Origin of the sequence: Bradyrhizobium sp. Y36 (genome assembly GCF_002531575.1) — a bacterium.
In the GTDB taxonomy this organism is placed as follows: domain Bacteria; phylum Pseudomonadota; class Alphaproteobacteria; order Rhizobiales; family Xanthobacteraceae; genus Bradyrhizobium.
In genome coordinates this window covers 54,667-100,873 of the sequence record NZ_NWTI01000027.1, presented here as the reverse complement: position 1 = coordinate 100,873, position 46,207 = coordinate 54,667, and the positions used below count along the sequence as shown (strand labels likewise).

The 46,207-nt window shown below is 64.7% G+C and carries 50 protein-coding genes (1 of these 50 cut by a window edge); 28 read left to right on the top strand and 22 right to left on the bottom strand.

The features are described 5' to 3' along the window. The first annotated feature begins 156 nt into the window (after window positions 1-156). Together curA and CO669_RS31775 are read left to right on the top strand one after the other, a co-directional pair. On the top strand, window positions 157-1,179 hold the full coding sequence (gene curA, locus CO669_RS31780; protein WP_198964366.1) for an NADPH-dependent curcumin/dihydrocurcumin reductase: 1,023 nt from the start codon (window positions 157-159) through the stop codon (window positions 1,177-1,179). Between the two features lie 170 nt (window positions 1,180-1,349). Beyond that, the gene (locus CO669_RS31775; RefSeq protein WP_097666071.1) at window positions 1,350-1,649 is read left to right on the top strand and encodes a hypothetical protein; all 300 of its coding nucleotides are present in this window, start codon (window positions 1,350-1,352) and stop codon (window positions 1,647-1,649) included. A gap of 14 nt (window positions 1,650-1,663) precedes the next feature. Here the strand turns inward: CO669_RS31775 and CO669_RS31770 are convergent, their stop codons facing one another. Together CO669_RS31770 and CO669_RS36245 are read right to left on the bottom strand one after the other, a co-directional pair. Continuing rightward, a complete protein-coding gene (locus CO669_RS31770) occupies window positions 1,664-2,506 on the bottom strand; it encodes a metallophosphoesterase family protein (RefSeq protein WP_097666069.1) in 843 nt (280 codons plus the stop codon). A 69-nt stretch (window positions 2,507-2,575) separates the two neighbouring features. After that, the gene (locus tag CO669_RS36245) at window positions 2,576-3,202 is read right to left on the bottom strand and encodes an acriflavin resistance protein (protein ID WP_198964365.1); all 627 of its coding nucleotides are present in this window, start codon (window positions 3,200-3,202) and stop codon (window positions 2,576-2,578) included. A 154-nt stretch (window positions 3,203-3,356) separates the two neighbouring features. Here CO669_RS36245 and CO669_RS31760 point away from each other — a divergent pair, with 154 nt between their 5' ends. Both CO669_RS31760 and CO669_RS31755 read left to right on the top strand, forming a co-directional pair. Further along, on the top strand, window positions 3,357-3,779 hold the full coding sequence (locus CO669_RS31760; RefSeq protein WP_198964364.1) for an MAPEG family protein: 423 nt from the start codon (window positions 3,357-3,359) through the stop codon (window positions 3,777-3,779). 34 nt (window positions 3,780-3,813) lie between these two features. Further along, entirely contained in the window at window positions 3,814-5,115 is a 1,302-nt protein-coding gene (locus tag CO669_RS31755) for an RsmB/NOP family class I SAM-dependent RNA methyltransferase (RefSeq protein WP_097666065.1), read from the top strand. 206 nt (window positions 5,116-5,321) lie between these two features. On the opposite strand, the gene CO669_RS31750 is transcribed toward CO669_RS31755, so the two are convergent. The 3 genes from CO669_RS31750 to CO669_RS31740 form a co-directional block, all read right to left on the bottom strand. After that, window positions 5,322-5,531, bottom strand: coding sequence for a cold-shock protein (locus CO669_RS31750; protein WP_008141931.1), 210 nt, complete (start codon window positions 5,529-5,531; stop codon window positions 5,322-5,324). Window positions 5,532-5,796: 265 nt separating this feature from the next. Next, a complete protein-coding gene (locus tag CO669_RS31745) occupies window positions 5,797-6,129 on the bottom strand; it encodes a DHCW motif cupin fold protein (RefSeq protein ID WP_097666063.1) in 333 nt (110 codons plus the stop codon). A 348-nt stretch (window positions 6,130-6,477) separates the two neighbouring features. Beyond that, entirely contained in the window at window positions 6,478-6,849 is a 372-nt protein-coding gene (locus CO669_RS31740; RefSeq protein ID WP_097666061.1) for a nuclear transport factor 2 family protein, read from the bottom strand. Between the two features lie 148 nt (window positions 6,850-6,997). On the opposite strand from CO669_RS31740, the gene guaA reads away from it, so the two are divergent. Next, entirely contained in the window at window positions 6,998-8,596 is a 1,599-nt protein-coding gene (gene guaA, locus CO669_RS31735; protein WP_097666059.1) for a glutamine-hydrolyzing GMP synthase, read from the top strand. Window positions 8,597-8,637: 41 nt separating this feature from the next. Here the strand turns inward: guaA and CO669_RS31730 are convergent, their stop codons facing one another. Next, window positions 8,638-10,542 (bottom strand): hypothetical protein, encoded by a 1,905-nt coding sequence (locus CO669_RS31730; protein WP_143278774.1) that lies wholly within the window; start codon window positions 10,540-10,542, stop codon window positions 8,638-8,640. A gap of 176 nt (window positions 10,543-10,718) precedes the next feature. On the opposite strand from CO669_RS31730, the gene CO669_RS31725 reads away from it, so the two are divergent. From CO669_RS31725 to CO669_RS31715, 3 genes are all read left to right on the top strand, one after another. Continuing rightward, the gene (locus CO669_RS31725) at window positions 10,719-11,024 is read left to right on the top strand and encodes a hypothetical protein (RefSeq protein ID WP_097666055.1); all 306 of its coding nucleotides are present in this window, start codon (window positions 10,719-10,721) and stop codon (window positions 11,022-11,024) included. Then, the gene (locus CO669_RS31720; protein WP_097666053.1) at window positions 11,021-11,458 is read left to right on the top strand and encodes a PIN domain-containing protein; all 438 of its coding nucleotides are present in this window, start codon (window positions 11,021-11,023) and stop codon (window positions 11,456-11,458) included. The genes CO669_RS31725 and CO669_RS31720 overlap by 4 nt, the downstream gene beginning before the upstream one ends. 133 nt (window positions 11,459-11,591) lie before the next feature. Then, window positions 11,592-12,848 carry a serine hydrolase domain-containing protein gene (locus tag CO669_RS31715; RefSeq protein WP_097666051.1) on the top strand — a complete coding sequence of 419 codons (1,257 nt, stop codon included), beginning with the start codon at window positions 11,592-11,594 and terminating at the stop codon, window positions 12,846-12,848. Here CO669_RS31715 and CO669_RS31710 read toward each other — a convergent pair. Beyond that, window positions 12,845-14,401, bottom strand: coding sequence for a carboxylesterase/lipase family protein (locus tag CO669_RS31710; protein WP_097666049.1), 1,557 nt, complete (start codon window positions 14,399-14,401; stop codon window positions 12,845-12,847). The two genes, CO669_RS31715 and CO669_RS31710, sit on opposite strands and share 4 nt — an antisense overlap. 118 nt (window positions 14,402-14,519) lie before the next feature. Here CO669_RS31710 and CO669_RS31705 point away from each other — a divergent pair, with 118 nt between their 5' ends. Genes CO669_RS31705 through CO669_RS31695 form a run of 3 tightly spaced genes read left to right on the top strand, consistent with a single transcriptional unit; the run spans window position 14,520 to window position 16,472 of the window. Next, complete coding sequence (locus tag CO669_RS31705) at window positions 14,520-15,395, top strand: AraC family transcriptional regulator (RefSeq protein WP_097666047.1); 876 nt, start codon at window positions 14,520-14,522, stop codon at window positions 15,393-15,395. A 52-nt stretch (window positions 15,396-15,447) separates the two neighbouring features. Further along, the gene (locus CO669_RS31700; RefSeq protein ID WP_097666081.1) at window positions 15,448-16,110 is read left to right on the top strand and encodes an SRPBCC family protein; all 663 of its coding nucleotides are present in this window, start codon (window positions 15,448-15,450) and stop codon (window positions 16,108-16,110) included. Beyond that, on the top strand, window positions 16,110-16,472 hold the full coding sequence (locus tag CO669_RS31695) for an ArsR/SmtB family transcription factor (RefSeq protein WP_097666045.1): 363 nt from the start codon (window positions 16,110-16,112) through the stop codon (window positions 16,470-16,472). Before CO669_RS31700 ends, CO669_RS31695 begins: the two co-directional genes overlap by 1 nt. Before the next feature lie 47 nt (window positions 16,473-16,519). On the opposite strand, the gene CO669_RS31690 is transcribed toward CO669_RS31695, so the two are convergent. Further along, window positions 16,520-17,020, bottom strand: coding sequence for a peptide deformylase (locus CO669_RS31690; RefSeq protein WP_097666043.1), 501 nt, complete (start codon window positions 17,018-17,020; stop codon window positions 16,520-16,522). Between the two features lie 280 nt (window positions 17,021-17,300). On the opposite strand from CO669_RS31690, the gene CO669_RS31685 reads away from it, so the two are divergent. Next, window positions 17,301-18,521, top strand: a complete 1,221-nt coding sequence (locus CO669_RS31685; protein ID WP_097666041.1) for an MFS transporter — start codon at window positions 17,301-17,303, stop codon at window positions 18,519-18,521. 21 nt (window positions 18,522-18,542) lie between these two features. On the opposite strand, the gene CO669_RS31680 is transcribed toward CO669_RS31685, so the two are convergent. The 8 genes from CO669_RS31680 to CO669_RS31645 all read right to left on the bottom strand — a co-directional run bounded on the left by CO669_RS31680 (window position 18,543) and on the right by CO669_RS31645 (window position 27,741). Beyond that, complete coding sequence (locus CO669_RS31680) at window positions 18,543-18,929, bottom strand: ester cyclase (RefSeq protein ID WP_097666079.1); 387 nt, start codon at window positions 18,927-18,929, stop codon at window positions 18,543-18,545. Window positions 18,930-18,994: 65 nt separating this feature from the next. After that, window positions 18,995-19,867, bottom strand: coding sequence for a bifunctional helix-turn-helix transcriptional regulator/GNAT family N-acetyltransferase (locus tag CO669_RS31675; protein WP_097666039.1), 873 nt, complete (start codon window positions 19,865-19,867; stop codon window positions 18,995-18,997). Between the two features lie 58 nt (window positions 19,868-19,925). Then, complete coding sequence (locus tag CO669_RS31670; protein WP_097666037.1) at window positions 19,926-21,107, bottom strand: VWA domain-containing protein; 1,182 nt, start codon at window positions 21,105-21,107, stop codon at window positions 19,926-19,928. Continuing rightward, the gene (locus CO669_RS31665) at window positions 21,104-23,338 is read right to left on the bottom strand and encodes a DUF5682 family protein (RefSeq protein ID WP_097666035.1); all 2,235 of its coding nucleotides are present in this window, start codon (window positions 23,336-23,338) and stop codon (window positions 21,104-21,106) included. The genes CO669_RS31670 and CO669_RS31665 overlap by 4 nt, the downstream gene beginning before the upstream one ends. Window positions 23,339-23,354: 16 nt before the next feature. After that, window positions 23,355-24,431, bottom strand: a complete 1,077-nt coding sequence (locus CO669_RS31660) for an AAA family ATPase (protein ID WP_097666033.1) — start codon at window positions 24,429-24,431, stop codon at window positions 23,355-23,357. After that, window positions 24,428-25,873, bottom strand: a complete 1,446-nt coding sequence (locus tag CO669_RS31655; protein WP_097666031.1) for a DUF5691 domain-containing protein — start codon at window positions 25,871-25,873, stop codon at window positions 24,428-24,430. Before CO669_RS31655 ends, CO669_RS31660 begins: the two co-directional genes overlap by 4 nt. A 7-nt stretch (window positions 25,874-25,880) precedes the next feature. Next, window positions 25,881-27,407 (bottom strand): SWIM zinc finger family protein, encoded by a 1,527-nt coding sequence (locus CO669_RS31650; RefSeq protein ID WP_245444603.1) that lies wholly within the window; start codon window positions 27,405-27,407, stop codon window positions 25,881-25,883. Further along, window positions 27,325-27,741: an MmcQ/YjbR family DNA-binding protein gene (locus CO669_RS31645; RefSeq protein WP_097666027.1), complete on the bottom strand. Its 417-nt coding sequence runs from the start codon at window positions 27,739-27,741 to the stop codon at window positions 27,325-27,327. Before CO669_RS31645 ends, CO669_RS31650 begins: the two co-directional genes overlap by 83 nt. A 199-nt stretch (window positions 27,742-27,940) precedes the next feature. Here CO669_RS31645 and CO669_RS31640 point away from each other — a divergent pair, with 199 nt between their 5' ends. The 8 genes from CO669_RS31640 to CO669_RS31605 all read left to right on the top strand — a co-directional run bounded on the left by CO669_RS31640 (window position 27,941) and on the right by CO669_RS31605 (window position 33,991). Further along, window positions 27,941-29,599, top strand: a complete 1,659-nt coding sequence (locus tag CO669_RS31640) for an acetolactate synthase large subunit (protein ID WP_097666025.1) — start codon at window positions 27,941-27,943, stop codon at window positions 29,597-29,599. 93 nt (window positions 29,600-29,692) lie between these two features. Further along, window positions 29,693-30,481 (top strand): hypothetical protein, encoded by a 789-nt coding sequence (locus tag CO669_RS31635; RefSeq protein ID WP_097666023.1) that lies wholly within the window; start codon window positions 29,693-29,695, stop codon window positions 30,479-30,481. A gap of 31 nt (window positions 30,482-30,512) precedes the next feature. Next, window positions 30,513-30,860 carry a Lin0512 family protein gene (locus tag CO669_RS31630; RefSeq protein WP_097666021.1) on the top strand — a complete coding sequence of 116 codons (348 nt, stop codon included), beginning with the start codon at window positions 30,513-30,515 and terminating at the stop codon, window positions 30,858-30,860. 4 nt (window positions 30,861-30,864) lie between these two features. Then, window positions 30,865-31,557 carry a GNAT family N-acetyltransferase gene (locus CO669_RS31625; RefSeq protein ID WP_198964363.1) on the top strand — a complete coding sequence of 231 codons (693 nt, stop codon included), beginning with the start codon at window positions 30,865-30,867 and terminating at the stop codon, window positions 31,555-31,557. Window positions 31,558-31,631: 74 nt separating this feature from the next. Further along, window positions 31,632-32,816, top strand: a complete 1,185-nt coding sequence (locus CO669_RS31620) for a serine hydrolase domain-containing protein (protein WP_097666017.1) — start codon at window positions 31,632-31,634, stop codon at window positions 32,814-32,816. A 96-nt stretch (window positions 32,817-32,912) separates the two neighbouring features. Beyond that, window positions 32,913-33,122 carry a YgaP family membrane protein gene (locus tag CO669_RS31615; RefSeq protein WP_198964362.1) on the top strand — a complete coding sequence of 70 codons (210 nt, stop codon included), beginning with the start codon at window positions 32,913-32,915 and terminating at the stop codon, window positions 33,120-33,122. Further along, the gene (locus CO669_RS31610; protein WP_097666013.1) at window positions 33,119-33,640 is read left to right on the top strand and encodes an RNA polymerase sigma factor; all 522 of its coding nucleotides are present in this window, start codon (window positions 33,119-33,121) and stop codon (window positions 33,638-33,640) included. Before CO669_RS31615 ends, CO669_RS31610 begins: the two co-directional genes overlap by 4 nt. 3 nt (window positions 33,641-33,643) lie before the next feature. Beyond that, entirely contained in the window at window positions 33,644-33,991 is a 348-nt protein-coding gene (locus CO669_RS31605; RefSeq protein WP_097666011.1) for a carboxymuconolactone decarboxylase family protein, read from the top strand. Between the two features lie 42 nt (window positions 33,992-34,033). Here the strand turns inward: CO669_RS31605 and CO669_RS31600 are convergent, their stop codons facing one another. Continuing rightward, a complete protein-coding gene (locus CO669_RS31600) occupies window positions 34,034-35,374 on the bottom strand; it encodes an RtcB family protein (RefSeq protein WP_097666009.1) in 1,341 nt (446 codons plus the stop codon). 112 nt (window positions 35,375-35,486) lie between these two features. Next, complete coding sequence (locus CO669_RS31595; RefSeq protein WP_097666007.1) at window positions 35,487-36,812, bottom strand: TROVE domain-containing protein; 1,326 nt, start codon at window positions 36,810-36,812, stop codon at window positions 35,487-35,489. 1,211 nt (window positions 36,813-38,023) lie between these two features. On the opposite strand from CO669_RS31595, the gene CO669_RS31590 reads away from it, so the two are divergent. The 3 genes from CO669_RS31590 to CO669_RS31585 all read left to right on the top strand — a co-directional run bounded on the left by CO669_RS31590 (window position 38,024) and on the right by CO669_RS31585 (window position 39,732). After that, a complete protein-coding gene (locus CO669_RS31590; RefSeq protein WP_097666077.1) occupies window positions 38,024-38,689 on the top strand; it encodes a DUF429 domain-containing protein in 666 nt (221 codons plus the stop codon). Window positions 38,690-38,806: 117 nt separating this feature from the next. Further along, window positions 38,807-38,950: a hypothetical protein gene (locus CO669_RS36240; protein WP_198964361.1), complete on the top strand. Its 144-nt coding sequence runs from the start codon at window positions 38,807-38,809 to the stop codon at window positions 38,948-38,950. Window positions 38,951-39,027: 77 nt separating this feature from the next. Further along, window positions 39,028-39,732: a glutathione S-transferase N-terminal domain-containing protein gene (locus CO669_RS31585; RefSeq protein WP_097666005.1), complete on the top strand. Its 705-nt coding sequence runs from the start codon at window positions 39,028-39,030 to the stop codon at window positions 39,730-39,732. A gap of 2 nt (window positions 39,733-39,734) precedes the next feature. On the opposite strand, the gene CO669_RS31580 is transcribed toward CO669_RS31585, so the two are convergent. The 3 genes from CO669_RS31580 to CO669_RS31570 all read right to left on the bottom strand — a co-directional run bounded on the left by CO669_RS31580 (window position 39,735) and on the right by CO669_RS31570 (window position 41,727). Then, a complete protein-coding gene (locus CO669_RS31580; protein ID WP_097666003.1) occupies window positions 39,735-40,517 on the bottom strand; it encodes a sulfite exporter TauE/SafE family protein in 783 nt (260 codons plus the stop codon). A gap of 3 nt (window positions 40,518-40,520) precedes the next feature. Continuing rightward, window positions 40,521-41,153, bottom strand: coding sequence for a TetR/AcrR family transcriptional regulator (locus tag CO669_RS31575; RefSeq protein ID WP_097666001.1), 633 nt, complete (start codon window positions 41,151-41,153; stop codon window positions 40,521-40,523). A 202-nt stretch (window positions 41,154-41,355) separates the two neighbouring features. Continuing rightward, the gene (locus tag CO669_RS31570) at window positions 41,356-41,727 is read right to left on the bottom strand and encodes a tRNA-binding protein (protein ID WP_097665999.1); all 372 of its coding nucleotides are present in this window, start codon (window positions 41,725-41,727) and stop codon (window positions 41,356-41,358) included. A 105-nt stretch (window positions 41,728-41,832) separates the two neighbouring features. Here CO669_RS31570 and CO669_RS31565 point away from each other — a divergent pair, with 105 nt between their 5' ends. Further along, window positions 41,833-42,192: an ArsC family reductase gene (locus CO669_RS31565; protein ID WP_097666075.1), complete on the top strand. Its 360-nt coding sequence runs from the start codon at window positions 41,833-41,835 to the stop codon at window positions 42,190-42,192. A gap of 25 nt (window positions 42,193-42,217) precedes the next feature. Here the strand turns inward: CO669_RS31565 and CO669_RS31560 are convergent, their stop codons facing one another. Then, entirely contained in the window at window positions 42,218-42,865 is a 648-nt protein-coding gene (locus tag CO669_RS31560) for a hypothetical protein (RefSeq protein ID WP_097665997.1), read from the bottom strand. Window positions 42,866-43,210: 345 nt separating this feature from the next. Here CO669_RS31560 and CO669_RS31555 point away from each other — a divergent pair, with 345 nt between their 5' ends. From CO669_RS31555 to CO669_RS31540, 4 genes are all read left to right on the top strand, one after another. Further along, window positions 43,211-43,966 (top strand): ABC transporter ATP-binding protein, encoded by a 756-nt coding sequence (locus CO669_RS31555; protein WP_097665995.1) that lies wholly within the window; start codon window positions 43,211-43,213, stop codon window positions 43,964-43,966. Next, window positions 43,959-44,705 (top strand): ABC transporter ATP-binding protein, encoded by a 747-nt coding sequence (locus tag CO669_RS31550; RefSeq protein WP_097665993.1) that lies wholly within the window; start codon window positions 43,959-43,961, stop codon window positions 44,703-44,705. The genes CO669_RS31555 and CO669_RS31550 overlap by 8 nt, the downstream gene beginning before the upstream one ends. A 112-nt stretch (window positions 44,706-44,817) precedes the next feature. Beyond that, window positions 44,818-46,041, top strand: coding sequence for an ABC transporter substrate-binding protein (locus tag CO669_RS31545; RefSeq protein WP_097665991.1), 1,224 nt, complete (start codon window positions 44,818-44,820; stop codon window positions 46,039-46,041). Between the two features lie 74 nt (window positions 46,042-46,115). Then, window positions 46,116-46,207: the start of a branched-chain amino acid ABC transporter permease gene (locus CO669_RS31540; protein WP_097665989.1), read on the top strand. The gene runs 772 nt beyond the window's last position; only the first 92 of its 864 coding nucleotides appear in the window; the start codon lies at window positions 46,116-46,118; its stop codon lies beyond the right edge, outside the window.

Here is a 46,207-nt window from a genome sequence, read left to right as displayed (position 1 = left end):
ATCCAGCCATTGTTGACGTGTCAGCTATGTCTCCGAACACCCGTCAGTGATCTGTCCGGGCTAAACACTGCGCGGGCGATGACAGCGAGTGTGGTATTTGCTTCATTCCCAGCTACCTCCTAAATGACTGCAACAAGCATTCCGGAGGAAGCCCCCATGTCCCAAGCCAAGCGCATCGTTCTCGCCGCACGTCCCGTCGGCGAGCCCAAGCCGTCCGATTTTCGTCTGGAGGAATTCGCGGTGCCGACGCCCGGCGCGGGCGAAGTCCTGCTGCGCACGATCTGGCTGTCGCTCGATCCCTATATGCGCGGGCGCATGAGCGATGGTCCGTCCTACGCCGCACCGGTGCCGGTTGGCGGCGTGATGGAAGGCGAGGCGGTGAGCGAAGTCGTCGCCTCCAACAATCCTGACTTTGCTGTAGGCGACATCGTCCGCGCACGGACCGGCTGGCAGACCAATGCGATCTCGAACGGCAAGGGCCTGATCAAGGTCGATCCCAAGCTCGGTCCGATCTCGACCTCCATCGGCGTGCTCGGCATGCCCGGCATGACCGCCTATACGGGCCTGCTCGACATCGGCAAGCCGCAAGCCGGCGAGACCGTCGTCGTCGCCGGCGCCTCCGGTGCGGTCGGCTCGGCGGTGGGGCAGATCGCGAAGATCAAGGGCGCACGCGCGGTCGGCATCGCCGGCGGCAAGGACAAGTGCGATTACGTCGTGAAGGAGCTCGGCTTCGATGCCTGCATCGACCACCGCGATCCCGATCTCGCCGCCAAGCTTAAGGACGCCTGCCCGAAAGGCATCGACGTCTATTTCGAGAATGTCGGCGGCGCCGTGTTCGAGGCGGTGTTTCCGCTGCTCAACCCGTTCGCGCGCGTGCCGGTCTGCGGCCTGATCGCGCATTACAACGACACCGAGGCCAAGCCGCCGAAATGGGCTGCCAGCATGATGCGCGCGACGTTGACCAAGCGGCTGACATTCCGCGGCTTCATCGTCTCCGACTTCGCCTCCCGCCACGGCGACTTCCTGCGCGACATGTCCGGCTGGGTTCAGGACGGCAAGGTCAAGTACAAGGAGTTCGTCACCGAGGGCCTCGAAAGCGCGCCCGGTGCCTTCATGGGCCTGTTAAAGGGCGCCAATTTCGGCAAGCAGCTGGTCCGGGTCGGGCCGGACAAGGCCTAGCGCGACAGGGAGTGGGACTCCCGTGGCTCAAGAGCCACACGGCCGACAGGGATAGTTAAGAAAGAGTCACCAAATGGTCACACCTGCCCGCAAAAACCGCAGGTGTGACCGGCCGTTCATTGACGGGCCCGCGAAGGCATTGAATCATCGCACATATTTTAGGTGCTGCGATGTTAGAGATTGGTGTTTTCTGCGTAATCCTTCTGGCCGCCGGCTATTGGACGGCCATGTTCATCATGGGGCGTCGCGACGACGTCATCCATGGCAAGTTCGTTCATATCGACGAGGAGGGCGGTCTGACCCGCCCCTCGATGCCGACACCGCCGCCGCCATTCCCGAAGCGCCCGGTCAAGGCTGGGCTGCCTGTCAGGCAGCCGGCCACCAATGATCCCGCGGCTAAGCCGGTGAACAGCGAGGCGCTGAAATCTTTGCTCGCCGCAATCCAGCAGGACCTCAAGAGCGTCGCCTGAGCGGGCTAAGCGCGTCAATGCGCGCCGTCCATCTGGGCGAGCAGCTCGTCGATGTCGACATCGACCTGACCCGCGGCCCTGACGTGGCGAACTTCGAAACTGTCGGGGCGGAAGCGATATTCGACCAGCCCGACCTCCTTGATCGCGATGCGGTCCTGGCGCTGATCGTTGATGATGAAGCCAGCCGACGGCGCCCAGACGTGGCGTGTGTGGCGCCAGGTGAAGTCGCGCCGCTGGTGCACGTGGCCGCTTGCGACGAGGCGCAGATCGATCGTCCCAAACATCTCGATCAGCCGCGTCCGCGCCGGCTGCGGCACGTAGCGGATCGAGGTCTCCGGTGTCTCGGCATCGTCCGGCAAATTGAGGAACAGCGGCTTGTGCAGGAACAGCGCGACCGGCCTGCCATTCGTATGCGCGATCTCGGAAGCCAGCCAGTCGAACTGCTCGGCCTCGAAGGCGAGCCCTGAATTCATCACCAGCGAGTTGAGCCCGATGAAGCGCCAGCCCGCGGCCTCGAAGGCCCAATGGTCCTCGCCGATGATGTCGCGGAATTGCCGGCGATGCGCCTCGCTGACGGGCGGCTTTGGGGCCGGCCCGATCGCGGTTGGATTATCGCCGATGTCGTGATTGCCGGGGATGTAGCGGCACGCGACGGGCAGGGCGTCGTGCAGGCCCTTTGCGAACACGACATCGTCGCGGCCGGTCGGCCCGTCGAAGGCGACGTCGCCGCTGTTGACGACGAGATCAGGCCGCCCAGCGTCGATGTGCTCGCTGACCGCCTGGAAGTTGGCGATCAGGCCGGGGAAGCGACGGCCGAGATGGGTGTCGGAAATCTGCGTCAGGCGAAATTCGGACATGCGATCAGCTTAGCCGCGCTCGCGCGTCGATACGATGACGGCCCGGGCACGGATCGCAGCGAACAAAGTTTAAAGCACGCGATAGCGGATCGTGTAGCCGTCCTGCGGCGCGACCGCACCCGTCATCGGCGAGGCGATGCGGTCGGCGAGATGCCAGGGGCCGAACTGCTCGGAGCGATGCGGCTCGGCCGGCAGGCGCAGGCGGAATTCGAACGTGCCCTTGCCGGGGAGGTTCACGACCAGCACGCGGTCGGCGGTGCGCTGGCTCAGCGCCACCGCGCCACGCAGGACCGAGCGTCCGTCGCCGAGTTCCTGCACGCCGCCGACGAGCGCCAGGGTCTGGTTGCGGTCGGTGTGCAACTCGATCTGGGTGTCGGACACCGCCGTGAGGGTTTCCCGGGGCATGCGGATCTCGAATTCGACCGCCGGCTTGGACGGGTTGAGGCCGAGATAGGCCGCCGCAGCATGGCGCATGTCGTAGGCGGCGAAGGCGAACAGGACGAGCGCGGCGAGGGTGGCGAGGCCATGCCTGACCACGTCGCGCCAGGGAAAATAATTCGTCCGGTAGGACAGGCGGAAGGAGACCGTCATCGCCAGCGCGACCGCGAGCGCCATCGCGATACCCGACAGCGCCGACATCAGGATACCGATCTGGCCATCGGCAGATTCGGTCAAAAGGCTGGACAGGGTGGTCATGGCTGGCTCGCCGTGCGGCCCGAGAGGGCAAAATCGCTTTAACTATCGGCAGTTGGTCGCGGAAGCGGGAACGCCGGTTCAACTCGTTGATTGTCAGGACCAGCAGACGCGGCTAATGACGGTCCGCGGCGTGCCGCCTGACGGGAAAGTTCCGATGTCTATCCAGATGGTTCTGCTGCCGGTGTTCGTGCAGGTGGGACTCACCTTCGCGCTGCTAATCGGCATGGTGCTGGCGCGCCGCCGCACGCTGGTTGCGGGCGAGACCAAGATTCGCGACATCGCGCTGGGCGAGCCGAACTGGCCCAAGGGCGCCACGCAAATCGCCAATTGCTACCGCAACCAGTTCGAGTTGCCGGTGCTGTTCTACGTCCTGATCGCGCTGGCGCTCCCGCTCCGCCATGCCGATCTCTTCATCGTGCTGATGTCCTGGGTGTTCGTGGTGACGCGGTTCGCCCATGCCGGCGTGTTCGTCTCCTCGAACGATCTCGGCCGCCGCTCCTCGGTCTGGCTCGCCGGCTGCCTCGTGCTGCTGGCGATGTGGATCTACTTCGCGCTGAAGATGCTGTTGCTGATCTGACGCTTGCGCGCAATTTCTGACCTGAAAGATTCAAATGACCCCCGCTGCCCGGCTGTCCGCAGCCATCGAACTGATCGACACCATCGAGAAGGACCGCGTGCCCGCGGCGAAAGCGCTGAAGGAATGGGGCACCGCACACCGCTTCGCCGGCTCCGGCGACCGCGCTGCCATCGCCGGCCTGGTCTGGGACGTGCTGCGCCGCTACGCCTCGAGCGCCTGGTTGATGGACGCCGATACCGCGCGCGCCCGGCTGATCGGCATGCTCAGGCTCGAGCGCGACATGGACGAGGCGACGATGGGAGCCCTGTTCGACGGCAGCCGCTTCGCGCCGGCACCGCTGACGGAGGCCGAGCAGAGCGCGCTCGCCTCGCGGTCGCTCACGGATGCGCCGGCCGCGATCGCCGGTGACTATCCCGAATGGCTGGATCCGCATCTGGCCAAGGTGTTCGGCGAGGACCGCGCGGCGGAGGCCGCCGCGATGGCGAGCCGGGCCCCGCTCGACCTGCGCGTCAACACGCTAAAATCCAATCGCGACAAGCTCATGCAGTCGCTTGCTCATCTTCATGCGACACCGACGCCGTGGTCCGCAACCGGCTTGCGCATCGCGCTTTCGGCCGACGCGCGCAACCCCGGCATCCAGGCCGAGGAGGATTTCATCAAGGGCGCCGTTGAAGTGCAGGACGAGGGATCGCAACTGGCGGCCCAGTTCACCGCGGCAAAACCCGGCGAGCAGGTGATCGATCTCTGCGCCGGTGCCGGCGGCAAGACGTTGGCGCTGGCCGCCCTGATGCAGGGCAAGGGTCGGCTGATCGCGACCGACCGCGACAAGCGGCAACTTGCTCCCATTCATGAACGCCTGTCGCGCGCCGGTGTCCACAACGCGGATGTCCGCACGCCCAAGGGCGAGGCCGATCCGCTCGCCGATATCCGCGGCAGCGCCGATCTCGTCGTGATCGACGCGCCCTGCACGGGAACCGGAACCTGGCGCCGCAACCCCGACGCCAAATGGCGCATGCGCCCCGGCGCGCTGGAGATCCGCCTGCGCGACCAGGCCGAGGTGCTGGAGCGCGCGGTGCCGCTGGTGAAGGCGGGTGGCCGCATCGCCTACATCACCTGCTCGGTGCTCGCGGAAGAGAACGGCGAGCAGGTCGGGGCGTTCGTTAGCCGTCATCCCGAATTCGCGGTCGTCCCGCCCGAGCAGACCGCGAGCGTGCTCTGGGACAAGGCGGAGGCCTTTGGCGAGGCCGCGCTGCAGTCCGCGGAGGGCTGGCTGATGACGCCGCGCCGGACCGGGACGGATGGCTTCTTCGTCTCGGTGTTGAGGAAGACGGCCTGATCAACGCCGTCATTCCGGGGCTCGCGAAGCGAGAACCCGGAATCCATCGGGCAACAGTCTGCGTGGCCTGATGGATTCCGGGCTCGCCCTGCGGGCGCCCCGGAATGACCGGGGCAAACAAAAACCCCGCAGACCGGATCCCGGTCGCGGGGTTTTAGAACTTGACGTTCTGCCGGTACGTCCGTGGTCAGAACGGTGCGTTGGCCTTAGCCGACGCGGAGATTGTCAGCCGACGACTTGCCGCTGCGGCGGTCGGCGACGATGTCGAACGAGACCTTCTGACCCTCGTTGAGGGAGGAGAGGCCAGCGCGCTCGACGGCGCTGATGTGAACGAACACGTCCTTCTGGCCGTCATCCGGCTGGATGAAACCATAACCCTTTTGGGTGTTGAACCACTTCACGGTGCCCATAGCCATGGGAATTTCCTTTAGTTAGTTAGAGAGAGTACGCACGTGGACCATGACGCATCCCTGCGCCCGTGATCCTGATGAGTCGATGTTTGGAGAATTCATCTGAAGCGTGCGCGCCCGTCAGCAACGAAGCGAAGCGGCCCAGTCGTTCGGCCAAGTATCGATGATCACAATATAGCGAGAATTTGGGGCCACTTCAAGGCACCACCCGTGGCCCGAAACGTCGCGCAACTTTGCTATTTTGCGGTGCAAATTAACCGTCGGGCACACCTCAGTCGACGATGAAGAGGGTCGCCCCTGTCGCCGTCGAGGACCGGTGCGCGGCGTCGCCGAAATCCGAGACCTGGTAGCTCATCCCCGCCGTCAGCTTGAAGGTGCGCCCGTCACGCAGCTCGCTGTCGAGCTCGCCCTTCAGCACGTAGAGCACGTGGCCGCGGTCGCACCAATGATCGGCCAAATAGCCCGGCGAATATTCCACCATCCGAACCCTGAGCTCGCCGATATTGAGCGTGCGCCATGTGGCCTGGCCGGTCTCGCCGGCATGCGTGGTCGGCTCGACCTTGCTCCAGTCGGTGACGGTAAACGGGGAGGTGGGGAGCTTCATGGGGAGATCCTTGGACTCAGTCAGTGCTGCGGCTTCGGCGCGGTGCTGCGCTGCGTACCCATAGGCAGCATACTCCGTCATTGCGAGCGCAGCGAAGCAATCCGGGAATGTATCCGCGCAGAGCTACTGGATTGCTTCGTCGCATCTGCGCAAAATTGCTACGCAATTTTGTCGCTGAGCTCCCCGCAATGACGACGTGGGGCATGCTCGCGCCCCACACGCAGTGTCATCGCCCGCGCAGGCGGGCGATCCAGTATTCCAGAGGCCGTAATGGTTGAACCGAGAAGCCGCGGCGTACTGGATTCCCCGCCTTCGCGGGGAATGACAGCGGTGGGTGAGGGGCACCATTCACTGCACCAAATGGTTCGCCGAACCCTGCACGATCAGCCCTGATGCGTTCACCCGCAGATATTCGCAGATCTTCTTGCCTCGCTCGTTGGCGTAGAACACCACGACGCTGTCGGGGCTGACGAACAGATCGATCAGCGTGAAATGCAGCTCCGGCAGCAGCCCAAGCGCCTTGCCCCAATAGGCCCGCAGGGCGTCCTTGCCGCGCACCGTGCCGCTGGCGTCGAAGCCCAGCGCGGGGATGCGGTCCGAGGTCATCACGACGGCCTCGTCGTAGAGCGCGAGCACGCGCGCGAGGTCGCGCGCGTTCCAGGCCTCGACCCAGGTCCGGCCGAGCGCGGCCAGCGTGGATGGCTGATGATGCTGTGGCATGGCGTTCTCCCTGATCGGCCCCCGGTTGAGGGTGGGGCATAATAGGTCAATATTACTGACCTATATGGATTTGTCCATGCCCAAAGAAGCATGTGGGCGCGCGGCGAGCGCGGTTGCGGCGCGAGCGCTGCCAGCGTATTTGCTGGCCATGACAGCAGCACAGAACGACCGCTCCGCGTCGACGCCCTCGGTGGCCTCGGCGCACGACAAGATTCTCATCGTCGACTTCGGCAGCCAGGTGACGCAGCTGATCGCGCGCCGCGTGCGCGAGGACGGCGTCTATTGCGAGATCGTCCCGTTCAACAAGGCCGAAGAGGCCTTCAAGGAGATGAAGCCGAAAGCGGTGATCCTCTCCGGCGGGCCGGAGTCGGTGCACGAAGCCGGCTCGCCCCGCGCCCCGCAATTGATCTTCGATTCCGGCGTGCCCGTGATGGGCATCTGCTACGGCCAGATGACCATGGCCGCCCAGTTAGGGGGCGAGGTCGAGGGCGGCCATCACCGCGAGTTCGGCCGCGCCGATGTCGAGGTGAAAGCGCAGAGCCAGCTGTTCGCGGACGTCTGGTCGTCAGGCAGCCGGAACCAGGTCTGGATGAGCCATGGCGACCGCATCACCAAGATGCCGCCTGGCTTCTCGGTCGCCGGCACCTCGCCGAACGCGCCGTTCGCGATCATCCAGGACGAGAAGCGCAAATATTACGGCCTGATGTTCCACCCCGAAGTGGTGCACACGCCCGACGGCGCCAAACTGATCCGCAACTTCGTCCGCAAGATCGCCGGCCTTTCCGGCGACTGGACCATGCGTGCCTTCCGCGAGGAGGAGATCGCCAAGATCCGCGCCCAGGTCGGCAAGGGCAAGGTGCTGTGCGGCCTCTCCGGCGGTGTCGATTCCGCGGTCGCGGCGGTGCTGATCCACGAGGCCATCGGCGATCAGCTCACCTGCGTGTTCGTCGATCACGGCATGCTGCGCCTGGATGAGGCCAAGACGGTGGTCGACCTGTTCCGCCACCACTACAACATTCCGCTCGTGCACGTGGATGCCTCCAAGCAATTCCTCGGCGAGCTCGAAGGCGTCACCGACCCCGAAGTGAAGCGCAAGACCATCGGCCGTCTCTTCATCGAGGTGTTCGAGGCCGAGGCCAAGAAGATCGGCGGCGCCGACTTCCTGGCGCAGGGCACGCTCTATCCCGACGTGATCGAGAGCGTCTCCTTCACCGGCGGCCCTTCGGTCACGATCAAGTCGCACCATAATGTCGGCGGCCTGCCTGAGCGCATGAACATGAAGCTCGTCGAGCCCCTGCGCGAGCTGTTCAAGGACGAGGTGCGCAAGCTCGGCTACGAGCTCGGCCTGCCCGAGATCTTCGTCGGCCGCCACCCGTTCCCGGGCCCGGGCCTTGCCATCCGCTGCCCCGGCGAGATCACGCGCGAAAAACTCGACATCCTGCGCAAGGCGGACGCTGTCTACATCGACCAGATCAGAAAGCACGGCCTCTACGACGAGATCTGGCAGGCGTTCGCGGTGCTGCTCCCGGTGAAGACCGTGGGCGTCATGGGCGACGGCCGCACGTATGATTACGTCGTCGGCCTCCGCGCCGTGACATCGACCGACGGCATGACCGCAGACTTCTACCAGTTCGATATGAAGTTTCTGGGCGAGACGGCGACGCGCATCATCAACGAGGTGAAGGGCGTGAATAGGGTGGTTTATGACGTGACGAGCAAGCCGCCTGGGACGATTGAGTGGGAGTAGGGGCCGAGGTAGCGGCGCTCCGAGCAGTTGCGGCGCGGCGTTCAAGTTTCGCCTGGCTCAGACGTTAGTCCAAGCGTGTCTCCAAGTGTTGTTGGTATGTCCATCTCGACCCGGACCCATTCGTCCCGCATGATCAAGAGAAGGCCTTGGTCCACGCCGCTCCAAGACACGCCCGTGGAGCTGGGACATGAAATATCTTTGATACGTGCTGATAGAGCTTCGATCCATTCTGAGGGAGGGCGCGTCGGGTCAATCGTTTGACCGAGCTGATTGAGCAAACGAACGACGTTCTTGGCCTCTCCTGCTATCGAAAGGGCCGTAACGATCCCATCGTTCTCCCAAGCAAATGAGATTGATAGTTGCTCAAAATGATCGTCTGCAATGTCCCGCGACAAAGCGCCCCCTAGAGCGGCAATCTCCGACTCAAAACTGGTTCTTAGTGAGTCAGTCTCGGCAAAAACAATCCTGGGTACATTTAAAACTTTGTCACCGAAGCTGGCCAGTATTATTCCTTTAGGATCAAATCGGCTCCGGAGATACTGTGCGACGTCGCCTCTACCAATCTCTAGATACGGTAGGACTTGGTCGCCGATTTGTTGATAGTGATCGACCGCAAGGTTTACGGGGCCAGCGATTGAACCTTGGGTGAGGCTGATCAGGGCAGCTAGTTCTATGTGCGGTGCTTCAGCTTCAAGTGGAGCCTCTAACATTTCGTTCGTGGATGGAAGAGCTCCGAGATACTCTGGGATGAGCGGGTTACCGCGGAAGAAGTCGCCGAGTAGGCGCTTCCAAGCGCGGATCATTAGCTCTCCGTCGAAGCGAAATAGTTTCGTGTATTCCGCGTGCTTGCCAGCACGATCAATAGAAGCTTCAATGCGATCAAGGTAAACATCCCCAAGGTAGCTTCGGATTGCCCCGTCAAAATGGGTGACGGCCTCTTTTTCCTTCGAGTACTCGGCGTGAGCGTAGCGGCAGCCAAACTGATGTTCTGATAATCCTCCTGACGGATTTTCGATCAGCTCTTCAACTTCGAAGGTCCGGTAGGTCGCGATCGAATCGTCCTCAAGTTGTCTAACCTCAGGGGACTTCCACCAAACCTGCGTTCGGTCGACCCCTTCATAAAAACGGGTCCGTTCATTCGCTTTGTGCTCAGCTACCCCGCTGGGAATCGAAGAAATGTCGTCGTTGAATAAAGGTCCCCTCCAGTGCTCGAGCTCGATGATATGCTTGGCGCTCTCTGGATACCCTACAAGGTCCGGATCCAGCTTTAGCCTAACTTGAAGCTCTTTGCCGTCTAGGGCGACTGAATCAAAGGCGCGGAGAAAATGAGTATTCAAGGAATTGCGATGCGAGAGACTGCGGCGAAAAAAGCGATGGGCAAACAAAAGTAAATTGCGCGTGGAATCGTGAAACACCCCGGGTTGAATTTGCTTCATCCGCTTTGATAGTTCGCGATAATCTACTAGCCCATCTTTGTCGACGTGATTACGAGATGGCGTAAACAGTTCCGGGTATAGTTCAGCAGCTAGGCCGAGACGGTGGGCGGCAGCCGCCTCCAATCGAATGAACCGCGCCTGGGAGAGGTCCACCGCTCCAAGACGTTTTCTTAGGTCCTCCCGGACCGGTTCGGTGTGCTCGTCATGAAATGCATCCCAATAGTCCTGTCCGCGTGACCTGAGATCGTCCTTTTCCGCTTCAGAGTCTGGCTCATCGATTGCGCCAAGCACCCTGACCATACTTCCATCTAGGTACATTCCTAGCGGACATGTCCATCCGAAGAGCCGGTGCATGTCGTGCTGGATGTTCGAGGGCATACCGGGTCCTGTACCGCGCCCTAGACAGGCTCTTTGGTGCCTCTCTTCGGCCCGCATTAATTCGCCAGCCGGGCAAATCATTCGATCTCGATTGACCTGATCGGTGTTGAAGACGCCTCTGCTGCGGCGCATGCCGGCTTTCCTGGTTGCTTGCTGATGTAGCTAAAGAGATAGTCGTTATCGGAAGTTTCGCTACTCGTCTCAAGTTTCGCTACTCATCTCATGTCACCGTGACAGTGCACTCAACCCACTTGCCACCTCGCAGCAGTGAACCTTGAAATTTGTTACATATATCTGTATGTAACCCTATGACCCACATCAGCATCCGCGATCTCCAGAAGATTTCCGGCGAGGCCATCGGCGCGCTGCCGGGGCCGACGGCTGTGAAGTCGGGCGAGCGGACGGTGGGGCTGCTTATTCCGCTCAAGTCGGCTGATCCGGATCGCTTGGCTGCCGTGTTGAAGCGGGCGGAAGCGCTGGCGAAGGGCCGGGATGCGCGCGCGGACGACGCGGCGTTGGCCGGATTCAGTGATGTCGATCCGGTCGATTGGTCGGTCGCGGCCGTGAACGCCCTGACGGGCAAGACTTCCAAGTCCCGCAGGTCGAAGCCATGAGACCGCCGTCGACGACGATCGTCGTCGACGCGGCCATTCTGGTCGCCGCGGTGCGAGGTCGAAGCTCAGGCGCGATGCTGCAGGCCGCCGCGCGTGCGATCCTGGTCACGACCGATCGCGTGGTGGAGGAGGCGCGGCGTCGCATCGAACTTGGATTGAAGCGGCCGGAGCTGCTCGGCGTCCTCGACGATCTCGCGCAGGTGCTGACGATCGTTCCTGTCGCCGCGCTGGAGCCTGGTCTTGCCCAATGCGAGGAGGCGCTTCGCGATGCGGTGCCGAGCCGCAACGGCTCGGTGCGCGATGCGCATGTGCTGGCGCTTGCCCGGAGTGTCGAGGCCGATATTTGGACGACGGACCGCGACTTCGCGGGAACTGGCGTTGCGACCTGGTCGACGCCGAACTTCATGCGAGGGCTTGCCGAGGTCGGCGCATAGCAGTGCGGAGCTGCGCGGACGAAAGTCCGGCCAACGTCCCGATTGTCGCGTAATGTCCCGGCACAAACGCTGGATGTCCGCCGTGCCTCGCCATGATACGACCTCCGGATCGTCTTCTCCGGAGCCAGTGTTCATGTCCGTCGCGACCGCCCCCAATCAACCCGCAACCGCCACCGCCACCGACCCCGAAACCCTCGGCTGGATGCGCGGCTTCCCGCCATCCGCCGACCGCCTCATCACCTTCCAGAACGGCTCGTTCCGCAACTTCCCCGAACTGCGTTGGGCCTGGAGCAACATCCGCCAGCTGGTGCCGACGGTGAACGTCTGGCGCGGGGCGGGGCCGGCGTCGCCGCTGCCGCGTGCGGAGCAGGACATCGGCGCGGTCGCCTCGACCACGATGGACGGGCGGCCCATGACGTTCGCCAAGATGCTGGAGGAGACCTACGCCGACGGCGTCGCGGTGCTGCATCGGGGCAGGCTGATCTATGAGCGTTATTTCGGCGCGTTGAAACCGCACAAGCCGCATATCGGGATGTCCGTGACGAAGTCGTTCACCGGCGTGCTCGCCGGTATTCTCGTCAACGAGGGCAAGATCGATCCGCAGGCGCCGGTCACCGACTATGTGCCGGAGCTGAAGGCGAGCGGGTTCGGCGATGCGCGCGTGCACGAGGTCATGGATATGACCACGGGGCTTGCCTACACCGAGGTCTACACCGACAAGAATTCGGATGTGTGGGGCCTTCGGCGCGCCAACGGCATGGCGCCGATCCCGCCGGATTACGACGGCCCGACCAACATCTTCGATTTCCTGATCGCGCAGCAGAAGCAGGGCGAGCACGGCAAGGCCTTTGCCTACAAGACCGTCAACACCGATGTGCTCGCGTGGATCTGCCGGCGCGTCAGCGGCCTGACGCTGGCGGAGCTGCTGTCCGAGCGGATCTGGCAGCCGATGGGGGCGGAAGAGGACGCGCATTACCACGTCGACCGCATCGGCACCGAGAGCGGCGGCGGCGGGCTCTCCACGACTTTGCGCGATCTCGCGCGCTTCGGCGAGACCATGCGCAATCACGGCCGCTTCAATGGCCGGCAGATCGTGCCGTCGCAGGTGGTCGAGGACATCGCGCGCGGCGGCGATCCCGAGAAATTCAAGCCGGCCGGCTACACCACGCTGCCCGGCGCATCCTACCGCAATCAATGGTGGGTCACGCACAACGCGCACGGCGCCTACATGGCGCGCGGCGTCTACGGCCAGGGCATCTATGTCGATCCAAAGGCCGAGATGGTGATCGCGCGCTACGCCTCGCACCCGATGGCGGGGAATGCCGCCAACGATCCCGTGACGCTGCCGGCCTACATGGCGCTGGCGAAGGCGCTGATGGCGGGCGGCTAGGGTGTTGACGCGGCCTCCCGCCATCGCATCGGCAGCACGCCGTCCTGCCTGAAGCCGTCGAGGAAGCGGAAGCGCTCGCCTTGCGGGTTGGGGCGGGCTTCGATCGTCGTGCCGATGATCTGCAAGACGTCGCTCTCACCGTAGGCGGGCCAGGGCGGCAGGCCCGGTCCGTTCGGATTGCCGCGCGCGGCAAAGTTCACCCAATAATCCATCATGGTTCGCGACAGCGCGCGGTCCTCGTCCGCCGGCGGCGTCGTGCTGCCGATCACCTGTTGCGGCGTAAGCGTGCCGAACACGAAGGGGATGTCGGTGACGTGCGAGGCGATCGGCGTGTAGGGCGAGGTGTAGCTGAAGCGATAGCCGTAGACCGAAGCGGCCTGCGTTCGCCGATGCAGCCGCAGCCACTGCCAGCACTGCTCGCCGATCACCATGTCGCCGGTGAGCGCGGCCGCGGAGAGCTTCGCCTCGGCGTCGGTCGCGGCGGGATAGAGCTCGCGGAAATCGGCCATGTGATCCCGGCCGAACATCGCCTCGGCTGCGGCGAGAAAGGCGTGCGCCGATGGATGGGGCAGCGCCTGCGCCATGAACGGGAATTCCTCGGCGGCAGTCCAGCCCGCCAGCAGCGGGATCTGCATCTGCTCGCCGCGCAGGAAGCGCCGCGCGGGCACGTCCGGCACCACGTGACGATCGATGCTCGGTGAGAACGCGCCGACGACGGGGCTGGTCTTGAAGCTCCACGGCGCGGCTGCATTCAAACGGGCGGCCGGCATGTCGCGGAGCGCCGCGATCGACGCATCGCCCAGTCGCCGGGCAAAAGCGACGCCACGCGCGCGGGCCTCGTCAAAACCCTGCAGCGGCCCGTGCCGGCCGTCCCAGAATGCACCGCTCTGGCCGATGGCCTTGTGAAACAGCCCGTGCGCGAGCGGCGAGGCCATCAGCAGGCCGACCGCCATGGCGCCGGCGGATTCGCCGAACAGGGTGACATTGTCGGGATCGCCGCCGAAGCCGGCGATGTTGGCCTTTACCCAGCGCAGCGCCGCGAGCTGATCCTGCAGGCCGTAATTGCCTGAGGGCGCCTCCGCATCGAGATCGGGATGCGCCAGAAAGCCGAAAACGCCGAGGCGGTAGTTGAAGCTGACGACGACGACACCCCTGGCGGCGAGCGCGCCGCCGTCGGTCGCGGGGTTGGCGGAGGAGCCGAACTGAAAGCCGCCGCCGTGGATCCACACCATCACGGGGCGCTTCTCGTCCGCGTGGCGCGCCGCGGTCCAGACATTGAGGTAGAGGCAATCCTCATCGCGCGGCCCGGGCCGATGGTCGTTCTCGAGCGCGGACAGGCAGCCCGCGCCGAAGACGAGCGCATCGCGTACGCCGGCCCAATGCGCCGGTGCCTGCGGCGGGCGCCAGCGCAGCGCCCCGAGCGGCGGGGCGGCGTAGGGAATGCCTTTGAAGGCCATCACGCCGCTTTGGTCCCGCGAGCTGCCGCGCACGCGACCGGCTTGCGTCTGGACCTCGCGTCCAAGTGCGGCTTTCGAAATCATCACGCCATGCATGGCCTCTCTCCGTGAATGTCCAACCGCGAGGCGGGCGAGTTCAGGGCCTGCAATCTATGGACTTCGTGCTCTGCTGAATTTAGATACTTGGCCAATCAATTACCAAAAACAGTCAGACATGCGTCAGCCGCTTCGCTTTCCCTGGTCGGACCTTGACGTCGACGATCGCTCCGCGCCCGTCATCGCCGTGCGCGTCGACGTCGGCGGGACGAAAGAGGAGGTGCCCGATCACAGCCATCGCAAGGGACAACTGGTCTTCGCTTTGGCCGGCGGCGTCACATGCCGCGTGCCCACGGGCCTGTGGATGGTGCCGCCGCATTGCGCGGTGTGGATTCCCGGCGGCATGCAGCACAGCAACCGCGCCACGGCAAATGCCAGGCTGTTCTTCGTCTATATCGAGCCTGACATCGTCGATCTTCCGGACCGTTGCTGCACGCTGTCGATCTCGCCGCTGCTGCGCGAGCTGATCGTCGAATTGTCGGCCGGGGCCGCGCACGACGAGACGAGGGGGAAGCTGCTGGCGAAACTGCTGTTGCGCGAGCTTCCGCGCATGCCGGTTCAAGAGCTGCATCTGCCGCTGTCGTCCGAGCCGCGCTTGAAGCGGATCGCGGCGGCCCTGGCGAAGGATCCGTCCGACCGCAGCACACTCGCCGAATGGGCCCGCCGCGTCGCGCTCAGCGAAAGCAGCCTCGCACGCCTCGTCGTCAGGGAGACCGGCCTCAGCTTCGGACGCTGGCGCCAGCAACTGCACCTGATCGTCGCCCTGCGGGAGCTCACCTCGGGCGCCAGCGTGCAGCAGGTCTCGGTTGATCTCGGCTATGACTCCGTCGCGGCCTTCATCACCATGTTCAAGAAGGCGCTCGGCAAGCCGCCGGCGAGATATCTCGCGCATGTGCTGGAGGATCCCGGGGCAGGCAGTCCCGATCCGGTTCGCCCGCGGTCGGCTCGGAACACGAGGCCGTCACGGCAGCGCAGCTCTAAATATAAGAATTGACTTATATTAGTTTGCGCTGATATTGATCCTCGCAACAATGCGGAGGATCAACATGCAAATCGACGTCGCCAGGGTTTTGGGGCTTGTCACGCGTTCGGTGACGAATGGCGAGAAGGACGGAAAGCCCGCCAGCACGGTGACGCTGACGCGGCTTTACGACACGAGCGTCGACGATCTCTGGGACGCCGTAACCAGCAAGGAGCGTATTCCGCGCTGGTTTGCGGCAATCGAAGGCGACCTCCGGCTCGGCGGCCGCTACCAGGTCAAGGGCAATGCGGGCGGCACCATCACGGTGTGCGCGCCGCCGACCCATTTCGCGGCGACGTGGGAATTCGCAGGCGCGACCAGCTGGATCGACGTCACGCTGGCGGCCGAACGACAGCAGGCGCGTTTGACGCTTGAGCACACCGCGATCATCGAGGATCATTGGAATCAGTTCGGCCCGGGTGCGGTGGGGATCGGCTGGGACCTCGCCCTTGCGGGGCTCGAGCGATATGTTGCGACCGGCGCGTCGGTCGACCACGAGACGGCGGAAGCCTGGATGCGCTCGCCGGAAGGCAAGGAGTTCATGACGACCAGCGGGGAATATTGGCGCGTGGCGCACGTCGCAAGCGGCGTCGATCCGGAGGCGGCGAAAGCGCGCTCGGACCGCACCATCGCGTTCTATCGCGGCGAGATGTCGCCCGACATCGCCCATCCCGGCACAGGCAGCTGATGCAAATATTCGAGGTCCTCGCCGATCCCGTTCGCCGCCGCATCCTCGAGCTGCTGGCGCGCGGCGAGATGGCGTCGGGCGAGGTCGTCGACAAGATCGGCGCCGAGTTCGGGATCACCCAGGCCGCGGTCTCGCAGCATCTCAAGGTGCTGCGCGAGAGCGGCTTTGCCAACGTGCGCGCGGAGGCGCAAAGGCGCCTCTATTCGGTGGATGTCGCCGGGCTGCGTGCGGTGGATGCGTGGGTCGGTCAGTTCCGCAATTTCTGGGAGCCGAAGCTCGACGCGCTGGCAACCGAGATCGCGCGCGGCAAGCGCGAGCGCCGCAATGCGCCGATCACCAGGCGGGACGGGAAGAGGGCGTGACAGGCTACGGGTGCTCCGACAGGTGAACGACGCTTCGCCAATCCACCCTACGAATTCCGCGCCATCTTCTCGAACTTCTTCACCAGCCGCTCGCGTTTCAGCCGCGACAGCCGCTGGATCCAGAATAGGCCGTCGAGCTGGTCGATCTCGTGCTGATGGCACACGGCGCGGAGGCCCTCCGACTCCTCGGCTTGCGTGTTGCCGTCGAGATCGTGGTAGCTGATCCGCACCCGGCCATGGCGCTGCACCTCGTCGTTGACCCCCGGCATCGAGACGCTGCCTTCGCGGTGCATGATCAGCTCGGGCGAGGCCCATTCGATGACCGGATTGACGTAGGTGAGGGGACCATCCTTAGCGTCGAGCTCCAGCACCACGAGCCGCAACGGCACGCCGATATGCGGCGCGGTGATACCGATGCCGGGCGCCGCGCGCATGGTCTCCAGCAGGTCAGTTGCGAGCGTGCGCAAGCCGTCGTCGAACGCGGTGACGGGGCGTGCCGGCATCGCGAGCCGGCGGTCGGGGTAGCGGAGAAGCGGGCGAACGGTCATAGGCGGCGCGTGGCAGGAAATGAGATGTGCGAGACTGGCGGGATGACGCCACGATGCCGGTGTTTTGCCCGACGAGTCAAATCGCACCTCGCCATCGCGGGGCCGGGCGGCGGCTCATCTCACGCATCCGTTAAGCCCTTGATCCCGCGGAGGCCGGCTACTGTGCATGGGGTTGTTTTCGCATTTTGTGGTGGCAGCCCTTCAAAAACTTGCATGGTCCTGTCGGCCGGTGCGGTTCCCATTCGTCTTCAAGTCGGACAAGATATCCCGGGAGACAAGAATGACCCAATCCCCTTATCGCTGGGTGATCGTCGCCGCCGGCGGGTTGCTCGGCTGCGTCGCCATCGGCGGCATGTTCTCGCTGCCGGTGTTCCTGCAGCCGATCACCAAGGACACAGGCTGGTCGGTGACCGGCATCTCCAGCGCGATGACGATCGGCTTTCTGGCGATGGCCTTTACCAGCATGGCCTGGGGCACGCTGACGGACAGGTTCGGGCCGCGGCCGGTGGTGCTGACGGGATCGACGGTGCTGGCGCTCAGCCTGTTCGGCGCGAGCCATGCGACCTCGCTGCTCGTGTTTCAGGTCGTGTTCGGCCTTCTGGTCGGCGCCTCATGCGCGGCGATCTTCGCGCCGATGATGGCGACCGTCACCGGCTGGTTCGAAACCCATCGCAGCCTTGCCGTGTCGCTGGTCTCGGCCGGCATGGGCATGGCGCCGATGACGATGTCGCCGCTCGCGGCCTGGCTCGTCTCCAGCCATGACTGGCGCACTTCCATGCAGATCGTCGCGCTGGTCGTGGGCGCCATCATGATTCCGATCTCGTTCCTAGTTCGTCGTCCGCCGGCGCTCGCGCAAGGCCCCGACGCGCCCTCGGGCGCGAGCGGCGCGGTGCCCGAGATGTCGATGCGCGAGGCGCTGCGCTCGCCGCAATTCCTCATCCTGCTCGCGACCAATTTCTTCTGCTGCGCCACCCATTCCGGCCCGATCATCCACACGGTCAGCTATGCCGTGAGCTGCGGCATCCCGTTGATCGCGGCGGTGACGATCTACAGCATCGAAGGATTTGCCGGCATGGGCGGCCGCATCGCCTTCGGCCTGATGGGTGACCGGTTCGGCGCCAAGCGCGTGCTGGTGTCGGGCTTGCTGCTGCAGGCGTTCGGCGCGCTGGCGTACGTCTTCGCGCATCAGCTGACGACCTTTTACGCGGTCGGCGCCGTCTTCGGCTTCATCTATGCCGGCACCATGCCGCTCTACGCCGTGATCATCCGCGAGAATTTTCCACTGCGCATGATGGGCACGGTGATCGGCGGCACGGCCATGGCAGGCAGCCTCGGCATGGCCACCGGCCCGCTCGCGGGCGGCCTGATCTACGACGCGTTCTCCAGCTATGCCGGGCTCTACATCGCCGCATGGGCGATGGGTCTCGGCGCCTTCCTGATGGCGATGGCGTTCAAGCCCTTCCCAAAGCCGCAAGGGCAGGTGGCTCCGGCGGCAGCCTGAGCTTCGGATCGAGGCGCGGCGTCAGAGCTGCGCCTCGATCGCGGCCTTGTCGATCACCGACCAGACCTGCCGGATCCGGCCGCCGCCGAGTTCGTAGAACACGTTCTCGCTGAACGACACGCGCCTGCCATCGACGGCGAGGCCGAGGAATGTCCCGGCCGGCGAGCAATCGAATTGCAGCCGCGCCGCGATGCGGGGCGGATCTGCGATCAGCAGCGCGATGTCGAACCGCAGATCCGGGATGTCGCGAAAATCCCGTTCCAGCATCGCGCGATAGCCGGGCAGGCCGAGCGGCCGGCCGTTGTGGACGACATCGTGATGCACGAAACGGTCGAGCGAGGGCCAATCCTGCCGGTTCAGGCAGGCGATGTAGGCGCGGTAGTGATCGGCGAGGTCGTCTCTTGTCATGTCGAAGCTCATGGAAGTCCCCTGGGCTTCGACCCTAACGCGCGAGGCTCGCGAAGCGGTCCCGCCTAGAGGCGCTTTTCGAAGAACAGGTCCGGATAGGGATCGTCGTTGAAGCGCGGAATCTCGTGCCAGCCCGTCGAGCGGTAGAGCTGCCCGGCCTCGGCCAGCGCGCTGTTGGTGTCGAGCCGCAATAGCGCAATGCCGAGCTTGCGTGCGGCGTCCTCGGCTGCGTCCATTAGGCGCCGGCCGAGCCGCAATCCGCGCGCGGCGGGGGCGACCCACAGACGCTTGATCTCGGCATAGCCGTGATCCGTTCCCTTCAAGCCGACGCAGCCGATCGGCAGCGTGTCCGACATCGCGACGATGAAGCTGCCGCGCGGGCGGCGCATGTCCTTGGCATCCGGATCTCTCGAAAGCGAAACGTCGAAGCCCTGTTTGAAGCGGCGGCCGAGCTCGGCATAGTACTCGCCGAGGCAGTAGCGCGCTTCGTTGCTGCGCGGCTCCATCTCCACGAGCGCAATCCGCTGGCGCGTCAGGGTGGAGGCGATCAGGTCCATCGCCGCCAGCAGCGCTTCGGCTTGCGAATGTTGCGCCAGAAAGCCCTCGGCCTGGGCGTTCGATAGCGCCTCATAGGCCGCGAACTCGCGCCGGCCGGTCCGCGTCAACGTCGCGACGCGCCGGCGGCCATCGTCCTGATGCGCTTCGGTCTCGACCAGCCCTTCGTCCTCGAGGCTGCGCAGGAGGCGGCTCATCAATCCGGAATCGAGGCCGAGATAGTCGCGGATCTCCGCGACGTCGGAACGTCCATGCCCGATCGCATTGAGCACGCGCGCAGCGCCGAGCGGGCGGCCGCGCCCCAGGAAGGAGGTGTCGAGCGCGCCGACGGCGGAGGTGACGGCGCGGTTGAAGCGGCGAACGCGGGAGACCGGATCCAGCATGATGCCTGACTTTAGTCAGGTATCGTGAGCTGTCAACTGCGGTAGACGGTCGGGTCGCCTAGGCTTCCCGCCGGATCAGCTTGATATCCCTGTCGGCGGCCCAAGCAGCTACGTCCTCGCGCTTCAGCGCTGTCGCCATGAGATCCGGAAACAGGTCCGGCGTGCAAGCGAAGACGGGAATGCCGAGACTAGCGACCTTCGCCGAGAGCACGGGATCGTGGGAGGGATGCCCGGTGTCGGTCAGCGCCAGCAGCACGATCACATTGATTCCGCGCGTTGCGAGCCGCGTCAGCCGGTCGACGAGCTCGTTTGCATTGCCGCCCTCATAGAGGTCGGTGATCAGGATCAGATGCGCTTTCGCCGGCCGTTCGATGCGCTCTTCGCAATAGGCAACGGCGCGGTTGATGTCGGTGCCGCCGCCGAGCTGGACGCCGAACAGCACCTCGACGGGATCGGCGAGTTCTTCGGTCAGGTCGACAATCGCGGTGTCGAAACAGACGAGCCTGGTCGCGACCACCGGAAGCGAAGCCATCACGGCCGCGAAGATCGAGGCATAGACGACCGAAGTCGCCATCGAGCCCGACTGGTCGACGCACAGAATGACCTCGTCCAGATCGACGATGCGCCGCTGCTGGCGCTGGAAGCCGATCAGCCGTTCGGGCACCACCGTGCGGTGCTCCGGCTGGTAATGGCGCAAATTGACCTTGATGGTGCGCGGCCAGTCGATGTCTGCAAAACGCGGGCGATTGGTGCGCAGGGAGCGGTTGAGGGCACCGCGGATCGCATCCGCCGTGCGCCGCTCGAGCCGCTCCATCAGCTCCGCCACCACCTTGGCGATCACGATGCGAGCCGTGTCCTTGGTCTTCTCCGGCATCACGCCGCGGAGCGCGACCAGATCGGCGATCAGGCTCACATCCGCCTCGACGGTCGCGAGAAATTCCGGCTCGAGCAGCATCTGGCGCAGGCCCTTGCGCTCGAAGGCGTCCTTCTGGATCACCTGCACCACCGGTGCAGGGAAGAACTCTCTGATGTCGCCGAGCCATTTCGCGACCCGTGGCGCCGAGCCGCCGAGCCCGCCACGGCCCTTCTTCGGCGCGTCGCCGCCATCGCCATAGAGCGCCGTCAGCGCCTCGGACAAGCGGCGGTCGCTGGCGGACAGGGAAGGGCCGTTCTCGTTTCCTTCGTCATCGACGCCGAGGGCGAGCGTCCAACGGCGGCTGCGTTCATCGGCCTCGCTCATCGCGCAGCTCCCGATCTGAGAAGTTCGAGCACGCGGGCCTGATGCGCGGGCCAGATATCGGTTGTGCCAGCGAGCAGCCGATATCCCCTGGCGGCACCGATGCTCCGCGTGAACAGCGCGTCCATCAAGCGCCTGCGCTCGGTCCGGTCCAGCGCCGAGAACACGCGGCGGAATAGCGGCAGGCTGGCTGTGAAGGCCTCGCCGTCCAGCGTCATCAGCCAGGCATCGACCGCGCCGCGGAGCGTCGCATCGTGGATCAGCCGCTGGCCGGCGCCCTCGAAAAAGCCTTCGAAGAAGCCGGCTGCTTCCGCGACCGGCGTGCCGGGCGAGAGCATGCGCGTCAGCAGGTCCGCCGCTTGATCGGCGGTCAGGAGTTCGGCCTCGTAGAGCAGCCGCGCCGCGGTACCGGCGATCAGCCGTGTCGCCCGATCGTCGTTCACGAGCGCGCGCAGCGCATCGCGCCAACTGGCCACGATCTCGATCTCGATCTCGATCTGGGCGAGCTGGATGGCAGCGTCGGCCGCGAGCAGCGCGCCGCGCAGCTTGGCCGCTGCGGGACCGTCCAGATTACGCGCGGCATAGGGCAGTGCGAGCGCGGCCTGCACCACGATGCGCGGCATCAAAGCCGCCAGATGCGCGGCCGTGCCGGCGCGCGCCTCGCCATAGCGCAGGATGTCCGCCATCGGAGGCAGCGCGGCAAGGAGGGATTGGCCGTCGCTCGTCAACGCTGCCTTGGTCTCCAATGCCGCGATGCCGAACTCGGTGGCGCGGGACAGGTCGGCGATCATTGCGTTGCGCACGAGCGTCGCCAGCGGTCCGAGCTCGGCTTCCTTCCCCATCGCTTCGATCAGACGTCCGCTGGCGGCCTCAGCGATCGTCGAACCGTAGAGGAGGTTTTCCACGAGCCTCACTGCGAATTCTGGCTCCCAGCGCAATTGCCAGTTCTCGCGAAACGTCCCGCGGCTGCGGCCCGCATCCGTCAGCCGTCCCCAGGGCACGTCGAGTGCGTCGAGCCGGTGCAGCAGCGTGGATCGCATCAGGCCGCTTTCGCTGCGCAGGTCGAGCGTCAACTGCCGGTCCAGCGCTTCCGGCTTGAGCCGCGTCGCTTTCTGTTGCCGCTGGAGATCCTCAAGCAAGGGGGAGAGCGGGGTCGCCGCGGGGATCGCGCCGACGCCTGCACCGATCAGCAGCTCGGACGAAATGTCGTCCCAGATGGCGCGCTCGCCATTGCAGAGGCAGGCGATCGCCGCCTCGCGCAGTTCCGCGAAACCCGGAGCTGGGCGGCCGCGCAGCGCGGCGAGAGCCGTGCCCAGACGCTGCGCCTCGATGACCGAGGCGGTTGATACGAAGTGGCCGCGGTGGCGCAGCACGCGGGTCACCTTGGCGAGCCATTCCGCGGCGCGATCCCGGTCTCGGGTCTCCCAGACATGCGCGCACCATCCCGGCGCAACCACCCCGGCGCCATAGCCGCTGGCGCGCGCCAGGCGTGGCGCCGTCCATGGCGCCCAGGTCGCCTTGACCTTGGTCTTCGGCCGGCCTTTGAGCAACTCGCGGTCCGCAGCAAGGCTGCGGCGCTCGGTGAGCGCCGGCACGTGCCAGGCGCCGCAGACGACAGCTATAGCGCCGTCGCACTCCTTGGCGACCTTCGCGATCTCGATCCGCATATGCGCTTCGCGCGCGGCCTCGCGGGCCGACGGCGACTTTTCGTCCGCGCGCAGCGCCGTCATCGCATCGGCGACCGCCGTGAAGATCGGCCCCGTTGCGGGATTTTCCTCGATGACGTCGGACCACCAGGACTCGCCGTCGTCATATCCGGCGGCCGCCGCGAGCGCGCCGATCGGATCGTGGCTGACGGGATCGGTCGCGGCGGCCCCTGCTGCGATTTCCTCCGCGACATCCCCCGCGGTCGCACCCAGCCGGTCCGACGCCGGCAGGTCGATGAACCGCAGGACCGCGCCGTGACGCACGGCCCAACATGCGGCCTGATATTCCGGCGAATAATCGGCAAAGGGAAAGAAGCTGGCGTTTGCGGGATTGTCTTCGGCATAGGTCAGCAGGGCAACCGGCGTGACCATGTCGGGGTCGGCGAGCATCGGCAGGAGCTCGGAGGCGTCCGCCGGCCCCTCGATCAGCACCGCCGCCGGTTTGAGCGCGTCGAGCGCTTCCACCAGCCGCCGTGCAGATCCGGGGCCGTGATGCCGGATGCCGAAGAGAGAGACCTGGGCTGCCATTGCTCGTGCCGCGCTGTCAGATCAAGTCGGTCAGCGAGGCATAATAGCCTTCGAAACCGCGCCGCTTCTTCAGCACGGTCTCAAGATATTCGCCGAGCACGGCCGTATCCTGTACCGGATCCTTGACGACGGCGCCGATCATGTTGTTGGCGAGCGTTTCCGGCGTCAGTCGGCCGTCATTGAAGAACGTCGCCTGGCTGATCCCGCCGATCATCACCGCGATCGCTTCGGCCGTCGACAGCCCGCCCGAGGGCGACTTCAGGGCGACCTTGCCGTCCTCCGTCGATCCCGAGCGCAGCTCCCGGAAGATCGAGACCACCCGTGCAACCTCGTCGGCGACGTTCTTTGGTGCCGGCAGGTCGAGGCTATGCGCCATCTCGCCGACGCGCTTGACGATGATCGCCACTTCCTCCTCGGCGCTGCCGGGCAGCGGCAGCACGACGACGTTGAAGCGGCGCTTGAGCGCCGACGACAGTTCGTTCACGCCCTTATCCCGGTTGTTGGCGGTTGCGATGATGTTGAAGCCGCGCTGGGCGTAGACCGCGGTGTTGAGCTCCGGGATCGGCATCATCTTCTCGGACAGCACGGTGATCAGCGTGTCCTGCACGTCGCTCCCCATTCGCGTCAGCTCCTCGAAGCGGCAGAGCTTGCCGCCTTCCATCGCGCGGATCAGCGGGGTGGGGACCAGCGCCTCGCGCCTTGGCCCATGTGCGAGCAACTGGGCATAGTTCCAGCCGTAGCGGATCTGGTTCTCGTCGGTCCCGGCGGTGCACTGGATCACCAATGTCGAGTCACCGGTGATCGCCGCGGCGAGGTGCTCGGAGACCCACGACTTGGCGGTGCCGGGCACGCCGAGCAGTAGGAGCGCGCGATCGGTTGCCAGCGTCGCGACAGCGGTCTCGATCAGGCGCTTGTCGCCTACATATTTGGCCGTGATCGGCGTGCCGTCGGCCGCCTTGCCGCCCATGAGATAGGTCACGACCTGACGCGGCGCGAGGGCCCAGCCGGGCGGGCGATGTTGATCGCCCACGGAAAGCGCTTTGAGCTCCGCCGCATAGCTCTCCTCGGCGGGCAGGCGCAGTTTCTCGCTCATGATCTTGCTCCCTTGTCGTCCAATGCGGCGTTGAGCCGTAGCATGTCGAGGCGCGGGTCGCCTTGAAGCAGGCCGGCGCCCGATAGCTGCTCCAGTGACCGTCGTGCGCCTTCGCGCGAGACGATCAGGCCGAGCGCATGAAGTTCTTCCGCGTGATCGGAGGGCTTGGCGTCGTCGCGTCGAAGCGCGGCGAGTAGCGCGTTGCCTGCCGGTGCGGACAGCGGACCTTGAAGTCGAGCCGCCGTACCCGCGATCAGTTGCGCCAGCTCGAAACGGATACCTTGTGCGTTCAAAGCCGCCTCGGCGTGCCTTGCGCGCTCAGCTGGTACCAGTCGCATCGCCAACGATATGACAAGGCCGGTCGCACCGTGGTCGGCGACCGCGTCCGCCGCTTGCGTGACTTGCTCATCCGCTCCCGTCGCCGCGATCAGCTCGACCAGCGCGGCATCGGCCGGCTGGTCCGCGCCCCAGTCCCAGGCGGCGATCAATTCCTGCGGGGCAAGGCCGAGCGCGCCGGAGAACGAGGCAAGGTCGATGCCGTCGAACAGCGCCTTTCGGCGCAGCGATTGCGCCGCTGTCTTGAGTGGCTCGGCCTGGACCACGCGTACGCGGCGCAGCAGTCCCTTGGTCTTCACTGCGAAAAATCCCGCGAGCTCTGCCGCGTCTTCTCCCGCAGCAGGGCCGCGTCCAAGGCGTGAGAGCAGCGAGGTCGCAAGCGCCTTGACCTTGGGGGCGCGATCGTTGGCCGCGATGCCTTCAAGGAAGCTGGTGTCGTCATCGGACAGCCGCTCCGACAGCAGCGACAACAGGCGCCATCGCGCATCAGCCGTCTCGCCTGCGAACCTTGCCTCAAGCACCGCGCGCGCCGCGGACGGATCCCGGCGCCTGAGCTCGGCCAGGGCGACCTTGCGCGCGGCCGGCCAAAAGTCGCCCCAATTGTCGGTAGTGAGCCGGTCATCTGTCTGCTGCCGCGCGACGCTGCTGGATGCCGCATTCGCCGCCCAGTCGCGCCAGCTTGCGTAGACATCCGGCACGTCATCGTCGTCGGCTTCGGGCATCCAATCTGACGGATGCACCGTCCAGCCGCGCGCCGCGAGGAAGTGGACGAGATCGGACTTGACCTTGGCCTGTTTCTTCGTGGCCAGGATCCGCCGAGCCAGCGGACGCAAGGTCTCGGGCATCGTCGGCAATGGAAGCAGGGGAATGTCGGGCAGGATGCGGAGTGCCGAGGACGGCTCCATCAGCACCGAGGTGCCGAGAAACTGGCCGGCAAGGGCAAGCAGCCGCAACTCCGCCTCGGTCGGATCGTCACCGAGATCGGTGCGCCAGAACGAGGCTGCGGGGGCGGCCGCCGATCCCATCGTCCAGCGCGCGAGCACGGCACCCATCGCGTCAAAGATCATCTCGGTCTTGATTGCCTCGGTCTTGATTGCCTCAGTCATGATTGTCTCAGTCATGGCCGCCGATCCGTCCCCAAGGGGTCTGTGCGGCGAGGATGGCGAGCCGGTTGCCGGACCAGATCGCAGCCGTGCGCGTGAGCTCAGTGCCGCAGAGCAGACCATCGACTTCGGAGGCGAGGGGCAATGTCGTCAGGCCGTCGGCCGAACGCCACCAGGTCTGCCCGGCATCGTCGCGGGCGAGCCGCCCCTGTGGCAGCAGCAACGGAATGTCGATCGTCCACGGCTCTGCCAGCAACGGTCGCGTCAACGCCTCGGCGGTCGGTTCGTCCGGCAGCGGCCATTCCAGCGCCGGCATCGCCTGCGTGGCGTCGCGCCGGCCCAGCAAAGCGCGGAGCGGCTGCGCCGATTGATAGAAGATGAGCTCGCCATGAAAACGCTCGCCGGGCGTGAACACCGAGCCGCGCCGTCCGGCGCTTGCCGGGAAGAAATCGAGCAACATCGCAAAACGCGGACCGGCCGCGGCGAGATTGAGCAACCAGGTGGTCTGTGAGACAAGGCCGTCACGGCGCGTCTGAACCTGCTCGGCCAGAACTTCCCAGTGCGCTTCGAGCCGCAGCGCCCTTGGGTCGGAGAGCACCGTTTCGCGTGTCTCCGATGCCGCTACGGCGCGCCGGACCTCGGCATCGCGTGGCGCGGCACGGAAGGCCCGCGCGAGCAGAACCAGCTTGCCGAGCTCGACAACAGCGCCGCGCGGCCGGTCGCCTGCGGAAAGCGCGAGCAGGCGGGACGGCAATTCGTCGATGCGTCCGGCGAGCACCGCGGCCTTGCCATCGACCAGCCGCGCTGCGATGCGCCGGCATCGTGCCGTGGCATCGTCGATGAAGCCCGCCAATCCCATGCGGAGCTGATCGCCGATCCATTGCTCGAGCGCGTCCAGCGCATCGAGAATGGCGCGTTCGGTTTCCTCGCCTCGCTTGGCTGCCTGCGCCTCGCGCCGCGCCAGGTCTTTAGGGTCCTCGGCGACCTCAGGTTCACTGGCACGCGCGGCGCGCAAATCCTTCTCGGTGGCGGACGGTGCATCGCTTGCAGATCTTGCCGCCGAGGTGCCGCGCCGGCGGCCCAGCCAATCGCTGACCCAGGCCGGCGTGTCGGCGGGTATGAATGGCACGATGGCTTCGGCATTGAGCCACAACAGGCCGAGAACGTGTTTACAGGGGAATTTGCGTGACGGACACGTGCACTTGTTGCCGAGGTCGCGCAGATCGGCCATCACGCGATAGGGATTGGCACCGGAGCCGGCGCATTCGCCCCATATTAGTGCGCCGTCGAGGCTGACGCCGACGCCGGACCATTTGGCGGGCTTGGCAAGGCCGGCGGCGGCCTTGAGCGAGGATTGATCGGTAGCGAGTTGCTCGACCGCCTTGAGATCAATTGCCACGCCGGTTTCCCAAATCGAATCCAGGGCCGGCAGTATATCGGGCAACAATGAAAGCTCAATGTCGCCGCGAGCGAGACGCGCGCTGCACCCGGTGATCGTGATGCCGGTTGGCGTCCGGCGCGTCGAGCCCGAGCGCATTGCGGGTCTTGCGCGGCAGCTTGGCCGCGATCAGCGCATGCGCCTGAGTGAGATAGGTTGTGAGGTCTGCGTCCGACAGGGCGTTGTTGCTGACGAGCTGCACCCATTTGGCGCGCGCCAGATAGGGCGCCGGTCGCGCCAGGCCGTGTTCGATCAGCATGGCATAGGCCATGTTGGAGACCTTGAACATGTAACCGCCGGAGCGCCCGGCAAAGCCGCCGCCGAGCGCGAACATCTTGCCGCCGACCTTGAACACGGACGTGCCCTCCCATTGCACGACCTTCGTCACGGCGGGCAGGCGCAGGCAGCGGGCTTCAAAGGTCCTGGGCGTCATCGCCGAAGCGATAGCAGGTTGCGCGCTGCTTGCAACGTTGCGCCGGCGGCCTCGCGCAGAAACACCAGCTTGTTTCGCCTGCTTCGCACCGCCATGGCGAACTTCGTGTGTGCCGCTCTTTGTGAGTTGTGCCCGAGCGGCAGGCAGCTACCATGTGGCGGCTGTCGTGGAACACGGGGCGAGCACAAGCGGAGGCAATATGAGCGGGCAGGAGCGCAAGGTGAAGGGATCGGACCTGTTTGTCGCCGCGCTGGAGAACGAAGGTGTGGACCGCATCTTCGGCGTCCCCGGCGAGGAGAACCTCGATGTGGTGGAATCGCTCCGCACCTCCAGGATCGAGCTGGTCCTGACCCGCCACGAACAGGCTGCCGCCTTCATGGCCGCCACGCATGGCAGGCTGACCGGCAAGCCCGGCGTTTGCCTGTCGACGCTCGGCCCCGGTGCGCTCAATTTGTCGACGGGCGCGGCCTATGCGCATCTCGGCGCGATGCCGATGATCCTGATCACCGGCCAGAAGCCGATCATGAGCAGCCGGCAGGCGCGCTTCCAGATCGTGGACGTGGTCGCGACCATGAAGCCGCTGACCAAGCTGTCGCGGCAGATCGTCAGCGCCTCCAGCATTCCGACCGTGGTGCGCGATGCCTTTCGCGTCGCGATGGAGGAGCGGCCCGGCCCGGTGCATCTCGAGCTGCCCGAGGACATCGCCGGCGACGAAGTGGCTGCCGTCCCCGTGATTCCGGTCCACCCGATCGAGATCCCGGTCGCTCATCGTGCCGCGCTCGACCGCGCCGCCGAGATGATTCTGACGGCGAAGCGGCCATTGGTGATGATGGGTGCGGCGACCAGCCGGCCGCGATCGACCCACGGCATCGCCAGTTTCGTGCGGCGCACCGGCATTCCGTTCTTCACGACGCAGATGGGCAAAGGCACCGTGCCAGGCGGCACCAATCTCTATATGGGCACCGCCGCGCTGTCCGAGCGTGACTACGTCCACGACGCCATCGACGCTGCCGACCTGATCGTCGCGATCGGTCACGACCCCATCGAGAAGCCGCCCTTCATCATGGGCCCGTCGGGGCCGAAGGTCATTCATGTCAGCTACACGTCGGCCAGCGTCGAGCAGGTCTATTTTCCCGATGCCGAGGTCGTCGGCGATGTCGGCCCGAGTCTGGAGCTGCTCGCCGACCGGCTCGAAGGCAAGCTGCCACAGGCTGGGGCGCTGTTGCCGTTGCGCGAGGAAATCCTCGCTCATATCGCCGACCGCGCTACCGAGGCGCGTTGGCCGCCGACCCCGCAGCGCATCGTGCACGACATCCGCCAGGTGATCCCCGAGAACGGCATCGTCGCGCTCGACAACGGGATGTACAAGATCTGGTTCGCGCGCAACTACCGCACCCGCGTCGCCAACACGCTGCTTCTCGACAACGCGCTGGCGACCATGGGCGCTGGCCTGCCGTCGGCGATGATGGCCGCGATGCTCTATCCCGACCGTCGCGTGCTGGCGGTTGCCGGCGACGGCGGATTCATGATGAACAGCCAGGAGATGGAGACGGCCGTCCGTCTCAAGCTCAATCTGGTCGTGCTGGTGCTGGAGGACAATGCCTACGGCATGATCCGCTGGAAGCAGGCTGTCGATCACTTCGCCGATTACGGCATGACCTTCGGCAATCCGGATTTTGCGCTTTACGCCAGGGCTTATGGGGCGAAGGGGCATCGAATTGAGAGCATCGACAGCTTCGGCCCGACGCTCGATGCCGCCTTCAGGGAGGGTGGTGTGCATCTGGTCTCGATCCCGATCGACTATTCGGAGAACGTGCGGGTGCTCGTGGACGAGTTGCGGGCGCGGGAAAAGAAATAGCGAGGATACTTCCACTTCTGGGTCATACTTATGTCGTTGCGTCAGCCAAGGCGGGAGGTATTATCGAGTATTGATCTCTGGTTGAGGTGAGATATGGGCTGGATACGCATTGCCGGAAAGAGTCTCGAGTTCACCGGAAAGATTGTGCAATCGGCAAGCTTTGAGGATTGGGCGCTCTCAAAGGGCGAGCAAATCGTCAATGAGTTCGCACAAAAGAGGACAATTGCGTTCTTTGGAAAGAAGAAGGCAGCTAAGAAGGAGATCTGGCAAGACCTCGTCAACGTGTCCCGGAAGCCTGCGCTGTTCGCCGTGATTAACGATCTGGCGAAGAGTTATGAGAGAACGATCCTACTCGTGGCAAATGCCGTGCAGAGTAATCAGTATCTGGCAGATGGGCACACTTATGCTGTGCCAACGACGGCAGTTAATTCGCTACATCGCGCGATTGTCGAATCTCGCTTGTCTAAATCAGACGAATTTCGAGAACTTAAAGGGGGCGCTGAGCTTCAGTCGTTTTTTTACGATGAGTTTGTAGCTCAGCTTGATAGCGCGTTTCAGCTTTTGCGTCCAAGCGCTTCCGATCCGCTAAAGCTGAGTGATTCTTGGTATGCGGTCGGCTCAAACGTCGACTACGATTGGCGCTACACAAACGAAACGTGGAAGGGCTATCTTTTTCTTCATGGAAGATCTTCGCACTACGTTGAGCCTAGCAAGGATCGGAACCGTTTAGAGAAGATAGCAAAGCAAATAACGAGCCTCGAGTTGACGTTGGGGACGTTCTCAAAAGAAGAAAAACTAGCGTTTGTCGCAGAGTGGATCAGAGTGAGGGACCGGATTCTGAGCGGAGAAAAAGTGTCCGATGCGCCGGCTTTGGTACAATAAGTAACGTGAAAATCTATGGAGCTACGAAAGAATGACCCGCGTTCGTTGTGTCACCGAGATGGGCATGGGCGTCGACGTCCACGGCCGGGACGCCACCAAGGCGGCGAAGCGGGCGGTCTCTGATGCGATCCGGCATTCGAGCCTCGGCTTCTTCCGCATGATCGGCAAGACCGCGAACGACATGTTCGTCGACGTCACCATCGGCGTGCCAAACCCGGACGCCGTGGACAAGGAAGCCGTTGCCAAGGAGCTTCCCTACGGCACCGTGACCGTCACCGCAGTCAAGGGCGGGCTGGAGATCCCCTCGGCCACGGAAGTCGCCAACGATCCCATCCTGATCGCCAACGCCGCCGTCATCGTCAGCTTCGACAAGGATTAGGCCGGTGTCCGACAGTGATGAGGCACTGCTGGATCGGCCGATCTGGAGCGCGCTGACAACCAGCCACAAGCATCTGGCCGAAGGCGGACCGCTGGCTTTACGCTATCCCGTCGACATGACGCCGTTTGCCGACATGGCCGACATGTCTCCGGCGAGCTTTGCCGCGCTCCGTGATCTCTTGTCGGGCACGCAGGTCGCTGCGCTGTTCACGCCGGAGCCGGTCGAGATGCCCGCCGGGTTCAAGGTCGTGCTGGCCGAGACCGGCGAGCAGATGATCGGCTCGCCCGCCGACAGCCCGCTGAGCGATGCCGAGATCGTCACGCTGGGGCCGGCCGACGTGCCTGCGATGACGGCGCTCGTCGAGCTGACCAAGCCCGGGCCGTTCGCATCGCGCACCCACGAGCTGGGGACGTTCCTCGGCATCCGCTCCGGAGGCGAGCTGGTTGCGATGACGGGCGAGCGGATGAAGCCCGGAAAGTTCGTCGAGATGACGGCGGTCTGCGTGCATCCCGACTATCGCGGGCGCGGCTATGCGCAGGCTCTGCTCGCGGCGGTCGGACGACGGATCGAGGCGCGGGGTGAGATTCCGTTCCTGCACGTGTTCTCGAACAACAATTCGGCGATCGCGCTTTATCAGCGGCAGGGCATGCGGATCCGGCGCCGGCTGTACGTGACCGCGTTCATGAGGGACGGATAGGCGCCCTCCGCGGCGCCCTTCATTTCCTGCGAATATTCGCTATATCCGTCCCAACCAGAATTTGGGGGAGACACATGGACGCCAGAACGACTGATTTTTCCGCCGTGCGGACGGCGATGCAGCGTTACGTCGATCAGGAGATTATTCCCGGCGTATCCTGGGCCGTGTTGCGCGGTCGCGAATTGGTCGATCAACAATGCGTCGGCTTTGCCGATCGCGAGGCGAGCGCTGCGCTGCGGCCCGACCATGTCTTCCGCGCGTTCTCCAACACCAAGATCTTCGTCACCTGCGCGATCATGCTGCTGGTCGAGGAGGGCCGCATCGGGCTGGACGACAGGGTCGAGACCTTTCTGCCGCAACTCGGCAATCGCAAGGTGCTGAAGCAGGGCGCTTCGAGCCTTGCCGATGTCGAGCCGGCGAAGGACCCGATCACGATCCGCCAGCTCCTGACCCACACCTCCGGTCTCAGCTACGGCATCTTCGATCCCGGTAGCGTGCTGTTCAAGGGCTACAACGAAGCGCGGGTGCTCAATCCGCTGACGCCGCTCTCCGATATGATCGACAAACTGGCCGATCTGCCGCTGTCCTATCATCCCGGCACGGCCTGGGAATATTCCGTCGCCACAGACGTGCTCGGCCGCGTCGTGGAGGTCGTCTCGGGTCAGTCCCTCGATGCGTTCCTCAAGGCACGCATCTTCGATGTCCTGGGCATGACCGACACCGGCTTCGACGTTCCCGAGGCGCAGCAGGGCAGGCTGGTTGCGCTCTACAATGGCGCCGACGTGCTCGACCCCATGAAGCCGGGCCTCACGCGCGCGGATAATCTGCCGTTTCCGCAGGCCTACCGCCGGCCGTTCCCGCGGTTGTCGGGGGGCGGCGGTCTGGTCTCGACCCTGCCGGACATGCTCGCGCTGGTGCGCGCGCTGCTGCCCGGGTCGGATGCGCTGCTGAAGCCGGACACGCTGCGGCAGATGATGACGAACCAGCTGCCCGCGGGGCAGACCATCCGCTTTGCCAATCTCGGCCCGATCCCCGGCAAGGGCTTTGGCCTCGGCGGCGCCATCACCTTCGCGCCGACGCCGTTCGATCCGCCGAACTCCACTGGCGAATTCCAGTGGGGCGGGCTTGCCGGCACGCATTGGTGGATCTGCCCGGAGGCCAACACCGCGGGCGTCCTGATGGCCCAGCGTTATATGGGCTTCTGGAATCCGTTCTTCTTCGAGTTCAAGCGCCTGGCCTATCAGGCCGTCGGAGGCTGAGCGCGAAAAAAATTGCGAGCGCCCGCGAATCCTTTTCGGCCGGAGCGTCCTCTTGATCGTCGAGGCACTTGGTCTCGGCTCATGTCGGAGGATGCAATGGCGTTTTACAGGAAGAATATCGGCGGCTTGCACCAGATGGTGCGGATTGCTCTGGGCGTCGCCGTGGCGATTGCAGCCGTGGTTTATCTGGCCGGTTCGACGGCGTGGCTGGTCGCGCTCGGCGGCGCCGGCTTCGCGCTGACCGGCCTCGTCGGCTATTGCCCGATGTGCGCAATTTCAGGGATCGGGCGAGGGGGCGTGTCGTGAGCGCGGCTGCAATCTCACCAAAGCTGTTCGAAGCCGCGCGGCTCGGCGATCCCGACGCGATCGCCTCGCTGCTCGCCACGGCGCAGCCGGACATCCGCCGCTATGCGCGCCAAACCTGCCGGAGCTCGGCGGATGCCGAGGATGCGACGCAGGAGGCGCTGTGGATCCTGTTCCGCCATGTCGGCACGATCCGCTCGCTGCTGGCGTTTTCGGCGTGGCTGTTCAGCGTGGTTCGCCGCGAATGCCTGCGGCTGGCGCGCCGGGCGGGTCTTGCTCCTGCCGTCGATGTGAGTGAGGTGGAGGCCGCATTGCTGCTGCGGCCTGAAGCCGACCTGCGGCTCGACGTGGCCGCGGCGTTCGAAGCGCTGCCGCCGCATTATCGCGACGTCGCGCTGATGCGCGACGTCAAGGAAATGACCATCGACGAGATCGCCGACGCGCTCGGTGCCGCCAGGCAAACCGTCAAGGCGCGCCTGCATCGCGCTCGCGCCCTGATGCGCGAATATCTGACGAGGTGAGCCATGACCGATTATCAAAAGCCTGACGATCTGAAATCGGTTCCGGCGTTGATCGCGCTCGCGCCGGTCGAAGCCAATGCGTTTCTTGCCTTCAACCATGCGGTCGAGCGCAAGGACGGATTGATCCCGCCGAAATATCGCGAGCTGATCTCGCTCGCGGTCGCGCTGACCACGCAATGTGCCTATTGCCTCGACGTGCATACGGCGCAGGCGGCCAAGGCCGGTGCAACGCGGGAGGAGGTGGCGGAAGCCGCATTGATCGCTGCGGCGGTCCGTGCCGGTGGCACGCTCGGTCATGCGCTGCTGGCGCAACGCCTGTTCGAGCGGCATCGCAGCGACGGAGAGACATAGGCGTTGCGGGCGGGAGGTATCACCTCCCGCCCGCTGTTTGTGTCAGTCCTTCCACGGATCGAACTCGCCTTCGCCGGCCATGGCGACGGCGAAAGGTCGCAGCGTATGCAGCACCCGCACGGTGCCGGCATGCTGCGCCAGAACGTCCGGCAGGCGGCGATAGGCCATCGGGCTCTCGTCGAGATCGGCACCGATCAAGGTGACGCCGCGCTCGTTGAGCCACCGGTCCATCTCCGCGCGCGAGAAGCGACGCTTGGCCTCCCTCCGTCCGAACATGCGGCCGGCGCCGTGAACGGTCGAATAGAGCGAAGCCTTGGCTTCCGGACTGTCGACACCTTCGAGGATGACGGCGTCGTCGCCCATGGAGCCCCCGACGAATCCCTTCTGACCGGGAAACGCCGGCGTCGCGCCCTTGCGCACCACCCACAGATCGCGCCCGTCGTGGGTCTCACGCCAGGCGTAGTTGTGGTGGTTGTGCACGCTCTCGGTCACGCTGCCGCCGATGATCTGGCGGACGCGTTCGACGACCCACGCGCGGCCCGCATAGGCGTAACGCCCGGCGAGCTGCATCGCCGCGATGTAGCGGCGACCGAGCTCGCTGTCCTCGTCGACCACGGCGGGCGGGACGTTCATGCCGTCCTTGCCGCCGGCGGCCTTGAGGTAGCGGGTCGCGGAGGTGTGCCCGAGACCGCGGCTTCCGAAATGGACGCCGATCCAGACATAGCCCTCCTCGTCGCTCATGAGGTCGACATAGTGGTTGCCCGATCCGACCGTGCCGAGCTGGCTCACGGCCTTCTGGCGGTAGCTCTCCATGTCGCTCTCGCGCCAGGCATCGCCGTCGTCGAACAGCTCGTGCTCGGCGCGTTCGGCGTTGGTGCGGCCAACGCCGAACGAGATCGCCTTGGCGACGTCGCGGATGATCGTGGGCGCGATCCCGGCGATGTCGTCGAAGCGCGTGTCGAGCCGGGCCGCCATGTTGCCGCAGCCGATGTCGAAGCCGACGCCGGAGATGCTGATCTGCTTCTCATAGGCGATGACCCCGCCGACCGGCTGAGCGTAACCGAGATGGCCGTCGGCGCAGATCACGCCGGAGACGACGTTGCCGACCGCCATGCAGTTGCGCATCTGCGCGATGGTTGCATCCTCGTGCGGACCGAAGATCTTCAGCGGCGCGTTCTGGAAGCGGGCATCCTGCATCCGGAACTCGGCGATCGAGCTTGCGGTCGCATTGGCCTCGCGGGCGAGATGCTCCTTGCGCGCTGCGTCCTTGTAAAGGCACCAGGCCGGCTGGCCGCGTCCTTCGCCGACGCGCGAGTCGGGATCGACACCGGCGGCGAGGCAGAGCTCGCGGGCGCGTTCCATGTAGGGATCGGGTCGTCGCATGGTCGTGAGTCCTTGTCATTCCGTGCGCACCATAACCGGGGCACGTGGATCCTTTCAGAGATTTTCGGAGGCTCCGGACGCATCTCGCGTCCGGAGCCATTCTCGTTGCGCATCAGTTCAATGTCGTTTCCGACGCCGCGATCCACGCGACCACGGCCTCGGAGAAGCCGTTGACGCGGGTCCAGGCGCCGTGACCGACACCGTGCTGATACGAGGCCACGTTGACGATGGTGCCGCGCGCCCTCGGCTCGGGCACCTGGTCGTGGCTCTGCTCGTCGGTGAAGACGATCAGGCGATCACCCTTGCGGTCGATCTCCCCCACCGCCTTGCCGAGCCAGGTCCCGCTATGGGCCTGCGAGTTGATGATCGCATCCCGCAGCGCGAAACCACGGCGGGGAGGGACCTTCACCAACTTGTCGCTGAAGGTGAAGATCTCGACCTCGTCGCAGATCTCGCGGGCGAGAATGGCAAGGCCACACGCCGCCTCCGCGCGCGTCATTTCCGACTGCGCGGAGAGGGTTGCGAACATCGAGCCCGACACGTCGATCAGGAGCCGCGTCCGGCCCGGGAGCCGCACGTGGTCCTTGACCGACTTGAGCATCGCAGCCTCGAGCTCGGGCTCGAAGTCCGGCGCATAGCGCGCCGCCGTGATGAAGCGATAGGGAAGGATACGATCCGTCCGCATCGCCTCGATCGCGCCTGCGATGGTCTCGCGCGGCACCTGCGCAGTCTGCATCAGCCGCAGGTTGCGCAGCAGCGCCAGGCCGCCGAGCTTGCGCTCGGCGATCAGCCGCTCGAACGTCTCGCGCTTGTTCTTGCCGGCCGAGAGCGAAACCTCCCAGGTGTCGGGGGAGGCGAGCTCGCCATCGACAAGCTGCTTCCACACCTTGGCCTGGTCGGCGTCCTTCGGCTTGGCGTGGACCAGGAACAGCACGTCCCTGATCCGCACCGCGCCGTCGCGGTCCCACTTGGCGAGCTGGTAGGCGTCGAACTTGGTCAGCGCGCGGGCAAGACCCTTCTTGACCTGCGCGGAGACCGGCTGACGCTTGCGCTGCTGCATGGGGCCGAGCGCATCCGCCCAGTAGATCGCGAGCAGCTCCGTCATCTCGTCGGGGCGCTGGATCACCTGGGCGAGCGTGTCGGCCACGAGCGCGCGGTGCTTTTCGCTCCGCGCCATCTCGCGGATGACGAGCAGCGGCGCGTGCCGCAGCTTCATCACCTCGCGCGCCTCGATCGCAAGCTGCGCCACGCGCGCAGGGGCGACCTTGGGCACGAGCGCCTTGATGCGGTCGGCGATGGAAACGCCGTCCTCGTAGAACTGGTCCTCCCACAGGAGGCAGTTCATCAGCGCGCGCTTCAGCTCCATTTCGGGCGTGAAGCGAACGGCACGGGAGCCCTCACGCGTGAAGGCGCGAACGATCTTGTTGAGCCTGACCATGACGGCCTCCTCTTGGGTTGATGGGACGGGAAACGGGTGCCGGGGAACAGGCGAGGCTGCTCTGCCCACGAGGGGCTCCACATGCTCTACCGCTGAGCTACGGACTTGCGTCCGGAAGGAGTCGAACCTTCGACAGTGTGATTCACGAAGTAACAGCGCTCTTCACCACCGGCGGTGGCTAAGGGGACACGATCCGGGAACAAGCGATTCTGAGACCCGGCAAGCGACAGCTTGCCGGAAAGCGCTCTGGCCACTGAGCTACCGGTGCATGGTACACCGGACGGGATTCGAACCCGCGACCTCTCGCGTGATAGGCGAAGTAACAGAAATCTTCACCACGGACCGTGATGGAGTTGGCGGGGAACGAGCGATGCTGTTGCTGCCCTTGCGGGCCATCCGCCTTTCGGCGCGCAGGGGTCGAACCTGCTCGACGCTCTCGCGCCTTTACCGTGAAGTAACAGCTATCTTCACCACCGCCAGGCCGGTGCTTTCGCATCGGCCGTTGATGGGTACGCTGGGGAACGGGCGATATCGGCTTTCAGTGACGACAACACAGGGCGCGCTCTTGCGAGCAGACCCTGCGCCGGGCCGCGTGCGTACCTTTTCCGAGGCCGCATCCCGGTGCGTGTGTCAAAGGCGGGAGGCATACCCGCTTTACCGTGGAGGAAGTATCCGAGATCTTCACCACCAGCGTCGGTTGAGCCGCGATCATTCGCGGCAAACCGAGTTACAAAGATCTATCGCGGCGCTGTCGACGCGCCGCACTTGGCGAACCCTCGTGGATTCGCTCTGCCATCGGTGTCCGGCTCATCGCCTCGTTCCCTCCGGCAGGCCCCGCGCGCTTGGGCACGCGCCTTCCCAGCGCGAGCCCCGAGATCCGGGTCTCTCGTTCCGGCCGTGGCCGGGTCGTTCGATGGGGCCGCGCGGCGGGCAACAAAAAACCCTCCGGAGCGGCAGGCTCGGGAGGGTCCGTGAGAAGCGGACTGTCGATCTTGCGGTCAGGCAAGATCGCTCCCATGAGCCGGGCATGCGCAATCGAATAGCTTGGAGCTATTCGGCATGCTGACAATTCTTTCGTAGCGGAGTGACATCGCTCGGTTCATGGTGCTTGTCGCAAACGGAAGTGTTTGCGAGGGCGCGGGACATACGCCCGCAACTTGCGGATGTCAAGCGAGGCGCGAGTGGAAATTTGAAAATGACGGATGCATGACGTGCCGACCTATCTCGGTCTCGACGGATTTCGCTTCGGATGGGTCGCAGCCTGGATCGACGAACGCGGCGATCACGGCTTCGATTATTCACCGGGCCTGACTCGTCTGCTCGCGATGCCGCACGCGCGCGCGATGATCGACATGCCGATCGGATTGAATCCAGGCGGTTATCGTGAGTGCGATCTGCGGGCGCGCGCGCTGGTCGGCCCTGCGGTGTTTCTTGGTGCGCGGCGCGACCTCTGGACATTCCCTGACATGGCGGCGGCCAATCGCCACTACTGGGACCATGAAGGCAAGGGCAGGGGCGTGTCCGCGCAGCTCTGGAATATCAGGGACAAGCTGCGAGAGGTCGACGAGATCATGACGCCGGAGCGGCAAGCGACGATCGGCGAAGCGCATCCGGAATTGATCTTCTGGAAACTCGCGCGGCAGGTGCGGCTCGAGCCGAAGACATCACTGCGGGGCCGCGAGCAGCGCATCGCGCTGCTGAGAGATCGCGGCTTCACCAGCGTCGAGCGATGGCTGACGCTTCGCCACGGCACCGGCATCGGCCGCCACGACCTCATCGACGCCTGTGCTTGCGCGGTCGCAGCCCGCGACAGTAACGAACGGGTCGGCGGCGGGGAGATCGATCCGCGCGGGCTGCGAATGGAGATCAACTACTGATCCCGGGATTGCCGGCCTCCTGTCGGGAAAAAGAGGCAATTTATTTGAAGCTTGCAGGAACTGCCGACGGCCGATCTGCGTTCCCCGTTCGAACAACAGGACAGAGAAGCTCGTGCGATGAATGATGTCAGTCAGTTCGCGACCGCGATGCTCGCGCTCGTCTTCACCGGAGCACTGCTCATCACCGGCCAGCTCTTCATCGAGCAACGCGCGCAGCGCGACGCGGTGTTCGCCACCAGCCATGTGCTGAAACGACTGTAGCGGTGACGGTTCGGCCTTGCGCCGTTCGTTCGCCAGCCTAGATTAGGCGGCATCTCACGAACGCAGCCGGAGCGCCGATGTCTGATCTGTCCGCTTTCCCCATCACCAGGCGTTGGCCTGCCAAGCATCCCGAGCTGCTTCAGCTCTACTCGCTGCCGACGCCGAACGGCGTCAAGGTCTCGATCATGCTGGAGGAGACCGGGTTGCCCTACGAGGTCCATCTGGTCGATTTCGGCAAGGACGATCAGAAGACCCCCGAGTTCGTCTCGCTCAACCCGAACGGCAAGATTCCGGCGATCCTCGATCCCAACGGTCCCGGCGGTCGGCCTTTGCCGCTGTTCGAGTCCGGGGCGATCCTGCAATACCTCGCGGAGAAGACCGGCAAGTTCCTGCCGGAGGATGCCGCGCGCCGCTATCAGACGCTGCAATGGCTTCACTTCCAGATGGGCGGCGTCGGGCCGATGTTTGGTCAGGTCGGCTTCTTCCACAAATTCGCCGGCAAGGATTTCGAGGACAAGCGGCCCCGCGACCGCTACGTCGCCGAAGCCAGGCGCCTGCTCGGCGTGATGGACACGCATCTTTCCAGCCGGCAGTGGTTCATGGATGACGACTACACCATCGCCGACATCTCCATGCTCGGCTGGGTGCGCAATCTCATCGGCTTCTATGGTGCCGGCGATCTCGTCGAGTTCACCCGGTTCAAGTCGGTCGGTGCGTGGCTCGAACGGGGGCTTGCGCGCCCGGCGGTGCAGCGCGGGCTGAACATTCCGCAGCGGCCGTAAGCTCAGGTCAGCGCCTTGTAGGTCATGTAGGCCGCCATCAGCGAGACGAGCGCGATCATGGCCCGGCGCAGCACCGATCTGCTCACGCCGTTGGCCATGCGTGCACCGAGGTCGGTGCCGATCCAGAGGCCGGCGAGTATGCCGATGACCGCCGGCCACCCCACCATGAGGCCCTTGCTCCAGTAGATCCAGGCCGGCGGAAGGTTGGTTGGGATCACCGAAAAGACGAGACTGACGAGCTGCGCCTGATGTTGCGGCACGCGAAGTCCGGCGGCGAGGCCGACGGTGATCGCAAGGCCGCCGCCAATACCCATGAAGCCGGAGGAAAAGCCTGCAACCGTGCCGATCAGGAGCAGCGGCAGCCAGTGAAGGTCATCGCGGGCGCCGGCTTCAAAGCTCCCGTCCTTGCGGTCGCGGCGCAGGATCAACAGCGCGATCAGCACGACCAGATAGACGACATAGGTCCATTGCAGGACGACGTCGGAAACCGCGGTTGCCGCATAGCCGCCGCCGGCGCCGCCGATCACAAATCCCAAGCCGATCCAGATGATCCAGGGCAGGGGGCTGCGATTGCCGCTTTGCCAATAGCGGCGGATGCCGGCGAGACCCGTCGGAGGAATCTGAGCGATCAGCGAGGTGCCCTGGGCAACATGTTGCTCGGCTCCGAGCAGCAGCACCGAGAAGATCACGAGGCCGCCGCCCGGGCTCGTGCCCGTGAAGCCCGATGCCAGCCCGGCGACCAGGCCGACTCCGGTACCGGCGAGGAGGTCGTGAAGCCAAGGCATGGCCTACATCCTGGCTCGTCGCCTGACGTCGGGTTTCGCCGTGCGAAACCCTTCGATCACGACGGCTACAGCTGCCATGCAGGCCTCGACGTCGATATCCTCGCCCCAGCACTTCTGCAGCACAAAGCCCTGGAAGATCGCGATCAGCACCCGCGCGATGGCCTCCGCGCCGAGATCGCGCTTGATGAGGCCGTCATGCTGGCCGCGCTCGACCAGCGCGACGATCAATGCGCGCGGCATGTCGATGCCTTCGACCACGCTGTTGCGGACGCGGCGGTTGCGCAGGGCCTCGGCCCAGCCATGGATGCCGACACGGCGGCGCGCTTCGCCGGCGGGATCGGTGAGCCATTGTGCGTAGACGCGCACCAAGGCGTGAAGTCCTTCGATCGGGTCGCCCGACCCCTGCGCAACCGAGTTGAGCACGCCTTCGCGCCGATGCCGGTCGTCGGCGAGCGCCTCGATCAGATCGTCCTTGCTCTGGAAGTAGAGATAAACGGCGCCGTGGCTCAAGCCGGATCGCTTGACGATGTCGGCCATGCCGGTCTGGTGAAAGCCGTCCTCGGCGAAACAGGCGAGGGCGGCTTCGAGGATCTGCTGGCGCCGGCTTTCCCGCTGCTTGTCGCTGATCTTGGGCATTGGGCCGTCCCTAAATAACTGACAGGATGATCGTTTTTCTGTTGGCTTCCGTTGGAGGCGTCACACGTCGATCAAAATAAAAAACGACCAGTCAGTCACTTTTTATTGCGCAAGAGGATTTTGGTCAAGTCCAGCCGGCTTCGGCCGGGAAGGAGCAGGATTGCAAGCGGGTCGACGGAGGCGACTGCGCGCGCTCTCGCGGCTAGAACAGCCGTCCGCCGTTCGGAACGGGCTTGCTCGGCTGCGCCAGCACGACCTTGCCGTCGGCGTCGGGGAAGCCGAGCGTCAGCACTTCCGAGACGACAGGTCCGATCTGGCGCGGCGGGAAATTGACGACGGCCGCGACCTGTTGCCCCACCAGCGTCTCCAGCGGATGGTTTTCGGTGATCTGCGCCGAGCTCTTGCGCACGCCGATCGCGGGTCCGAAGTCGATCCACAGCCGAAATGCCGGCTTGCGCGCCTCGGGGAACGGCTTGGCATCGACGATCGTGCCGACGCGGATATCGACCGCGAGGAAGCTGTTGAAGTCGATGGTCGGCGCGGCGGCGGCCGCGGGGTCGTGCGTGATGTGCATGGGATGTCCGTTCGGCGAGTTGGCGTCGTTCGCAACATTGTCGCGCGAAGCGGAGTTTCGTACAACGCCACAGCCGAAGCACCACGCATGCGCGAGGAACTGGTCTTGCCCAACATCATCTACGGCATCAAGAACTGCGACACCATGAAGAAGGCGCGCGCCTGGCTCGACACGCATGGAGTCGCCTATGAATTCCACGACTACAAGACGGCGGGCGTGGAGAAGGACAAGCTCAAGCAGTGGAGCGACAAGGTCGGCTGGGAGACGCTGCTCAACCGCGCCGGCACGACCTTCAAGAAGCTGCCCGATGCCGACAAGGAAGGCGTCACCGAGAAGAAGGCGCTGGCCTTGATGCTAGCGCAACCATCGATGATCAAGCGACCTGTGCTGGAGATCGGCGGCAAGCTGCTGGTTGGCTTCAAGCCGGACATCTATGCCAAGGAAGTCGGCGCCAAGTCGCGGTGACGCTTCATCCGGATCTCGTCGCGCTTTAGTTCAGCTCGATGATCTCGGTGGGGATGCCGGCATCCGGCTGGTCCGCAAACTCGACGATTTCGGCCGCCGCAATGCGGCCAGGCGCTCGATGAAACAGCTCCTGATCGATCACGGCGCGCAGCTTCGTACGCGGTAGCGCGTCATTTCCGCGCATCAGATTCTTGATCTCGAAGCCGCCGTCCTCGCAGAAGGTCTTGACCGAGGCGATGACGTGACAGACCTTGCCGTCGGTCTGGAAGGGCAACAGCAGCCGTTCATAAGCGACCATGCGCCCGTAGATGTCGTCGACGTCGGCAACGCTGTAGACGGGCAGCCCGCGCGCCACGCATTCGTAATAGATCGGCATCACGTAGGGCCCGAGTCGCGGCCCGAGATAATCGTCGAGCAGCACGCCCTTGCCGGTATGTCCATAAGCGCGCGAGATGCGCGTGTTTTCGCTCTGGATGGTGAGCCGTGGTACCGGCGTCGAAGCGTCCACCGTATAATAGATGAGATCGGACAGCTCTTCCTCGAGCCGTGCAGGCTGATATTCCCAGACCGCCGGTGCGATCTGCTCGCGCGCATAAAGTCGCAGCCACGTGTTCAGGAGATCACGTTGCCTGATCGACTTGACGACGGACGGAGCGGCGCTGGTGAAATCCAAGACAATATTCCCAGACCATCAAAACCCGCGCATGATCGCGCTTGCGGGAAAATTTTTGATGAAGGCTGGCGCCCGGAACGAAAGACCGTTAACGACGACTTGACGACCGGTGTCTTCGCGAACCGGGAGGCCGGGCAGGCACGACATCAACACCTCCGACTAAGGGAGCATTTGTATCCCAGCCGGAGGCCTGATCTGCTCAGCTTTCCGCCTTGCCTAACCCCCGTCACCTCCGGCATATTCCGCGCCCGGAGATGGCGTTCCGGACAGGCTCCAAGGACTTGATCCGGAAAGTCGAAGCAACAAGCACAGCCACGCAGCTGGCGCGGGCAGGGGGAAATCTGTTTGGCCGATGAGTTTATTCTCGAAACGGAAGGCTTGACCAAGGAGTTCGCGGGCTTCTTCGCCGTCCGCGACGTTGCGCTCAAGGTTCGCCGTGGAAGCATTCATGCGTTGATTGGCCCGAACGGGGCCGGCAAGACCACCTGCTTCAATCTTCTGACCAAGTTCCTCAAACCGTCTGCCGGAAAAATCCTGTACAAGGGGCAGGACATTACCGCGATGGCGCCCGCCGACGTGGCTCGGATGGGACTTGTTCGTTCGTTCCAGATTTCGGCGGTGTTTCCGCATCTCACCGCGCAGGAGAACGTGCGTGTCGCGCTTCAGCGCCAGCACGGCTCATCGTTCGATTTTTGGCGCTCCAAGTCGGTGCTGAATCACTTCAACGATCGCGCGCGCGAGCTCTTGAGCGACGTCGGGCTCAGCGAATTCGCCAACACGCCCGCGGTCGAGATGCCCTATGGACGCAAGCGTGCACTCGAGATCGCAACGACGCTCGCGCTCGACCCTGAGATGATGCTGCTGGACGAGCCGATGGCCGGTATGGGCCACGAGGACATCGACAAGATCGCGGCGCTGATCAAGCGCATCTCCGCCAAATATACCATCCTGATGGTCGAGCATAATCTGAGCGTCGTGGCCAACCTCTCGGACATCATCACCGTGCTGACGCGCGGGCAGGTGCTGGCGCAGGGCCACTACTCGGAGCTCACCAAGGACGAGCGCGTCAAGGAAGCCTATCTGGGAGCCGGTCATGCCTGATACTGCGATCGCCGAGGCTCCGGCCAAGGCCGCGACCGGCGGAAACATCCTTCAAGTCCGCAACCTCGAAGCATGGTACGGCGAGTCCCACATCCTGCACGGGATCAACTTCGACGTGAATGCGGGCGAGGTCGTCACCCTGCTCGGGCGCAACGGCGCCGGCAAGACGACCACGCTGAAGTCGATCATGGGCATCATCGGCAAGCGTGCCGGGTCGGTGAAGTTCAACAACCAGGAGATCATCCGCGCGACCTCCGACAAGATCGCGCGCAGTGGCATCGCGTTCTGCCCGGAGGAGCGGGGCATATTCTCCAGCCTCGACGTGCGCGAGAATTTGATGCTGCCGCCGGTGGTCCGTGAGGGCGGATTGCCGCTCGAGCAGATCTTCGAGTTGTTCCCGAACCTGAAGGAGCGGCTCAACAGCCAGGGCACCAAGCTGTCGGGAGGCGAGCAGCAGATGCTGGCGATCGCGCGCATCCTGCGCACCGGCGCGAGCTTCCTGATGCTGGACGAGCCGACCGAGGGCCTTGCCCCCGTCATCATCCAGCAGATTGGCCACACCATCGCGCGGCTCAAGAAGGAAGGTTTCACGATCCTCCTGGTCGAGCAGAATTTCCGCTTCGCATCCACCGTCGCCGACCGTTACTACGTGGTCGAGCACGGCAAGATCATTGACGGGTTTTCCAATGCCGAGCTTGCCGCCAACATGGACAAGCTCCACACCTATTTGGGTGTCTAGAGCATGATCTGAAACCGGCGGGCCGCGCTATCGTAATCCGTGTGGCGGCTTTTCGGGACAATCGAGCTCAGACAGAAGAACTGCCAACGAGAAAATTCAAAAGGAAAGTTGCATGAAGACGAAGTCGATTGCATCGTTGCTGCTGACCACCGCGCTCACCTTCGCCGTCACGGGCGTCGCGTCCGCGCAGGACAAGACCGTCAAGATCGGCGCGCTGTCCGATCAGTCCGGTCTCTATGCCGATCTCGGCGGACCCGGCTCGACGCTCGCCGCCCAGATGGCCGTTGAGGATTCCGGCCTGGCCGCGAAGGGCTGGAAGATCGACATCATCTCCGGCGATCACCAGAACAAGCCCGACATCGGCACCGCGATCGCGCGGCAGTGGTTCGATGTCGACAAGGTCGACATCATCGTCGACGTGCCGAATTCGGGCGTGGCGCTCGCCGTCAACAATGTCATCAAGGAAAAGAACGGCGTCTACATCAACTCGGGCGCCGCGACCTCCGATCTCACCAACGCGCAGTGCTCGCCCAACACCGTGCACTGGACCTACGACACCTACATGCTGGCCCACACCACCGGCCAGGCGCTGGTCAAGGCGGGCGGCGACAGCTGGTTCTTCCTGACCGCGGACTATGCCTTCGGCGCCGCACTCGAGCGCGATACCAGCGCGGTGGTCACCGCCAACGGCGGCAAGGTGATCGGCGGCGTCAAGCATCCGCTGAACACGCCGGACTTCTCCTCCTTCCTGCTGCAGGCGCAGGCGTCCAAGGCCAAGGTCATCGGTCTTGCCAATGCCGGCGGCGACACCACCAACACGATCAAGCAGGCGGCGGAGTTCGGCATCGGCAAGGGCGGCCAGAAGCTCGCGGCGCTCCTGCTCTTCCTCACCGACGTCAAGGCGATCGGGCTGGAGACGGCGCAAGGCCTCAACTTCACCGAGACGTTCTACTGGGACATGAACGACCAGACCCGGGCGTTCTCGAAGCGCTTTGGCGAGAAGATGAAGAACGGCGCGATGCCGACCATGGTGCAGGCCGGCGTCTATGCCGGCGTGCGTCACTACCTGAAGGCGCTCGAAGCGCTCGGCGGCAATCCGCATGACGGCGTCAAGGTCGTGGACAAGATGAAGTCGATGCCGACGGAGGACGATCTGTTCGGCAAGGGCGAGATCCAGCCCAACGGCCGCACCATCCACAGCGCCTACCTGTTCGAGGTGAAGAAGCCCTCGGAGTCCAAGGGGCCGTGGGACTTCTACAAGCTGGTCGGCACGGTGCCGGGCGACCAGGCCTTCACACCGCTGTCCGAAAGCAAGTGCGCGCTGTTGAAGAAGTAAGACAACGGCCCGCAGGCCTCTAGAGCTTGCGGGCGACTTTCAAGGGAACGCCGAAGGGATCGGGTACGGGATCGATGCAGGCTCTATACGCTCAGCTACTGGTGGGACTGATCAACGGCTCGTTCTACGCGCTGCTCAGTCTCGGGCTTGCCGTGATCTTCGGCAT

Bases quoted from the DNA above. Each gene is read 5' to 3' on its own strand.
- CO669_RS31570 (WP_097665999.1), bottom strand. From the start codon at position 41,727: ATGCACATCACGCACGACCCCGCGGCCGCCGCCGCGCCGACCATCGAC.
- CO669_RS31690 (WP_097666043.1), bottom strand. From the start codon at position 17,020: ATGACCGTTCGCCCGCTTCTCCGCTACCCCGACCGCCGGCTCGCGATG.
- CO669_RS31700 (WP_097666081.1), top strand. From the start codon at position 15,448: ATGCAAATCGACGTCGCCAGGGTTTTGGGGCTTGTCACGCGTTCGGTG.
- CO669_RS31775 (WP_097666071.1), top strand. From the start codon at position 1,350: ATGTTAGAGATTGGTGTTTTCTGCGTAATCCTTCTGGCCGCCGGCTAT.
- CO669_RS31715 (WP_097666051.1), top strand. From the start codon at position 11,592: ATGTCCGTCGCGACCGCCCCCAATCAACCCGCAACCGCCACCGCCACC.
- CO669_RS31605 (WP_097666011.1), top strand. From the start codon at position 33,644: ATGACCGATTATCAAAAGCCTGACGATCTGAAATCGGTTCCGGCGTTG.
- CO669_RS31750 (WP_008141931.1), bottom strand. From the start codon at position 5,531: ATGGCTATGGGCACCGTGAAGTGGTTCAACACCCAAAAGGGTTATGGT.
- CO669_RS36240 (WP_198964361.1), top strand. From the start codon at position 38,807: ATGAATGATGTCAGTCAGTTCGCGACCGCGATGCTCGCGCTCGTCTTC.
- CO669_RS31640 (WP_097666025.1), top strand. From the start codon at position 27,941: ATGAGCGGGCAGGAGCGCAAGGTGAAGGGATCGGACCTGTTTGTCGCC.
- CO669_RS31645 (WP_097666027.1), bottom strand. From the start codon at position 27,741: ATGACGCCCAGGACCTTTGAAGCCCGCTGCCTGCGCCTGCCCGCCGTG.
- CO669_RS31655 (WP_097666031.1), bottom strand. From the start codon at position 25,873: ATGACTGAGGCAATCAAGACCGAGGCAATCAAGACCGAGATGATCTTT.
- CO669_RS31545 (WP_097665991.1), top strand. From the start codon at position 44,818: ATGAAGACGAAGTCGATTGCATCGTTGCTGCTGACCACCGCGCTCACC.
- CO669_RS31585 (WP_097666005.1), top strand. From the start codon at position 39,028: ATGTCTGATCTGTCCGCTTTCCCCATCACCAGGCGTTGGCCTGCCAAG.
- CO669_RS31745 (WP_097666063.1), bottom strand. From the start codon at position 6,129: ATGAAGCTCCCCACCTCCCCGTTTACCGTCACCGACTGGAGCAAGGTC.
- CO669_RS31635 (WP_097666023.1), top strand. From the start codon at position 29,693: ATGGGCTGGATACGCATTGCCGGAAAGAGTCTCGAGTTCACCGGAAAG.
- CO669_RS31665 (WP_097666035.1), bottom strand. From the start codon at position 23,338: ATGGCAGCCCAGGTCTCTCTCTTCGGCATCCGGCATCACGGCCCCGGA.
- CO669_RS31600 (WP_097666009.1), bottom strand. From the start codon at position 35,374: ATGCGACGACCCGATCCCTACATGGAACGCGCCCGCGAGCTCTGCCTC.
- CO669_RS31670 (WP_097666037.1), bottom strand. From the start codon at position 21,107: ATGAGCGAGGCCGATGAACGCAGCCGCCGTTGGACGCTCGCCCTCGGC.
- CO669_RS31580 (WP_097666003.1), bottom strand. From the start codon at position 40,517: ATGCCTTGGCTTCACGACCTCCTCGCCGGTACCGGAGTCGGCCTGGTC.
- CO669_RS31630 (WP_097666021.1), top strand. From the start codon at position 30,513: ATGACCCGCGTTCGTTGTGTCACCGAGATGGGCATGGGCGTCGACGTC.
- CO669_RS31720 (WP_097666053.1), top strand. From the start codon at position 11,021: ATGAGACCGCCGTCGACGACGATCGTCGTCGACGCGGCCATTCTGGTC.
- CO669_RS31740 (WP_097666061.1), bottom strand. From the start codon at position 6,849: ATGCCACAGCATCATCAGCCATCCACGCTGGCCGCGCTCGGCCGGACC.
- CO669_RS31760 (WP_198964364.1), top strand. From the start codon at position 3,357: ATGTCTATCCAGATGGTTCTGCTGCCGGTGTTCGTGCAGGTGGGACTC.
- CO669_RS31650 (WP_245444603.1), bottom strand. From the start codon at position 27,407: ATGCGCTCGGGCTCGACGCGCCGGACGCCAACCGGCATCACGATCACC.
- CO669_RS31660 (WP_097666033.1), bottom strand. From the start codon at position 24,431: ATGAGCGAGAAACTGCGCCTGCCCGCCGAGGAGAGCTATGCGGCGGAG.
- CO669_RS31620 (WP_097666017.1), top strand. From the start codon at position 31,632: ATGGACGCCAGAACGACTGATTTTTCCGCCGTGCGGACGGCGATGCAG.
- CO669_RS31595 (WP_097666007.1), bottom strand. From the start codon at position 36,812: ATGGTCAGGCTCAACAAGATCGTTCGCGCCTTCACGCGTGAGGGCTCC.
- CO669_RS31685 (WP_097666041.1), top strand. From the start codon at position 17,301: ATGACCCAATCCCCTTATCGCTGGGTGATCGTCGCCGCCGGCGGGTTG.
- CO669_RS31705 (WP_097666047.1), top strand. From the start codon at position 14,520: ATGCGTCAGCCGCTTCGCTTTCCCTGGTCGGACCTTGACGTCGACGAT.
- CO669_RS31730 (WP_143278774.1), bottom strand. From the start codon at position 10,542: ATGCGCCGCAGCAGAGGCGTCTTCAACACCGATCAGGTCAATCGAGAT.
- CO669_RS31680 (WP_097666079.1), bottom strand. From the start codon at position 18,929: ATGACAAGAGACGACCTCGCCGATCACTACCGCGCCTACATCGCCTGC.
- guaA (WP_097666059.1), top strand. From the start codon at position 6,998: ATGACAGCAGCACAGAACGACCGCTCCGCGTCGACGCCCTCGGTGGCC.
- CO669_RS31725 (WP_097666055.1), top strand. From the start codon at position 10,719: ATGACCCACATCAGCATCCGCGATCTCCAGAAGATTTCCGGCGAGGCC.
- CO669_RS31755 (WP_097666065.1), top strand. From the start codon at position 3,814: ATGACCCCCGCTGCCCGGCTGTCCGCAGCCATCGAACTGATCGACACC.
- CO669_RS31710 (WP_097666049.1), bottom strand. From the start codon at position 14,401: ATGCATGGCGTGATGATTTCGAAAGCCGCACTTGGACGCGAGGTCCAG.
- CO669_RS31575 (WP_097666001.1), bottom strand. From the start codon at position 41,153: ATGCCCAAGATCAGCGACAAGCAGCGGGAAAGCCGGCGCCAGCAGATC.
- CO669_RS31770 (WP_097666069.1), bottom strand. From the start codon at position 2,506: ATGTCCGAATTTCGCCTGACGCAGATTTCCGACACCCATCTCGGCCGT.
- CO669_RS36245 (WP_198964365.1), bottom strand. From the start codon at position 3,202: ATGACCACCCTGTCCAGCCTTTTGACCGAATCTGCCGATGGCCAGATC.
- CO669_RS31695 (WP_097666045.1), top strand. From the start codon at position 16,110: ATGCAAATATTCGAGGTCCTCGCCGATCCCGTTCGCCGCCGCATCCTC.
- CO669_RS31550 (WP_097665993.1), top strand. From the start codon at position 43,959: ATGCCTGATACTGCGATCGCCGAGGCTCCGGCCAAGGCCGCGACCGGC.
- CO669_RS31675 (WP_097666039.1), bottom strand. From the start codon at position 19,867: ATGCTGGATCCGGTCTCCCGCGTTCGCCGCTTCAACCGCGCCGTCACC.
- CO669_RS31615 (WP_198964362.1), top strand. From the start codon at position 32,913: ATGGCGTTTTACAGGAAGAATATCGGCGGCTTGCACCAGATGGTGCGG.
- curA (WP_198964366.1), top strand. From the start codon at position 157: ATGTCCCAAGCCAAGCGCATCGTTCTCGCCGCACGTCCCGTCGGCGAG.